Annotated in this window: 59 protein-coding genes, 5 tRNA genes and 1 riboswitch (2 of these 65 only partly in view); of the genes, 40 read left to right on the top strand and 24 right to left on the bottom strand. The window is 62.9% G+C overall.

Annotation, left to right across the window (positions count from 1 at the left end):
• The 4 genes in view from GVL04_RS17100 to GVL04_RS17085 are tightly spaced (at most 56 nt apart) and all read left to right on the top strand, a layout consistent with a single transcriptional unit that may run on beyond the window.
• Positions 1-271 carry the end of a bifunctional GNAT family N-acetyltransferase/acetate--CoA ligase family protein gene (locus GVL04_RS17100; protein WP_159706754.1) on the top strand. Its footprint begins 2,417 nt before the window's first position, so 271 of the gene's 2,688 nt are visible here — the last part of the coding sequence; the start codon falls outside the window, past its left edge; it ends in the stop codon at positions 269-271.
• Positions 272-327: 56 nt separating this feature from the next.
• On the top strand, positions 328-1,053 hold the full coding sequence (locus GVL04_RS17095) for a DUF5998 family protein (protein WP_159706752.1): 726 nt from the start codon (positions 328-330) through the stop codon (positions 1,051-1,053).
• Positions 1,050-2,291, top strand: a complete 1,242-nt coding sequence (locus GVL04_RS17090) for an alkaline phosphatase family protein (protein WP_159706750.1) — start codon at positions 1,050-1,052, stop codon at positions 2,289-2,291. Before GVL04_RS17095 ends, GVL04_RS17090 begins: the two co-directional genes overlap by 4 nt.
• Positions 2,284-3,036 carry a thymidine kinase gene (locus GVL04_RS17085; protein WP_159706748.1) on the top strand — a complete coding sequence of 251 codons (753 nt, stop codon included), beginning with the start codon at positions 2,284-2,286 and terminating at the stop codon, positions 3,034-3,036. The genes GVL04_RS17090 and GVL04_RS17085 overlap by 8 nt, the downstream gene beginning before the upstream one ends.
• Here GVL04_RS17085 and sepH read toward each other — a convergent pair.
• Positions 3,033-4,370 (bottom strand): septation protein SepH, encoded by a 1,338-nt coding sequence (gene sepH / locus GVL04_RS17080; protein WP_159706746.1) that lies wholly within the window; start codon positions 4,368-4,370, stop codon positions 3,033-3,035. The two genes, GVL04_RS17085 and sepH, sit on opposite strands and share 4 nt — an antisense overlap.
• 299 nt (positions 4,371-4,669) lie before the next feature.
• Between sepH and GVL04_RS17075 the strand changes: the two genes are divergently transcribed.
• Positions 4,670-4,969 carry a DUF4193 domain-containing protein gene (locus GVL04_RS17075; protein ID WP_159706744.1) on the top strand — a complete coding sequence of 100 codons (300 nt, stop codon included), beginning with the start codon at positions 4,670-4,672 and terminating at the stop codon, positions 4,967-4,969.
• A 27-nt stretch (positions 4,970-4,996) separates the two neighbouring features.
• Here GVL04_RS17075 and GVL04_RS17070 read toward each other — a convergent pair whose 3' ends face one another.
• On the bottom strand, positions 4,997-5,494 hold the full coding sequence (locus GVL04_RS17070) for a DUF3093 domain-containing protein (RefSeq protein ID WP_200846883.1): 498 nt from the start codon (positions 5,492-5,494) through the stop codon (positions 4,997-4,999).
• Between the two features lie 104 nt (positions 5,495-5,598).
• Here GVL04_RS17070 and dut point away from each other — a divergent pair, with 104 nt between their 5' ends.
• The 4 genes from dut to GVL04_RS17050 all read left to right on the top strand — a co-directional run bounded on the left by dut (position 5,599) and on the right by GVL04_RS17050 (position 8,144).
• A complete protein-coding gene (gene dut, locus GVL04_RS17065) occupies positions 5,599-6,138 on the top strand; it encodes a dUTP diphosphatase (RefSeq protein WP_159706742.1) in 540 nt (179 codons plus the stop codon).
• Positions 6,139-6,257: 119 nt separating this feature from the next.
• Positions 6,258-7,001: a DUF3710 domain-containing protein gene (locus GVL04_RS17060; RefSeq protein ID WP_159706740.1), complete on the top strand. Its 744-nt coding sequence runs from the start codon at positions 6,258-6,260 to the stop codon at positions 6,999-7,001.
• A gap of 49 nt (positions 7,002-7,050) precedes the next feature.
• Positions 7,051-7,365: a hypothetical protein gene (locus tag GVL04_RS17055; protein WP_235036333.1), complete on the top strand. Its 315-nt coding sequence runs from the start codon at positions 7,051-7,053 to the stop codon at positions 7,363-7,365.
• The gene (locus GVL04_RS17050) at positions 7,362-8,144 is read left to right on the top strand and encodes a DUF3159 domain-containing protein (protein WP_159706738.1); all 783 of its coding nucleotides are present in this window, start codon (positions 7,362-7,364) and stop codon (positions 8,142-8,144) included. Before GVL04_RS17055 ends, GVL04_RS17050 begins: the two co-directional genes overlap by 4 nt.
• On the opposite strand, the gene GVL04_RS17045 is transcribed toward GVL04_RS17050, so the two are convergent.
• Both GVL04_RS17045 and GVL04_RS17040 read right to left on the bottom strand, forming a co-directional pair.
• Entirely contained in the window at positions 8,111-8,848 is a 738-nt protein-coding gene (locus GVL04_RS17045; RefSeq protein ID WP_159706736.1) for a TrkA family potassium uptake protein, read from the bottom strand. The two genes, GVL04_RS17050 and GVL04_RS17045, sit on opposite strands and share 34 nt — an antisense overlap.
• The gene (locus GVL04_RS17040) at positions 8,848-9,519 is read right to left on the bottom strand and encodes a TrkA family potassium uptake protein (RefSeq protein ID WP_159706806.1); all 672 of its coding nucleotides are present in this window, start codon (positions 9,517-9,519) and stop codon (positions 8,848-8,850) included. Before GVL04_RS17040 ends, GVL04_RS17045 begins: the two co-directional genes overlap by 1 nt.
• 115 nt (positions 9,520-9,634) lie before the next feature.
• On the opposite strand from GVL04_RS17040, the gene GVL04_RS17035 reads away from it, so the two are divergent.
• The 8 genes from GVL04_RS17035 to GVL04_RS17000 all read left to right on the top strand — a co-directional run bounded on the left by GVL04_RS17035 (position 9,635) and on the right by GVL04_RS17000 (position 20,525).
• The gene (locus GVL04_RS17035; protein WP_159706734.1) at positions 9,635-11,608 is read left to right on the top strand and encodes an APC family permease; all 1,974 of its coding nucleotides are present in this window, start codon (positions 9,635-9,637) and stop codon (positions 11,606-11,608) included.
• On the top strand, positions 11,609-12,982 hold the full coding sequence (locus GVL04_RS17030; RefSeq protein WP_159706732.1) for a class I SAM-dependent RNA methyltransferase: 1,374 nt from the start codon (positions 11,609-11,611) through the stop codon (positions 12,980-12,982).
• Positions 12,983-13,212: 230 nt separating this feature from the next.
• On the top strand, positions 13,213-16,020 hold the full coding sequence (gene acnA, locus GVL04_RS17025; RefSeq protein ID WP_159706730.1) for an aconitate hydratase AcnA: 2,808 nt from the start codon (positions 13,213-13,215) through the stop codon (positions 16,018-16,020).
• A gap of 175 nt (positions 16,021-16,195) precedes the next feature.
• Complete coding sequence (dxs, locus tag GVL04_RS17020; RefSeq protein WP_159706728.1) at positions 16,196-18,169, top strand: 1-deoxy-D-xylulose-5-phosphate synthase; 1,974 nt, start codon at positions 16,196-16,198, stop codon at positions 18,167-18,169.
• Positions 18,166-18,732 carry a DUF402 domain-containing protein gene (locus tag GVL04_RS17015; RefSeq protein ID WP_159706726.1) on the top strand — a complete coding sequence of 189 codons (567 nt, stop codon included), beginning with the start codon at positions 18,166-18,168 and terminating at the stop codon, positions 18,730-18,732. The genes dxs and GVL04_RS17015 overlap by 4 nt, the downstream gene beginning before the upstream one ends.
• The gene (locus GVL04_RS17010) at positions 18,729-19,289 is read left to right on the top strand and encodes a hypothetical protein (protein WP_159706724.1); all 561 of its coding nucleotides are present in this window, start codon (positions 18,729-18,731) and stop codon (positions 19,287-19,289) included. Before GVL04_RS17015 ends, GVL04_RS17010 begins: the two co-directional genes overlap by 4 nt.
• 30 nt (positions 19,290-19,319) lie before the next feature.
• On the top strand, positions 19,320-19,538 hold the full coding sequence (locus tag GVL04_RS17005; RefSeq protein ID WP_159706722.1) for a hypothetical protein: 219 nt from the start codon (positions 19,320-19,322) through the stop codon (positions 19,536-19,538).
• Positions 19,539-19,547: 9 nt separating this feature from the next.
• On the top strand, positions 19,548-20,525 hold the full coding sequence (locus tag GVL04_RS17000; RefSeq protein WP_159706720.1) for an aldo/keto reductase: 978 nt from the start codon (positions 19,548-19,550) through the stop codon (positions 20,523-20,525).
• Positions 20,526-20,597: 72 nt separating this feature from the next.
• Here the strand turns inward: GVL04_RS17000 and GVL04_RS16995 are convergent, their stop codons facing one another.
• The 9 genes from GVL04_RS16995 to GVL04_RS16955 all read right to left on the bottom strand — a co-directional run bounded on the left by GVL04_RS16995 (position 20,598) and on the right by GVL04_RS16955 (position 30,720).
• Positions 20,598-22,739, bottom strand: coding sequence for a 3-hydroxyacyl-CoA dehydrogenase NAD-binding domain-containing protein (locus GVL04_RS16995; RefSeq protein WP_159706718.1), 2,142 nt, complete (start codon positions 22,737-22,739; stop codon positions 20,598-20,600).
• Entirely contained in the window at positions 22,736-23,998 is a 1,263-nt protein-coding gene (locus GVL04_RS16990; protein ID WP_159706716.1) for an acetyl-CoA C-acyltransferase, read from the bottom strand. The genes GVL04_RS16995 and GVL04_RS16990 overlap by 4 nt, the downstream gene beginning before the upstream one ends.
• Before the next feature lie 192 nt (positions 23,999-24,190).
• On the bottom strand, positions 24,191-25,552 hold the full coding sequence (locus GVL04_RS16985) for an HRDC domain-containing protein (RefSeq protein ID WP_159706714.1): 1,362 nt from the start codon (positions 25,550-25,552) through the stop codon (positions 24,191-24,193).
• A gap of 80 nt (positions 25,553-25,632) precedes the next feature.
• Positions 25,633-26,289 (bottom strand): DUF3000 domain-containing protein, encoded by a 657-nt coding sequence (locus tag GVL04_RS16980; protein WP_159706712.1) that lies wholly within the window; start codon positions 26,287-26,289, stop codon positions 25,633-25,635.
• A gap of 64 nt (positions 26,290-26,353) precedes the next feature.
• Positions 26,354-27,442: a low specificity L-threonine aldolase gene (locus GVL04_RS16975; RefSeq protein WP_159706710.1), complete on the bottom strand. Its 1,089-nt coding sequence runs from the start codon at positions 27,440-27,442 to the stop codon at positions 26,354-26,356.
• A 22-nt stretch (positions 27,443-27,464) separates the two neighbouring features.
• Entirely contained in the window at positions 27,465-28,193 is a 729-nt protein-coding gene (locus GVL04_RS16970; protein ID WP_159706708.1) for an SDR family NAD(P)-dependent oxidoreductase, read from the bottom strand.
• Positions 28,193-29,560 carry a DUF6421 family protein gene (locus GVL04_RS16965; protein WP_159706706.1) on the bottom strand — a complete coding sequence of 456 codons (1,368 nt, stop codon included), beginning with the start codon at positions 29,558-29,560 and terminating at the stop codon, positions 28,193-28,195. The genes GVL04_RS16970 and GVL04_RS16965 overlap by 1 nt, the downstream gene beginning before the upstream one ends.
• Before the next feature lie 213 nt (positions 29,561-29,773).
• Positions 29,774-30,214 carry a peptide-methionine (R)-S-oxide reductase MsrB gene (gene msrB / locus GVL04_RS16960; protein ID WP_159706704.1) on the bottom strand — a complete coding sequence of 147 codons (441 nt, stop codon included), beginning with the start codon at positions 30,212-30,214 and terminating at the stop codon, positions 29,774-29,776.
• Positions 30,215-30,228: 14 nt separating this feature from the next.
• Complete coding sequence (locus GVL04_RS16955) at positions 30,229-30,720, bottom strand: hypothetical protein (protein WP_159706702.1); 492 nt, start codon at positions 30,718-30,720, stop codon at positions 30,229-30,231.
• 121 nt (positions 30,721-30,841) lie between these two features.
• On the opposite strand from GVL04_RS16955, the gene GVL04_RS16950 reads away from it, so the two are divergent.
• A complete protein-coding gene (locus GVL04_RS16950) occupies positions 30,842-32,128 on the top strand; it encodes a S9 family peptidase (protein WP_159706700.1) in 1,287 nt (428 codons plus the stop codon).
• Between the two features lie 15 nt (positions 32,129-32,143).
• On the opposite strand, the gene ybaK is transcribed toward GVL04_RS16950, so the two are convergent.
• The 3 genes from ybaK to GVL04_RS16935 all read right to left on the bottom strand — a co-directional run bounded on the left by ybaK (position 32,144) and on the right by GVL04_RS16935 (position 34,142).
• Positions 32,144-32,650 carry a Cys-tRNA(Pro) deacylase gene (ybaK, locus tag GVL04_RS16945; protein ID WP_159706698.1) on the bottom strand — a complete coding sequence of 169 codons (507 nt, stop codon included), beginning with the start codon at positions 32,648-32,650 and terminating at the stop codon, positions 32,144-32,146.
• A gap of 35 nt (positions 32,651-32,685) precedes the next feature.
• Complete coding sequence (locus GVL04_RS16940) at positions 32,686-33,144, bottom strand: SufE family protein (protein WP_200846881.1); 459 nt, start codon at positions 33,142-33,144, stop codon at positions 32,686-32,688.
• 71 nt (positions 33,145-33,215) lie between these two features.
• Entirely contained in the window at positions 33,216-34,142 is a 927-nt protein-coding gene (locus GVL04_RS16935) for a sulfurtransferase (protein WP_159706694.1), read from the bottom strand.
• Positions 34,143-34,351: 209 nt separating this feature from the next.
• Here GVL04_RS16935 and zapE point away from each other — a divergent pair, with 209 nt between their 5' ends.
• A complete protein-coding gene (gene zapE, locus GVL04_RS16930; RefSeq protein WP_159706692.1) occupies positions 34,352-35,392 on the top strand; it encodes a cell division protein ZapE in 1,041 nt (346 codons plus the stop codon).
• Between the two features lie 19 nt (positions 35,393-35,411).
• On the opposite strand, the gene GVL04_RS16925 is transcribed toward zapE, so the two are convergent.
• The 7 genes from GVL04_RS16925 to GVL04_RS16895 form a co-directional block, all read right to left on the bottom strand.
• On the bottom strand, positions 35,412-36,629 hold the full coding sequence (locus tag GVL04_RS16925; protein WP_159706690.1) for a benzoate/H(+) symporter BenE family transporter: 1,218 nt from the start codon (positions 36,627-36,629) through the stop codon (positions 35,412-35,414).
• A gap of 129 nt (positions 36,630-36,758) precedes the next feature.
• Positions 36,759-36,992, bottom strand: a complete 234-nt coding sequence (locus GVL04_RS16920) for an antitoxin (RefSeq protein ID WP_159706688.1) — start codon at positions 36,990-36,992, stop codon at positions 36,759-36,761.
• A gap of 95 nt (positions 36,993-37,087) precedes the next feature.
• Positions 37,088-38,542: an amino acid permease gene (locus GVL04_RS16915; RefSeq protein WP_159706686.1), complete on the bottom strand. Its 1,455-nt coding sequence runs from the start codon at positions 38,540-38,542 to the stop codon at positions 37,088-37,090.
• Positions 38,543-38,720: 178 nt separating this feature from the next.
• A tRNA-Gly gene (locus GVL04_RS16910) sits at positions 38,721-38,796 on the bottom strand.
• A gap of 56 nt (positions 38,797-38,852) precedes the next feature.
• Positions 38,853-38,927: transfer RNA gene (locus tag GVL04_RS16905), tRNA-Val, on the bottom strand.
• A 38-nt stretch (positions 38,928-38,965) separates the two neighbouring features.
• Positions 38,966-39,036, bottom strand: a tRNA-Cys gene (locus GVL04_RS16900).
• A gap of 46 nt (positions 39,037-39,082) precedes the next feature.
• Positions 39,083-39,155, bottom strand: a tRNA-Gly gene (locus tag GVL04_RS16895).
• A gap of 249 nt (positions 39,156-39,404) precedes the next feature.
• On the opposite strand from GVL04_RS16895, the gene GVL04_RS16890 reads away from it, so the two are divergent.
• The 16 genes from GVL04_RS16890 to hisF all read left to right on the top strand — a co-directional run bounded on the left by GVL04_RS16890 (position 39,405) and on the right by hisF (position 51,347).
• A tRNA-Val gene (locus GVL04_RS16890) sits at positions 39,405-39,479 on the top strand.
• A gap of 123 nt (positions 39,480-39,602) precedes the next feature.
• Positions 39,603-39,770, top strand: a complete 168-nt coding sequence (locus GVL04_RS16885) for a hypothetical protein (protein WP_159706684.1) — start codon at positions 39,603-39,605, stop codon at positions 39,768-39,770.
• A gap of 12 nt (positions 39,771-39,782) precedes the next feature.
• Complete coding sequence (locus tag GVL04_RS16880; protein ID WP_159706682.1) at positions 39,783-40,676, top strand: cytochrome; 894 nt, start codon at positions 39,783-39,785, stop codon at positions 40,674-40,676.
• A 60-nt stretch (positions 40,677-40,736) separates the two neighbouring features.
• Positions 40,737-41,309, top strand: coding sequence for a peptide deformylase (gene def / locus GVL04_RS16875; protein WP_159706680.1), 573 nt, complete (start codon positions 40,737-40,739; stop codon positions 41,307-41,309).
• Positions 41,306-42,226 (top strand): methionyl-tRNA formyltransferase, encoded by a 921-nt coding sequence (gene fmt, locus GVL04_RS16870; protein ID WP_159706678.1) that lies wholly within the window; start codon positions 41,306-41,308, stop codon positions 42,224-42,226. Before def ends, fmt begins: the two co-directional genes overlap by 4 nt.
• Positions 42,223-43,773, top strand: coding sequence for an RsmB/NOP family class I SAM-dependent RNA methyltransferase (locus GVL04_RS16865; RefSeq protein WP_159706676.1), 1,551 nt, complete (start codon positions 42,223-42,225; stop codon positions 43,771-43,773). The genes fmt and GVL04_RS16865 overlap by 4 nt, the downstream gene beginning before the upstream one ends.
• 83 nt (positions 43,774-43,856) lie before the next feature.
• On the top strand, positions 43,857-44,531 hold the full coding sequence (gene rpe, locus GVL04_RS16860) for a ribulose-phosphate 3-epimerase (protein ID WP_159706675.1): 675 nt from the start codon (positions 43,857-43,859) through the stop codon (positions 44,529-44,531).
• Positions 44,532-44,608: 77 nt separating this feature from the next.
• Positions 44,609-44,764: riboswitch (FMN riboswitch) on the top strand.
• A gap of 89 nt (positions 44,765-44,853) precedes the next feature.
• A complete protein-coding gene (pnuC, locus tag GVL04_RS16855; protein WP_159706673.1) occupies positions 44,854-45,558 on the top strand; it encodes a nicotinamide riboside transporter PnuC in 705 nt (234 codons plus the stop codon).
• Entirely contained in the window at positions 45,555-46,694 is a 1,140-nt protein-coding gene (ribD, locus tag GVL04_RS16850; protein WP_159706671.1) for a bifunctional diaminohydroxyphosphoribosylaminopyrimidine deaminase/5-amino-6-(5-phosphoribosylamino)uracil reductase RibD, read from the top strand. Before pnuC ends, ribD begins: the two co-directional genes overlap by 4 nt.
• Complete coding sequence (locus tag GVL04_RS16845) at positions 46,694-47,323, top strand: riboflavin synthase (RefSeq protein WP_159706669.1); 630 nt, start codon at positions 46,694-46,696, stop codon at positions 47,321-47,323. Before ribD ends, GVL04_RS16845 begins: the two co-directional genes overlap by 1 nt.
• The gene (ribB, locus tag GVL04_RS16840; RefSeq protein WP_159706667.1) at positions 47,320-48,015 is read left to right on the top strand and encodes a 3,4-dihydroxy-2-butanone-4-phosphate synthase; all 696 of its coding nucleotides are present in this window, start codon (positions 47,320-47,322) and stop codon (positions 48,013-48,015) included. Before GVL04_RS16845 ends, ribB begins: the two co-directional genes overlap by 4 nt.
• The gene (ribA, locus tag GVL04_RS16835) at positions 48,012-48,716 is read left to right on the top strand and encodes a GTP cyclohydrolase II (RefSeq protein WP_159706665.1); all 705 of its coding nucleotides are present in this window, start codon (positions 48,012-48,014) and stop codon (positions 48,714-48,716) included. The genes ribB and ribA overlap by 4 nt, the downstream gene beginning before the upstream one ends.
• 17 nt (positions 48,717-48,733) lie before the next feature.
• Positions 48,734-49,219 (top strand): 6,7-dimethyl-8-ribityllumazine synthase, encoded by a 486-nt coding sequence (gene ribH / locus GVL04_RS16830; RefSeq protein ID WP_159706663.1) that lies wholly within the window; start codon positions 48,734-48,736, stop codon positions 49,217-49,219.
• Positions 49,220-49,330: 111 nt separating this feature from the next.
• Positions 49,331-49,594, top strand: a complete 264-nt coding sequence (locus GVL04_RS16825; RefSeq protein ID WP_018778638.1) for a phosphoribosyl-ATP diphosphatase — start codon at positions 49,331-49,333, stop codon at positions 49,592-49,594.
• An 84-nt stretch (positions 49,595-49,678) separates the two neighbouring features.
• Positions 49,679-50,539, top strand: a complete 861-nt coding sequence (gene hisG / locus GVL04_RS16820; RefSeq protein WP_159706661.1) for an ATP phosphoribosyltransferase — start codon at positions 49,679-49,681, stop codon at positions 50,537-50,539.
• A gap of 31 nt (positions 50,540-50,570) precedes the next feature.
• On the top strand, positions 50,571-51,347 hold the full coding sequence (gene hisF / locus GVL04_RS16815; RefSeq protein ID WP_159706659.1) for an imidazole glycerol phosphate synthase subunit HisF: 777 nt from the start codon (positions 50,571-50,573) through the stop codon (positions 51,345-51,347).
• A 57-nt stretch (positions 51,348-51,404) separates the two neighbouring features.
• Here hisF and GVL04_RS16810 read toward each other — a convergent pair whose 3' ends face one another.
• Positions 51,405-52,049, bottom strand: a complete 645-nt coding sequence (locus tag GVL04_RS16810) for a TIGR03085 family metal-binding protein (protein WP_159706804.1) — start codon at positions 52,047-52,049, stop codon at positions 51,405-51,407.
• 89 nt (positions 52,050-52,138) lie between these two features.
• Between GVL04_RS16810 and hisI the strand changes: the two genes are divergently transcribed.
• From hisI to trpC, 5 genes are all read left to right on the top strand, one after another.
• Positions 52,139-52,555: a phosphoribosyl-AMP cyclohydrolase gene (gene hisI, locus GVL04_RS16805; protein WP_159706657.1), complete on the top strand. Its 417-nt coding sequence runs from the start codon at positions 52,139-52,141 to the stop codon at positions 52,553-52,555.
• Between the two features lie 57 nt (positions 52,556-52,612).
• Entirely contained in the window at positions 52,613-54,196 is a 1,584-nt protein-coding gene (locus tag GVL04_RS16800) for an anthranilate synthase component I (RefSeq protein ID WP_159706655.1), read from the top strand.
• Entirely contained in the window at positions 54,193-54,798 is a 606-nt protein-coding gene (locus GVL04_RS16795; protein WP_159706653.1) for a Trp biosynthesis-associated membrane protein, read from the top strand. Before GVL04_RS16800 ends, GVL04_RS16795 begins: the two co-directional genes overlap by 4 nt.
• 131 nt (positions 54,799-54,929) lie before the next feature.
• Positions 54,930-55,202 (top strand): HGxxPAAW family protein, encoded by a 273-nt coding sequence (locus GVL04_RS16790; RefSeq protein ID WP_159706651.1) that lies wholly within the window; start codon positions 54,930-54,932, stop codon positions 55,200-55,202.
• A gap of 2 nt (positions 55,203-55,204) precedes the next feature.
• A protein-coding gene (gene trpC / locus GVL04_RS16785; protein ID WP_200846880.1) for an indole-3-glycerol phosphate synthase TrpC crosses the window boundary here: on the top strand, positions 55,205-55,535 show its beginning. It continues 488 nt past the right edge of the window; only the first 331 of its 819 coding nucleotides appear in the window; its start codon is at positions 55,205-55,207; the stop codon falls past the right edge of the window.

Raw genomic sequence — 55,535 nt, 5'->3', positions numbered from 1 at the left:
CTCGGCTGCGGACCTGCATGACGTCATCCGTTCGCCGAGGGCCTCCCGGAAGCTGTTCGGTTACCAAGGGCTGCCTGCCGTGGACGTGGCCGCCTTGGAGGACATCGCGTCCAGGCTCGCCAAGCTGAAGGATGACCACCCGGGAATCGCGCTGGTGGAATTCAATCCTGTCCTCGCCGGTCCCTCGGGCGCTACGATCCTCGGCGCCGAGGTCTGGATCGGCAATGCCGCGCAGCGTACTGACAGCGCTCGCCGTGCCATGCGAAGTTAGCCACAGGGCGGAGCGGGCGGTTAGGAAGTCACCAAGCGATCTGTGAAAATGGGGGAATGAGCACCCAGTCTCCGACGCCTCAATCACGCCCGTCCAACACCGGGCACCACACAGCGCATAACCACAGCTCGCAGGGGCAGAGCCTGGACCAGGCGCTGCAGCAGGCAGGGTTTTACCCGCGGTTGGTGGCCGACGTCGTAGACGACGCCCTGGACGGCCGGGAGTGCCTTTCGCACCTGGTCCATCTGGAGACACACTTCGACCGCGCCGAGGTCCGCAGGCATATCACTGTGCTTGTGCTCACCGAAGACATGTTGGTGATCACCCATGTTGACGACCAGCAGTTGGATGAAGCCGGCGAGCAGATCGTCGCGCAGATTTCCACGGAGTCCGTTCCGGTGGCCCAGATCCGCTCGGTGGTCCTGAGCTACATGTACTCCCAGCCCCAGGACTACAAGCCCTCCGATCCTGTCCGGGAACTCACCGTCTCCATCGCATGGTCCGGCGGACAGCGTCTGGACATGGGCCCGGCCAGTTGCGGAGACCCCCAATGCGAGGCCGACCACGGCTACAGCGGAACGATCGCCCAGGAAGACATTGTGCTGCGCATCAGCGCCGAAGCAGATGGACTGCAGGCGGTCCAGGACGCCAAGCTTTTCGCCCGCGCCCTGCGTGCCGTCAACACAGGTAATCCCACGCCTGTCCAGCACTCCAGCATCCCCGCTCCACGGCCGCGTTCCGGCGTCTTCAGCAACCGCCTGAGCCGCGGACACCAGCGTTGAGGGAAACCGCACAGGATCACGGAGACGCGTCATCCGGGAGTGCGTTTGCAGCCGATGTTCCCTCGGCACCGCTTTTCGGGAGCAAATCCATCGCGGAAGTCTTCACGAGTTCCGCTGCAGCGCTCGGCGTGCCCGGCTTCACCAATCACCTCCAGTTGCCGTCATCGCAGCGCGTCTGTGTTGTCCTGGCCGATGGGTTGGGCCGGAGCCTTCTCAAGTCGAAGGCTTCCCACACGCCATTCCTCCGCTCGGTTCTCGCCGACGGGCAACGCAACATCCCGCACTGGATTGACTCGGCGTTCCCCAGCACAACGGCCGCGTCCCTCGCGAGCCTGGGCACGGGTTTGCCAGCCGGACAACATGGGATGGTGGGGTATGACGTCCTTGATCCGGCGCAGGACAAGGTAGTCAACCTCCTCGGAAATTGGGATTCACAGGTGGACCCGGTGGAATGGCAGCCCCATGCGACCATCTTTGAACGCCTCGCTGCAGAACTGGACGTCGTGACGGTCAGCCTGCCGCAGTTCGGCAACTCACCCATGACGCAAGCCGCCCTGCGGGGGAGCCGCTTTGTTGGCGGCACCACGCTGCATGCCCGGACGGCCGCGGCCGCGGAAGCAATGTCCGGCGGAGGCCGTTCCCTGATGTATTTCTACGTCAATGAGCTGGACAAAGCCGGCCACCGCTACGGCTGCCAGTCGGATCGGTGGGAACACCAACTCGAAGAACTCGACTCCACCGTGAAGAGGCTGTCCGCAACGTTGCCGGCGGGCACCACCATCCTTCTCACTGGTGACCACGGCATGCTGGATGTTCCCGAATCCCAGCGGATCGACTACTCCGCTGACGAATCGCTGGTGGCCGGAGTCCGGCACACCGCCGGCGAGCCACGCATGGTACATCTTTACCTTGAACCGGACGCCACAGCGGCACACCGCGTAGACCTCATCGCCGCTTGGCGCCGTCGTTTCGGTGAACGGATCTGGGCCTTCACCCGGGACCAGGCTGTGGGCGCCGGATTATTCGGTGCGGTCCGCCCGGAAGTGGCACCCCGCATCGGCGACGTCATGATCGCCGCCCGCGACACCTTGGCGCTCTATGACACCCGCCGTGCCCGGCCCACATCGCTGGAGGTAGTGGGGCAACATGGCTCGTTGACCAAGGCCGAACGCGAAGTTCCCTTGCTGTGCTTCGCCGCCGCAGGAAAGGCCGTAGGAAAGAAGGGCAAACGTGGCTGAACTGGTTTTCTTCTCAGGCACCATGGACTGCGGCAAGTCCACCCTGGCCCTTCAGATGGACCACAACCACCGTGCAAGGGGCCGGGGAGGGGTTCGCTTCAGCTGCAACGACCGTGCCGGGGACTCGACGATCTCCAGCAGGCTCGGCCTGCAAACCGACGCCGTTGAGGTTGAGCGCTGCACTGATTTTTGGGACGAAGTGGTGGTCCGCCGCACCAGCGGACTCCGCGTGGACTACCTCATTTGCGATGAAGCACAGTTCTATTCGCCCGCCCAAGTGGAGCAGCTGGCCCGCGTGGTGGATGAGATGGAAGTGGATGTCTTCGCATTTGGCATCACGTCCGACTTCCGCACCAGGCTGTTCCCTGGCTCGCAGCGGCTGATTGAGCTCGCCGACAAAGTCCAGGTGCTTCAGGTGGAAGCACTCTGCTGGTGTGGCCGCAGGGCAACGCAGAACGCGCGTACGTTGAACGGCATCATGGTGGTGGAAGGCGAGCAGGTGATGGTGGGGGACGTAGCTTCCGCTGCCGACGACGACGAAGCCTCCGAGATCCCGGATACGGGTGCCGTGGGAGATGAGACCGTCGTGGGCTATGAGACGTTGTGCCGCCGCCACTACATGCGTCGCGTCACGGCGCACGGAGCCAACCTGATGGCCGGAGCAGACCAGCCGCTGCCGTTCGACATTGATGCCTGTCTATGGCCCGGTGCGGGGGAGCTCCACCGCAGCCAAGCCTCCAGCTAGTCTCCGCGGGCTCCGAAAACGATCTCGTCCCAGCTGGGGATGCTGGACCTCTTTGGCCTTGAAGGCTGACGTTCTGCAGGTGCGTCAATGTCCTTGGAAACGTCGGAGTCCTTGGACTCATCCGCCGATGTGCCGTCCTTGTGGCTTTCCGGCAAGGATTCTTCGCGCACGGGTTCACCCTCGGCGCGGGGGGCGCTGCCGCCACCCAGGAGTTCGTCAAGCCCGGCGGGCTTGCGGCCTGACAGGGACGTGACCGGACGAAGCGGGCTGGCTACCACCGTGATTTCGCGGGTCTCCGTGCTGACGCCGTCGTGGAGCTTCAGCGAATCGTCGTCGTCAGTATCGTGTGACTCGAAGTGCCGGGGCGCCAAGCTCAGCCGGGACAACATGGACGGCCGCCCGTCCTTGCGAGGTGTTTCTTCTGCAACAGGCGTGGCCGGTTCGGGGTCTGCGGCGGCGGTTTCCTCGTGGTTTTCATCAAGTTCCTCGCCCGGCCGCGGGTGGGCGGCGGGAACATTGCTCAGCAGGACAGCGAGGGCGTCGTCCGCATCCTCGTCCACGCCCAAGCGCTGGCCGCGGCGCGAACGGAGCATTTCCAGGAGGCTGTCCGATTCTTTCGCCGAGGCGCGGGCGGCCGTTTCGGCATCCGATTCAAAGTCGAAAGGCCGGTCCGAGACGGCCGCGAGCCTGCGGGCTGGGACAGGTCCATCCAACGGCTCGAGTTCACTGAGTTGCTGGGCCCAGCGGTTGGCGTTCTGCAATGACTTGCGCTGCGGGCTGAAGGTCCACATGGCGGGAGGTTCCTCGCCGATGCTCCCGTGGGTGCCAGGTACGGTTTCGAAGCGTGCGACGACGGTCCAGGAACCGTCTGGGCGGCGCCACGAGTCCCATTCGACCGTGGAGGAATCGATACCGTGGGCAGCGAGCCTGTGGTCCACCATTTCGCCCAAGGTGGCGGGGTTGTCGCCGAAAGCCGAGCGATAGATGTCGTGGCCGGGGGCAGGGGATGCAACTTCGATGTTCCGGGCTTGGCGGGCCACGTACTCACGTTCCGCGAGGACAGGGCCTTCGTAACGCTGGACGTTGGCGAGGGGGAGGCCTGACAGTTCCGCGACTTCTGCAGCCGTAGCTCCGCTGCGGATCCTCGACTGGATATCTCTGGGAGACATGGCGATGGGTGTGTTTGACGCGCGGGCCGCCACCTGGGCAGGGGTCCGGCTCGCCGCGGCCCTCAAAGCCTCGTCGATCGGAAGCTGGAACATCGCACCGCCGGGGCCGCTCAATAGCAGATGCCCGCCGTCGTCGTGGACGCCTACCAGTCGTAGATCCTGCATAACACCCTCCACCACATGGCATAACTGACATTCGAAACTCTGCCACCCGCCGGGGTGTTTTCCTACTAGGAACGAGGGCGTGCCGTGATATTCCGGTGAAAGCGGTGTGATCCGGAGTACTTTCGGGCCAAGACAGGGACTATGGACTTTTTCGAACCGTGGGAGGACAATCTGGCCGATATCGGGCACAAATCCGGGGCGTCCGGCGTTGCACCCTTACACCGGCGGAGGTTGTACCGCCGGGACCCGCCCGGAGCAGGTATCCCACCCACAGCATGTATGGAGGACGAGGAAGGACCATGGCCACCGATTACGATGCCCCGCGAAAGACCGAGGAAGACGTCAGCGAGGACTCCCTCGAGGAACTTAAGACGCGCCAGTCGGGGAAGCAATCCTCCGCGGTGGACGTCGATGAGACGGAACTGGCTGACGGCTTCGAACTGCCGGGAGCGGATCTCTCCGGAGAAGAGCTCCTTATCCAGGTCATGCCACCGCAGGCGGACGAATTCACCTGCTTCAACTGTTTCCTTGTCAAGCACAGGTCCCAGATCGCTACAGAGCGGGGCGGCCACCTGTATTGCAAGGAGTGCGAGAGCTAGGCCGCACGGGAAGTTTCCTGGCCGGTGTTAGTCCCGAGGGGCGCTCAGGGCGGTGACAAGCTCATCGGGCCGGCGGGACGACGCAAGCCAGTACGGAGTGCGGTCAGCTGGGTCCGTGATCTCAATCTTGACCACAGGGTCAATCCAGCCACGGAAGCACATGTAGGCCAGTCCATTGAGGCGCGGGCCCCGCTCAGCTGTAGCTTCCTCCTTCTTGAAGGCCTGGACGGAGCCTACGAATTTGCGGTCGATGCTCGCCCGGCCCACCCTTACAGCGTCGGCGGTGACGGTGATGGTGGGCGTGGAGAGCACCAACATGATGGTCATGATGGCCAGCAGGACCAGGGCGGCGATGATACCGGTGGCTGCACTGATGGGGCCAAACATCAGGACGCCGGCGCCCGAAAGGCCTACCACCACAACCCAGATCCACACTGACGGCCACAGTTTCTCTGTGTACAGGACCTCTGAGGCTGAGGGGGTGTTCCGGGCAGGCACAGGGGAGGACTGGTCAGGCGTAGGCATGCCTCCAGCTTATCGGGCCGTGGACTGCCGCGGCGCCCAGGGTCAGGGCTGGGCGCTGACATGGGCGGTCCTGCTGGTGACCGCTCCCCGTAGAATGGACCACTGTGAGCAATGAGACCGCAGTATTCAGTACAGACGCCGCCCCTTCAGCCGCGGAGGCCGGTGACACACCCGCAGCCTACGGCGCCCCCACTTTGGACGTGCAGCTGAAAATGCTCGACGCCGGTTTGGAAGTCCCGTCCTACGCGCACCCAGGTGATGCCGGCGCCGACCTCCGGGCCCGCGTGGACGTGCACCTTGCCCCCGGTGAGCGGAAGCTCGTTCCCACTGGCGTCTCCATCGCGCTGCCGGACGGATTTGTGGCCCTCATTCACCCCCGTTCCGGCCTGGCCACCAAGCATGGACTTACCGTTGTCAACGCACCCGGCACTGTGGACGCCGGCTACCGTGGCGAAATCGCAGTCACGCTGCTGAACACCGACCGAAACCATGCCATTGACCTCAAACGCGGCGATAGAATTGCACAAATGGTGATTCAGCGCGTCGAATACGCGCGTTTCGTGACCGTTGACCAACTGTCCGATTCTGTTCGGGGAACCGGCGGCTTCGGGTCCACTGGCGGCTTTAACGCCCCCAAGGCCTAGGCAAACTGCTGAACCTGCCGCGAGTCGCAGGCTACCGCTTGACGCAATGGCGTGGTTTATCGCGGTTTAACGTGGTTGCGGTTTACTTGGGGATAGACCACTACTAAGGAGAAAACCCAATGCTTTTTGGGCGCGGCAAGAAGTCCAAGGACGATCGGTCGGAAACCGCCGGCACCGTCGAGGAATCAGGTGTTGAGGCACAAGGTCCGGAATCAGGCCAGGCCGGCACGCCTGGTGACTTCCGGCTTGCCAAAGGCCCTTTGGACATAGACGAGATCGAGGACCATGACGGCTACGTCGACCTCGGTGCGCTCCTGATCGCACCGGCCGAAGGTCTCCAACTGAGGCTTGAAGTGGAAGAAGCCACCCAACGCGTGGTGGCAGTGACCATGGACCTTAGCGGTTCCAGCCTGCAGCTCCAGGCTTTTGCAGCTCCCCGCTCCGAAGGCCTGTGGGACGAGATCCGGGAACAGATCACCCAGTCCGTGGCGAGCCAGGGTGGGGAAACGGAAGAAATTTCCGGTGCCTTCGGTACGGAACTCGTCGCCAAGCTGCCTGCCGAAGCCGCTGATGGCAGCCGCGGCTTCCGGGCTGCCCGCTTTATGGGTGTCGACGGGCCGCGTTGGTTCCTCCGTGGTGTCCTTGGTGGGCCGGCTGCCCTGGAACGCGAGGCCGCAATGGGGCTGGAAGAGCTTTTCCGCCGCGTGGTGGTTGTCCGTGGCGACAACCCGATGCCGCCCCGCGAACTTCTCCAGCTGCGCCTGCCCAAGGACGCTGCCGTGCCCGGGCAGGCCGGCGCCCCGCAAGGCGCCCCCGCGATGGAGCAGCCGGAGCGAGGGCCGGAGATCACCCAGATTGGCTGACGCTCCAGGCCGCAACGGGGCAGCCGATCGACGGCCCCAAGCCGACGGAGTGCGTGATCTTCCAGCGCGGGGCCGGGCGGTATGCACCGGCTTCATCGAGTCGGTGACGCACCAGCCGCCCAGTGAACAGCCTTTCTTCTCGGCTGTGGTTGTCGATGCCTTGAGGCCCGGAACCCAACCGGCTGCCGGGGGAGCCAGGAAGCCATATGACCGCCTTCGTGTCATCTGGCTGGGCAGGTTGCGGGTTCCAGGTATCGAAGCCGGCGTGCAGCTTCGCCTGAACGGCATGGTGACACAAGTCGACGGACTGCCGGCCATGTTCAATCCACGCTACGAAATACTTTCCCGTCAGGAGCACCTATGACCGTGGCCAACGGATCAGAACCGAAGAAAACCGGGGACGCTGTTCCCGAAAATCAAGCAGCACCTCGGAATGACGCCGCAAAACCCGGTGTGGAAGGCCCGAGCGTATCCGACCTCGCCGCAGGGTACGCCAAAAAGGCCGGCCTCCACAGGAACAGCGCGGGCCACGTGGACATGCTGAAGTCAGCTGGCGGATGGCAAGGCATTGCCGAGAGTATCCTCCCGGGCTTGGTTTTCCTGGTGGCTTTCACCGTCACCCGGGACCTGACACCTGCCTTGGTTTCTGCTTTGGCCGCTGCGGCAGTCTTCACAGTGGTCCGGCTGATCCAGCGGCGCCCCCTGACCCAAGCGCTTGCCGGCGTGGTGGGGGTCGGAATTTCTGCTTGGCTGGCCAACACCACGGGCAAGGCCGAAGACTTCTATGTCCTCGGATTCTTCACGAACATCGCCTACATAGCCGCCATGGTTCTGTCCATCGCGCTCAAATGGCCCATTGCAGGTCTGCTCTTCGGCTTCGTGCGCAACGAAGGACTGGAGTGGCGTAAGGACCAGGATCGTCTCCGGGCTTACAAACTGGGCACGTGGATCGTCGTGGCGGTGCTGGCATTGCGCCTGGTGGTCCAGGTGCCGTTGTACTTCATGGGCGAGCCTGGCCTGACAGCGTTGGCAACCACCAGGCTCCTGATGGGCGCCCCGCTGTACATCCTGGGGCTCTGGGTTGCCTGGTTGGTAACCAAGCCAGCCCCTCAGCCGTCGAAGCCGTCGTCCTCAGCGGACTGATCGGCAGCTTCCAAGGCGCCCTCACGAGGTTCCTGGCCGTCGTCGGAAGCCGGTGACAAGAGTGCCCGCAGTCCGTCCTCGGCTGCGATGGTGGTGACGAAGAAGAGTTCGTCACCACCGTCAAGCACATCATCGCGGGTGGGGGTGATCGGCGCCTGGTCGCGCAGGATCGCAACCAAGGTGGCGTCCTCCGGCCAGTCGATGCCACCCACGGTGCTGCCGATGACGTGCGAATCATGCGGAACGGTGAATTCCACGATCGAGGCCACCCCTGTCTGCAACGTCAGCAGGCGAACGATGTCGCCGATTTCAACGGCCTCTTCCACGAGCGCCGTCATGAGCTGCGGGGTGTTAACGGCGACGTCGACGCCCCAGGAATCATTGAACATCCAGTCGTTTTTGGGGTTGTTCACGCGCCCAACGGTGCGTCCCACGCCGAATTCCGTCTTGGCAAGCAGCGACACCACCAAATTGACTTTGTCGTCGCCAGTGGCGGAAACCACGACGTCGGCGTCCTCGAGTTTTGCGTCCTGCAGGGTGCTGAGTTCGCAGGCGTCGCCCACCAGCCAACGTGCGCCCCGCAGCCCGCTGCGGCCAATGACCTCGGGCTTAAGGTCGATGAGGAGGATCTGGTGCTTGTGGGCAAGAAGCTCACGCGCAATGGACGAGCCGACGCTTCCTGCGCCAACGATGACAACTTTCACTAATACTCCTTGGCGGGTGCTTTGGCGAGGATCCGGCTGATCTCGGACGTTCGGTCCAGGCTCAGCATCGCGTGGACAGTGTCGCCCTCCTGGTATGCCGTGCCGGCTTGGGGCAGCAGGCCTTCACCGAACCGGGTGAGGAAGGCGATGCGGATTCCCGAGGCTGCCTCGATGGAGCTGAGGCTGTGCCCGATCCAGTCTTCGTGCAGGTCCACTTCGGCCAAGACCAAGCGGCCTGATGGCTCGCGGTAGTCGCCGGCCAAATGCTGCTCGGGAAGTATGCGGCGGAGGACCTGGTCGGCGCTCCAACGGACGGCCGCCACTGTGGGGATACCAAGGCGCTGATAGATCTCGGCGCGTCCGGGATCGTAGATCCGTGCCACCACATGGGCAACATGAAATGTCTCGCGGGCTACGCGCGTGGCCAAAATGTTCGAGTTGTCGCCACTGGAGACGGCCGCGAAGGCGTATGCCTCTTCCACGCCCGCCTGCTTGAGGGTGTCCCGGTCGAAGCCGACGCCGGTGACCTTGCGCCCGGTAAAGGTGTTGCGCAACCGGCGGAAGGCCCGCTCGTCCTGGTCGATGATGGCGACCGAGTGGCCTGCATCCTCCAAAGTGTGCGCCAGGGTTGCGCCAACACGGCCGCAGCCCATGATCACGAAGTGAGCCACCATGTCTCCTTTATGTGTGTTGTCAGTCCCGCTCGGTATGACTTTACCGTTGCGGCGTGGGTTGGCCTGCGACAACCGTCATGACATCGCTGGGGATTCAGAGTAGCTTTGCGGAGTGCTGACAATTCTGAATGCCGCGAAGCGGGTGTTGGTGGGCCGGCCAGTCAGGAATGACCGCCTGTCCCACACCTTGTTGCCCAAACGCATTGCTTTGCCGATCTTCGCCTCGGATGCCTTGTCCTCGGTAGCCTATGCCCCTGACGAAATCCTCCTGACACTCGCCCTTGCCGGCGTTAGTGCTGTGGCTTTCTCGCCGCTTGTTGGCCTCGCCGTCATGGTGGTTTTGCTCACAGTGGTGGCGTCCTACCGCCAGAACGTCCACGCGTATCCGTCCGGCGGCGGTGACTACGAGATTGCGAACGTCAACCTGGGCAAGTACGCCGGCCTCACTGTGGCTTCGGCCCTCCTTGTGGACTATGTCCTGACGGTTGCGGTGTCCATGTCGTCCGCGGCAGCCTATGTCACCACGGCTATTCCTTCGCTGCACGGACAGCAGGCTCTCATTGCCACTATCGGCGTCGTGATCCTGGCGTTGGTTAACCTTCGCGGAATCAAGGAAGCGGGCTCGGTCTTTGCTGTGCCCACCTACATTTTCATGGCTTCGATCCTGGGCATGACCGCCGTGGGAATTTTCCAGTTTGTCACTGGTCAACTGGGGGAGGCGCAATCGGCAAACTTCACCATCGTCCCGCAGTCCGGCTTTGATGAGGGCCTGGTTGGACTGGCGGGAGCTTTCCTCCTGCTTCGGGCGTTCTCCTCGGGCGCTGCCGCCCTGACCGGCGTCGAAGCCATCAGTAATGGCGTGCCAAACTTCCAGAAGCCCAAGAGTAAAAACGCGGCCACAACTTTGCTGCTGCTCGGGGCGATCGCAGCGGCAATGTTGGCCGGCATTCTCTTCCTTGCCAATGCCACCAAAGTGCACATCGTCCTGGACCCCGCGACAGAGTTCCTGGTGGACGGCAAGCCGCTGCCGGAGGGCTACATCCAGAATCCCGCCATCAGCCAGATTGCCGACACCATCTTCGGGGCGGGATCCATTCCGTTCTACATCGTGGTGGCAGCAACGGGTGTGATCTTGGTGTTTGCCTCGAATACGGCCTTCAACGGATTCCCCGTGCTTGGCTCCATACTTGCCCAGGACGGCTACCTCCCGCGCCAACTCCGAACCCGTGGCGACAGGCTCGCGTTCAGCAATGGCGTCCTGGCCTTGGCCGCAGGCGCGCTGGTCCTAATCCTGTCCTTCAACGCAGATGTCACCAAGCTGATCCAGTTGTACATCGTGGGCGTTTTCATCTCCTTCACGGCCAGTCAGCTCGGCATGGTGCGGCACTGGGGCCGCGAATTGAAACTGGCCAGGGACAAGGCTGTGCGCCGGAGGATTTTCAAGTCGCGCACCATCAACATGGTCGGCTTTGGCATGACGGCGCTGGTCCTGGTCATCGTCCTGATCACCAAATTCGAGCAGGGTGCCTGGATCGCTTTGCTCGCCATGTTTGTTTTGTTCCTCATCATGTGGAGCATCCGGGCCCACTATGACAACGTGGCCAGGGAACTGGCGGTGGACGAGGACTCGTCGCCGCGCGCGTTGCCCACGCGTGTCCACGCGGTGCTGCTTGTTTCACACGTCCGCAAGCCGGTCCTCAGGGCATTGGCTTACGCCAGGGCGTCACGGCCCTCGCGCCTTGACGCGATAACAGTCGACATCAATACCGAGGAGACGGAGCACACCGTCCGGGACTGGGAGAAACTGGAGATTCCGGTTCCCCTGACTGTCCTGGCCAGCCCTTACCGCGAGACCGTCACCCCCATCATGGACTACGTCAAGAACATGCGCCGCGACTCACCGCGGGACTTGATCGTGGTCTACATTCCCGAATATGTGGTGGGTAAGTGGTGGGAACAACTGGTCCACAACCAGACAGCACTCAGAATCAAGACGAGGCTCCACTTTGAACCTGGAGTCATGGTTGCCAGCGTTCCGTGGCAGCTGAAGTCGTCCGAAGAAGCAAAGGCACTGCAGGATACCTAAATGACCTCCCACCGCACTTCCCCCCAAGCCGGACCGCACGCCAACGAAAATCAAGCTGGAGCAGGTACTGAACTTGTCGTAGACATTGGTGCCATTGCGCACGGCGGGCACTTCGTCGCACGCCACGAAGGGCGCGTCATCTTCGTCCGGCACGCCATTCCAGGCGAGAAGGTCCGCATCCGGTTGACCGACTCCGGCGACTCATCAAGCTTCTGGCGCGCCGACGTCGTCGAGGTCCTTGAGCCTTCTGCCGATCGGGTTCCGCATTTCTGGAAGCCCGCCGACTCACTGTCCGCATGGAGCCATGGTGGGCCGCCGGTTGGCGGTGCCGAGCTTGGGCACATTTCGCTGCAGCGGCAACGGACCCTGAAGGCAGAAGTTTTGGCCGAACAGCTCAAGCGGCTCGCCGGTTTGGACCTCGCCACCGAGGTGGAAGCCGTTGGGGACAACCACGACGGCGGCCTCGGCTGGCGCACGCGCGCCAGCTTCGCGGTGACCCCCAAAGGACGGTTGGGCATGCATGCGCATCGTTCCGACGTCGTGCTTCCCATCAAGGAGATGCCGTTGGCACTCCCGGGACTCAATGAACTGAAGCTCTGGGATCTTGATCTGTCAGGCATCGCCCGCATTGAGGTTGCTGTTCCTGCCAACGGTACGCGGCCCCTGATTCTGCTGGCGCCGGAGGAGGGCACAAGCCCCAAGAGGATTCACAGCATTTTGTCGCAGCTGCCGCATGACGTGTCGGTAGCCAGCTTCGACCCCAGCAAGGGAGAAGTCCTGCAGCTGCGGGGGAGGACCTGGGTGCAGGAGTCCGCCGCCGGCCACGAATACCGTGTCACAGGTGAAGGTTTCTGGCAGATCCACAAGGACGCACCGGACACGCTGGTGGGCGCTGTGACGGACTATCTTTCCAACGGTGGGTACTTGCAGCCCGGCGCGGCAGTAGCTGACCTCTACGCCGGTGCCGGGCTGTTTACGGCCCCCCTGGCCGACGCCGTCGGGGTTACCGGCTCGGTACTTTCGGTGGAAGGTGCTCCCGGAACCAGCCGTGACGCCCGCAAAAACCTGCACGGTGAACCGCAGGTGGAAATCGTCCAAGGACGCGTGGAGCGTGTCCTCCACCAGCGCGCCCGAAGCTTTGACTCCCTGGTGCTGGATCCGCCCCGCGCCGGTGCCGGGAAAGCCGTGGTCAAGCAATTGATGGCCACCGGGCCCCGTGCAATCGCCTATGTGTCCTGCGATCCCGCCTCCTTTGCGCGTGATCTGGGTTACTTCCACCAGGGTGGTTGGCGGCTGGAGGCGCTACGCGCGTTCGATCTCTACCCGAACACCCACCACCTTGAAACCGTGGGCCTCATAGTCCCCTCCTCGTAACCCGGGTGTCGCCCGCCCGCGGAGTGCAGCGGGCGGCACCGGTTTTGGCGGCTGCATGCCCCTCTTTGGAGGTATGCCACTACGATGGGCGTAGTAGTCCCGCTCCGCAGGAATCAACGCCGCGGACCGGGGTGACCAAGAGAGATGCCGCCCGGCTAAGTAAGGTGCGCCTAACTGGCTAGCGGCCAACCACGCGACAAAGATGAAACTGTTGCGAGAGGAGTCCTGCCATGAGCACTGTGGACAGCTTCGGTTCCAAAGGCGTACTGAATGTAGCCGGCACCGATTATGAAATTTTCCGGTTGAACTCCGTAGAGGGCGCAGACAGCCTTCCGTTCAGCCTTAAGGTATTGCTTGAAAACCTCCTGCGGACTGAGGATGGCGCCAATATTACGGCGGACCATGTCCGCGCCCTGGCCGGTTGGGATCCCAATGCGGAGCCCGACACGGAAATCCAGTTCACCCCCGCCCGCGTCATCATGCAGGACTTCACCGGCGTTCCTTGCGTTGTTGACCTTGCCACCATGCGCGAAGCAGTCAAGGAGCTCGGCGGCGATCCCAAGCGCGTCAACCCCTTGGCGCCTGCAGAAATGGTCATCGACCACTCCGTCCAGATCGACGCCTTCGGTAACTCCGGCGCACTGGAGCGCAACATGGAGATCGAATACCAGCGCAATGGTGAGCGCTACCAGTTCCTTCGCTGGGGCCAGACCGCGTTCGACGACTTCAAGGTTGTCCCCCCGGGAACCGGCATCGTCCACCAGGTCAACATCGAGTACCTGGCACGCACCGTCATGACCCGAGAGGTAGACGGCGTTGTCCGTGCCTACCCCGACACCTGCGTTGGTACCGACTCGCACACCACCATGGTCAACGGCCTGGGCATCCTGGGTTGGGGCGTCGGCGGCATCGAAGCCGAGGCAGCAATGCTCGGCCAGCCGGTCTCCATGCTGATCCCCCGCGTTGTGGGCTTCAAGCTCAAGGGCAGCATCCCGGCCGGCGCTACCGCCACCGACGTCGTCCTGACCATCACCGAAATGCTGCGCAAGCACGGTGTTGTTGGCAAGTTCGTTGAGTTCTACGGTGAAGGCGTTGCTGCCGTGCCGTTGGCCAACCGCGCCACCATCGGCAACATGAGCCCCGAATTCGGTTCCACGGCCGCAATGTTCCCGATCGACGACGTCACCCTGGACTACTTGCGCCTCACTGGCCGCTCACAGGAGAACGTCGCACTCGTCGAGGCGTACAGCAAGGAACAGGGCCTCTGGCACGATCCTTCCCGCGAACTGCGCTTCTCCGAATTCCTCGAGTTGGACCTGTCCACGGTTGTTCCGTCCATCTCCGGCCCGAAGCGTCCCCAGGACCGCATCGAGCTCACCGATGCCAAGGAGCAGTTCCGCAAGGACATCCACAACTACGTCTCCATCGAAGACGGCAGCGTGGACGAGTCCCTGGATGAGTCCTTCCCCGCATCCGATTCGCCGTCCTTCACGCACGCCGACTCGCACACCACGGAGACCGCACGCGTTGCGTCGGCCGCCAACGGTGCGCACGGACGCCCGTCCTCGCCGGTGCACGTCAAGACCGCCGATGGCCGCGAATTTGAGTTGGACCACGGTGCAGTGTCGATCGCCTCGATCACCTCCTGCACCAACACGTCCAACCCCTCCGTCATGCTGGCTGCTGCCCTCCTGGCACGCAACGCCGTGGACAAGGGCCTCACCTCCAAGCCGTGGGTCAAGACTTCCGTAGCCCCCGGCTCCAAGGTAGTCACCGACTACTACGAAAAGTCCGGCCTGACCCCGTACCTGGAGAAGCTCGGTTTCTACATCGTGGGTTACGGTTGCGCCACCTGCATCGGCAACTCCGGCCCGCTTGAGCCGGAAATCTCCGAGGCAATCCAGGCCAACGACCTCTCCGTGACGGCAGTCCTCTCGGGCAACCGGAACTTCGAAGGCCGTATCAACCCGGACGTGAAGATGAACTACCTGGCCTCGCCGCCGTTGGTCATCGCCTACGCCCTGGCAGGTTCCATGGACTTCGACTTCGACACCGATGCCCTGGGCACCGACTCCGAAGGCAACGAAGTCTTCCTGAAGGACATCTGGCCGAACCCCATCGAGGTGCAGGAAGTCATCGACTCCTCCATCGACGAGGCCATGTTCGCCAAGGGCTACGAGGGCGTCTTCGACGGCGACGACCGCTGGAAGGCACTCGATACCCCCGCCGGTGACACCTTCGCCTGGGCCGAGGACTCCACGTACGTGCGGAAGCCCCCATACTTCGAGGGCATGAAGGCGCAGCCGGATCCCGTCGAGGACATTTCAGGTGCCCGCGTGCTCCTGAAGCTTGGCGACTCCGTCACTACGGACCACATCTCCCCGGCAGGCTCGTTCAAGTCGGACACCCCGGCTGGCCAGTACCTGCTGGCCAACGGTGTGGAGCGCAAGGACTTCAACTCCTACGGTTCACGCCGTGGAAACCATGAAGTCATGATCCGCGGTACCTTCGCCAACATCCGCATCAAGAACCAGCTCCTGGACGGCGTCGAAGGTGGCTTCACCCGCGACTTCAGCCAGGAAAGTGCACCGCAGGCCTACGTCTACGACGCCGCGCAGAATTACCAGGCCGCGGGAACGCCGCTGGTGGTCCTGGCCGGCAAGGAATACGGTTCCGGTTCATCGCGTGACTGGGCCGCCAAGGGCACGGCGCTCCTGGGCGTCAAGGCCGTCGTCGCTGAAAGCTACGAGCGCATCCACCGCTCCAACCTGATCGGCATGGGCGTCCTTCCGCTGCAGTACCCCGCCGGCGAGTCGGCAGCAACACTGGGCCTGACCGGTACGGAAACGTTCGCAGTCGAAGGCGTCACCGAGCTGAACAACGGCACCACGCCGAAAACGCTCAAGGTGACCGCTACGGCTGAGGACGGCACCGCCAAGTCCTTTGACGCCGTTCTGCGCATCGATACCCCGGGTGAAGCGGACTACTACCGCAACGGTGGCATCCTGCAGTACGTTCTGCGCCAGATCTCCGCATAGCGCACCAGCTGGTTTCCAGCTAGTTCCTGTGCCAACAGCCCCGGCCGGTCTTCTGACCAGCCGGGGCTGTTGGCGTCAACGTGATCGCCACGCCGCAGATCGCGTGCGTGCGGAAACGCGGGCGCCGGGCACGCGCTAAAGTTAACAAGCACGTCATTCACCCTAAGGAGGGCCGTTGGGACTTTTGGAAACCGTCAAGGATCCACAGGACCTGGCCAAACTGTCCGGCACGGAGCTGGAACAACTGGCCGGAGAGATCAGGGAATTCCTGATCACCAACGTAGCCGCGACGGGTGGACACCTTGGCCCGAACCTGGGAGTCGTGGAACTCACCCTGGCTGTCCACCGGATCTTCGAGTCCCCGCGGGACAGCATCGTCTTCGATACCGGGCACCAGTCCTATGTGCACAAGCTGCTCACGGGCCGCCAGGACTTCAGCACCCTTCGCCAGCAGGGTGGCCTTTCCGGCTATCCGGACCGTGCCGAATCCGAGCATGACATTGTGGAGAGCTCGCACGCGTCGTCATCCTTGTCCTGGGCGGACGGCATTTCACGAGCCCGCCAGCTGACCGGCGAAGGGGACCGCTTCGTCGTTGCCGTTGTTGGCGATGGCGCCCTGACCGGCGGTATGACGTGGGAAGCAATCAACAACATCGCTGCCGACAAACGTCGTCGCGTGGTCATCGTGGTCAATGACAACGGGCGTTCCTACGCTCCCACTGTCGGCGGATTTGCCGACTACCTCGCTTCGCTGCGCCCCACCATCGACTCCCTGCGCACTACTCCGGCCTATGAGCGCATGCTGGACTGGTGGAAGAAGAAACTGCAGAACGGCGGTCCCGCCGGGCAGTTCACCTACAAGAGCCTGCACGCCATGAAGAAGGGCATCAAGGACTGGTGGGCACCTCAAGGTATGTTCGAGGACCTTGGTATGAAGTACATCGGTCCGGTGGACGGGCACAGCCTTCAGGCCATGGAAAATGCACTGAATACCGCCAAGGCCTACGGCGGCCCGGTGATCGTCCACGCGATGACTGAGAAGGGCCACGGTTACGCCCCGGCCCTGGCCAACGAGGCAGACCAATTCCATGCCGTGGGAATTATCGACCCTGAAACGGGTGAGTCCACGGAAATGCCGGGTGCCAGATCGTGGACCTCGGTGTTTGCGGAGGAGATCGCGGACATTGCCGATGAGCGCCAGGACATCGTTGGCATCACCGGCGCCATGCTCATCCCAGTCGGCTTGCACAAGTTTGCCGAGCGCCACCCGGAGCGCGTCATCGACGTTGGTATTGCCGAGCAGCACGCCCTCACATCCGCGGCCGGCATGGCCTTTGGCGGCCTGCACCCCGTTGTGGCGGTTTATGCCACCTTCCTGAACCGCGCCTTTGACCAGCTCCTCATGGACGTGGCGCTGCACAAGGCCGGCGTCACGATCGTCCTGGACAGGGCAGGCGTGACCGGCCCGGACGGCCCCAGCCACCACGGCATGTGGGACATGGCCATGGTCCAGATCGTACCGGGACTCCATCTGGCAGCTCCCCGCGATGCCACAAGGCTTCGTGAGGAATTGCGGGAGGCCGTCGCCGTCGATGACGCCCCCACAGTGGTGCGGTTCTCCAAGGGCAGCGTCGGTTCGGAGGTTGAAGCCATCGAACGGCTTCACGACGGCGTTGACATCCTCGCGCGGCGACCTGAGGGTTCCACTGAAAACGATGTCCTCATTGTCAGCGTTGGCGCCATGTCCGAACTCGCCCTCGATGTGGCCGGCCGCCTGGGCGCGCAAGGAATCAGCTCAACGGTGGTGGATCCGCGCTGGGTCCTCCCTGTACGGAAGTCGATCATCGCCCTTGCTGCCCGCCATCGCCTGGTCATCTGCATTGAGGACGGTGTGCGTGCAGGCGGCGTCGGATCGCGTATCCGGCAGGAAATGCGTGCTGCGGGCGTGGATACCGCCCTCAACGAGGTCGGTTTGCCGGTCGAGTTCCTGGTGCACGGATCCCGAAGCCAAGTGCTGGAGCGTGTGGGACTGACCGCCCAAAAAATAGCCCACGACGTAGTAGCGCAGGTTCTGGGGACAAAGGTCCCCTTTGCGAGGCCCCTCCCGGGCCAGGAGCACCCCACCACCGGAAGCCTGCCCACGTTGTGATGGACCACCGTAGTCCGGGCCCGCTGCAGCCCGGTGACCTCGTTGTGTCGAGGAACAGGAAATGGAATGGCAAAGCCCATTGGGTGGTTCCCGGCCGGTACCTCGGCGAAGACATCCATGGCTGGTGGATTTTTCAGGCTGCGGGGGAGTTCTGTTCGCGTCCCGGGGCAGCCTTCTACACGGCCTCGGACGCCGTACTCTTGGTCCCACGTACCGGAGAGTTCGTGGCTACGTTCTATGACGATACTTACCCCGGCGACTTCCGGATCTACGTTGACCTCGCCACAGCCCATGACTGGCACCCCATCAAGCCAGGCGTCACGGAGTTCCATATGATCGACATGGACCTGGACGTGATCCGCTCCACCAAGCATGGCGTATTCGTTGACGACGAAGACGAGTTTCAGCAACACCGGGTGGCCATGGGCTATCCGGACCACACAGTGGACGCTATGCGCGCAGAATGCGCGGCCCTCTTTGAGGCTGTAGCGGCCATGGAAGCACCCTTCGACATCACTGGTGCCAGCACCAGCGCCGAATGGTTCAGGAAAGGACGGGCATGAGCGGCATAATTCGCACGTACAAGCGGGACGACGAGGGAGTTCTTCACTTCCGGGAAGCCTGGTACGACGACGAGGACCAGCAGTTCGTGATCAACCACGGCGTTGTTGGCCACCAGAGCAAGACCGACGAAACAGACGTCGACGACGACTCCTCGGTGGAGGGCTTGATGGCGGCTTTTGCGGCGCAATGCGAAGAGGACGGCTACGCCGAAATTCCCGAGTCCGATCAGTTTTGGGTGGTTGCCCAGATTGCCTTAAAGACCAAGGACGGCACCGAAAGGGACCGGCACCTTGAACGGAAGGCGAAGGCCGCACTTACCGGGGAACTGGCCTGGCGTGGGCTTGGCATCGTTGACCGATCGGAAATCGGCAACGGCCACCTGAATATTTTTTGCCTCTGCCCGGACGTGAACAAGGCAGTGAATGCGATCAAGATCTGCGTTCGTGGTGAGGACCTCGACTTCACCAAACTCACCATTGCCGCGGCACCCCACAGCGAGCCCGTTGCCTTCCGGGTGAAGCACTCGCCCAAGCAAGGCGTGGGCTTTACTCTCTAAGTACCACCCAACGCACCAGGAGGGACCCCCATGTCGTCCAAGAGCAACTGGCCCGGACATACCCCGCTGCCCAAGGGCCTCGCTGCACCAGCGAGACGTGCCCTGGCGCACGAGGGAATTGAGACATTGGAGCAGTTGGCGGAGTTTGGTGTGGCGAAAATCTCCAAGCTCCACGGCATGGGACCTGTGGCCATCGCACAACTTGAGGACGCCATGGAGGAATCGGGAATCTCCTACAGCGGCGGCTAGGCTGAATTCATGACTGAATACCGACGCCTTGGCCATTCCGGATTGACCGTCTCAGCTGTTGGGCTGGGCTGCAACAATCTAGGGCGCGCCAATACACCCACCGAGTCCCAGGAGGGCACGGACGCCGTCGTCCACGCCGCGCTGGATGCCGGAGTAACGTTCTTTGACGTTGCGGATGTCTATGGACGCGAGCCGGGCCTGAGCGAGTCCATGCTGGGCAAAGCCTTGAAGGGACGCCGTGATGACGTTGTCATCGGCACCAAGTTCGGCATGGACATGCGCGGCGTCAACGGCAACGATTTCGATGCCCGGGGTTCGCGCCGCTACATCGTTAAAGCCGTAGAGGCGTCGCTCCGCCGCTTGGATACTGAGTGGATCGACCTCTACCAGTTCCACACCCCGGACCCGCTGACGCCCATCGAAGAGACCCTGGCAGCCTTGGATGACCTGGTGAGCAGCGGCAAGGTCCGCTATATCGGGCATTCCAACTTTGCCGGCTGGCAGATCGCCGAGGCTGAGTATGTCGGCCGCCAGGCAGGGGGTGTCCGCTTCATTTCGACGCAGAACCACTACAACCTGTTGGACCGCCGTGCCGAGCTCGAAGTCCTGCCCGCAGCGGGGGCCTTCTCCTTGGGTGTGCTCCCGTATTTTCCGCTCGCCAACGGACTGCTCACGGGCAAGTATTCTGCCGGCAAGGCACCTGAAGGGACCCGGCTGAGCCACACGCGCACCAACCTGGTGCACGACGCCGATTGGGAACAGTTGGGCCGCTTCGGCCAGTTCGCCAAGGAGCGGGACATCACCGAGCTGCAACTGGCCTTCTCTTGGTTGGCCGCGCAGCCCGGCGTCAGCAGCGTCATCGCCGGTGCCACCCGACCGGAGCAGATCCGCGAGAACGCTGAAGCAGTGTGCTGGGTCCCGACTCAGGAAGATAGGGACGAAATGGACGAGATCTTCCCGCGCGCGCCGAAGGTGGCGCTTTTCTAGACGAACGGGAAGAGGGCCGTGACTGGAGCGGGTGCTCCGGTCACGGCCCTCGTCTGTCTGGCGTCCGGTGTCTTAGGCTGGTGCGGATGCGATTCCCGGTACCAGGAACCTCTTGCCGTTGACGCGCTCGGAGGCGCCCACGCGGTCAAGGTATGGCGTGATGCCACCGAGGAACATCGGCCAGCCGGCGCCCATGATGACGCAAAGGTCGATGTCCTCAGGCCCGGCTACGACGCCTTCTTCAAGCATGAGCCCAATTTCCTCCGCCAAGGCATCCTGCGTGCGGCGAAGGACTTCCTCGCCCGTGGACGGGGTGTTGCCGAAGGACAGGATGGCCAGGGTTTCAGCCGGGATGACAGGTGCTCCGTCTTGGCCTGGGACCCACAGGGACTTCACGCCGTTGTCGATGAGCTTTTGCAGGTTCTGCGATACGGGGAACCGGTCGCCGAACGCCGCGTGCAGGGATTCCTGGACATGCTGGGCAACCGGCAGGCCAACCATGGCGCTGAGCGTGAAAGGCGACATGGGCAGGCCCATGGGGCGCAGGGCAGTGTCAGCGACGTCCGCTGGTGTTCCTTCGTCGAAGGCTGCGATAACCTCGCCCATGAGGCGAAGCAGGATGCGGTTCACGACGAAGGCTGCGGCATCCTTCACCAGCACCGCCGTCTTCTTGAGGCCCTTGGCGAGTTCGAAAGCGGTAGCCAGGACGGCGTCGTCGGTCTTGGGCGCCCTGACGATCTCCAGGAGGGGCATCACAGCCACCGGGTTGAAGAAGTGGAAGCCCACCAGGCGTTCGGGGTGCTTCAAGTCCTCGGCCATGGCCGTCACGGACAGTGAGGACGTGTTGGTGGCCAGGATGCACTCGGGGGAGACGATTGCCTCGACTTCGGCAAAAACCTGCTTCTTGATGTGGAGCTCTTCGAAGACGGCCTCGATGACGAAGTCGGCATCGGCAAATGCTTCCTTGGAGACGGAACCCGTGATGAGCGCCTTTGTCCTGTTGGCGGCGTCGGGCTTGATCCGCTTCTTCGCCAGCATCTTGTCCACCTCGGCATGGACGTAGGCCACGCCCTTGTCCACCCGGGCTTGGTCGATGTCAGTCATCACGACGGGGACCTTGAGCTGCCTTGCAAAAAGCAATGCGAGCTGGCTCGCCATGAGTCCTGCGCCCACGACGCCGATCTTGGTCACCGGGCGGGCCAGCTTACGGTCCGGGGCGCCTGCGGGTCGCTTGGAGCGCTTCTGGACGAGGTCCAGGAACGCGTAAACAGTGGAACGGAACTCGTCCGTCTGCATGAGGCCCGCGAGGGTCTCACACTCAAGTTCGGCCGATTCCGCCTGTGTCATGGTGCGGTTTGCTTCCATGACATCCAGGACCTTTGCCGGGGCGGGGGACGCGTTGGACGTCTTCGCCTCAACCAATCCGCGTCCTGCTGAAACGGCAGCTGCCCACCGCCCGGCGACGGCATCGTCCGAGGCGTCTACTGCATTCTTCCGTTCGGGCGTTACGTCGCCGGAGAGGACGCGTGCCGCCCATGCCAGCGACTGCTCAATGAAGTCTGCGGGTTCAAAGATGGCGTCGGCAATGCCGAGCTCAAAGGCCTGTGGTCCGGTTAGGGTCCGGTTGTTGCTCAGCGGGTTCTCGATCATGACCTTCACCGCATTTTCGGGACCAATCAGACGCGGCAGGATGTAGACGCCGCCCCATCCCGGTACCAGACCGATGAAAGCCTCAGGCAGCGCCAGCGCACCGGCGCCTGTGGATACGGTCCGGTAGGTGGACTGCAAGGCGATCTCAAGGCCGCCGCCCAGGGCAAGGCCGTTGATAAAGGCGAAGCTGGGAACTCCCAGATCTGCCAGTGTGCTGTAAACGGCGTGGCCAAGCTGCGCCATCCACAGGCCGTGCTCACGTTCCTTGAGCGTTTTCACGGCTGAAAGGTCGGCGCCTGCCACCAGGAAGTACGGCTTGCCAGTGACACCGACGCCCGCGATTTCCCCGCGTGACGCGCGCTCCTTGAGGCCCTCCAGGACACTGCCCAGTTCAACCAGCGTGTTGGGGCCAAGGGTAGTGGGTTTGGAGTGGTCCAGCCCGTTGTCCAGCGTGATCAATGCGAAAGTGCCTGCCCCGGGAAGCTGGATGTCCTGGACATAGGAATGAGTAACGACTTCGTCGGGGAAGAGGGCGGCGAGCTTCTGGAATTCGGCGGCGCTCATGCTGCGGCTCCTTCGGTGGTGGCGGTATCAGCGGTGGACGATGCGTAGTCGACGTGGTGCGGGTTCTCCCAGATCACAGTGGCACCCATGCCCAAGCCGATGCACATGGTGGTAATGCCGTAGCGCACCGCGGGATCTTCCTCGAATTGTCGTGCGAGTTGATTCATCAGGCGAACACCGGAGGAAGCGAGCGGATGTCCGACGGCGATCGCCCCGCCGTAGCGGTTGACCCGGGGGTCGTCGTCGGCGATTCCGAAGTGGTCCAGGAAGCTCAGGACCTGGACCGCAAAGGCTTCGTTGATCTCGAAGAGCCCGATGTCCTCAATTCCCAGTCCGGCATTCTTGAGGGCCTTCTCGGTTGCCGGAACGGGGCCGATGCCCATGACCTCCGGCTCGACACCTGCGAAGGCATAGGAGACGAGGCGCATTTTGACCGACAGGCCCAGCTCTTCGGCGGCTTCAGCCGAAGCCAGGACGGCCGCGGTGGCTCCATCGTTGAGGCCTGCGGCGTTGCCTGCGGTGACCCGGCCGTGGGCCCGGAAAGGTGTGCGCAGTTCGGCAAGGTCGGCCACGGTGGTTCCAGGACGTGGAGGCTCGTCCGTTGTGTGGAGGGCCCAGCCTTGGCCGGGCTTCATGGTGGCCACGGGAACCAGATCATGTTGGATTTGCTGGTTTGTGTAGGCGGCCGCGAGTTTGGCCTGGGAAGCGGCGGCGTAGGCGTCCGTGCGGTCCTTGGTGATCGCAGGGAAACGGTCGTGCAGGTTCTCGGCCGTGTTGCCCATGTTCAACGCGGCCGGGTCCACGAGGCGCTCTGACATGAAACGCGGGTTCGGGTCTGCCCCAGCGCCCATCGGGTGGTTGCCCATGTGTTCCACACCGCCTGCAATGACCACATCGTAAGCGCCGAAGCCAATGCCGCTCGCCGTCGTCGTCACTGCCGTCATGGCGCCTGCGCACATACGGTCGATCGCGAAGCCGGGAACCGTGCGCGGGAGACCGGCAAGCAATGCGGCCGTCCGGCCGATGGTGAGGCCTTGATCGCCGGTCTGGGTGGTGGCGGCGATAGCCACCTCGTCGACGCGGTCCCCAGGCAGTGACGGGTTCCGCCGCATTAGTTCGCGGATGCACTTCACAACGAGGTCATCGGCCCTGGTGCCCGCATAGATGCCCTTTTCCCCAGCCTTACCGAAGGGTGTGCGTACACCGTCCACGAAGACGACATCGCGAACGTTCCTCTGAGCACTGCGTGATGGACTCATGTAATAACTCCTCGTTGAGACATGGTGCCGGAGCCCGCATCGCGGGTACTCCGGTTGGCATTGATGCAATGTTACTCGCGGGTAACTTAGCATGCAAGGTGCACGCTGTCCCGGCGGGCCCTGCCTTGGGGACGCGAAAGGCCCGCCACCGCGAACCGTGGTTCGGGTGACGGGCCTGGAGGCGATACGTGATCAGCCGGCTTCCTTGGGCTGCCGTGGTTCCTTTGCCTGTTGGCTGTCCTTCGCCTTGGCCTCTTTGGACGGAAGTGGCTTCGGGTTCAAGCATGCTTCCGTGAGGATGGGTGCAGCGAAGGAGATCTGCCACTCGCGCGCACCGAGGGCACGCAATTCAGCAGAGACGGATTCCAGCGAAATGTCAGCCGGTGGCCGCCACGTAACGCGTCGCAGGTAGTCCGGGGTCAAAAGGTTCTCCACGGGCAGGTTGAGTTCGTCGGCCTTTGCCTGCAGTGAAGGCCGTGCCGTTGCCAAACGTGCCGCGGCCTCCGGATCCCGGTCCACCCAGACCCGTGGCGGCGGCGGAGCGTTGGTGGGCAAGTGCAGGGGTGGCAAGTCGGTCAACGTGCGCGCGTTGGTAATGCAACGCAGCCAGCGCGGGGCCTCACGTTGGGCTGAGCGGCCGTGGAATCCCTTGGTCGCCAGAAGTTGGGGGACCGTGGTGGGCATCGCTTTGGCAGCGGCGACGAGGGCGGAGTCGGGAATGAGCCTGCCGGGTGCGATGTCCCGTTTGCGTGCCAGTTGATCGCGTTCATGCCACAGTTCGCGGACAGCGGCCAATTGGCGCCGGTCACGGATCTGGTGCAGACCTGATGTCTTCCGCCACGGATCGACGCGGGGCGGGGAAATTCCTGCGGCGAGGATCCCGGCGAATTCCTGTTCGGCGTACTCCAGCTTGCCGTCCGCTTCGAGCAATTCGATGAGTTCTTCGCGTAATTCCGCCAGTACCTCGACGTCGAGGGCCGCGTAACGGAGCCACGGTTCGGGCAGTGGGCGGGTGGACCAGTCTGCCGCGGAGTGTTCTTTGGCCAGCCCGAAACCGAGGAGTTGTTCGATGACGGCCGCTAAGCCGACCCGGGGGAGTCCGGCGAGGCGTGCGGCAAGTTCAGTGTCGAACAGTTTGTCCGGCCACATGCCCAGCTCGGACAGGCAAGGCAGGTCCTGCGTGGCCGCGTGCAGGATCCATTCGACGCCGCGCAGGGCGTCGTTGACGATGTCCAGGTTATCGAACGGTTCGGGATCGATCAGCCAAGTACCGGCACCCTCGCGGCGGATCTGCACCAGGAAGGCGCGCTGGCCGTAGCGGAAACCCGAAGCGCGCTCTGCGTCCACTCCGGCCGGTCCTGTTCCTGCCGCTATGGCAGCTGCACACCGCTCAAGTCCGGCGGGGCTATCGATGACAAGTGGCACGCCTTCGCGGGGAGTGTCGAGGTCGATGACTTCAGGGACGTGGCTGTCGAAGCCGTCTACCTTGATGTGGGTGGTGGGATCAGCAACCGGATCGCCGGCTGTGGTTTTATCCAGATTTTCAGGGGTCATGGTGGCTTAAGCTTACCGATTCACGCCAAGGCAGGTTGCTGGCGGCAGTTTGGACGCGGTTGACGACATGCTGGGGACGGTCAATTCAGCCTCCTGTTGGGAAGTCCCGTGACGCCCGGCGGAAGCGGCGGCAGTCCAGCAAACGTACACACCATGTCGGACCAGGCCTCCAGGTGGGCCTGGACGTCCGCAGTGGCAGGAGTCCAGGAAGCACGGAGCTCAATATCTATGGTGTCCGGGCGTTCGGCCAAGGTGCCGAAGCTCTCCGAGAGGATTCTCGTTGCCGTGCCACCAGCAGCGCGGTAGGGGGCTGCGTGGCTCTCCAGGGCGTCCACCAGCCACGTCCAGGCAACAGAGCCCAGCATGCTGTCGTTGCCCATCTCGGCGTCCATCTGTGCCCGGATATAGGTGACAATCCGGAACTCACCCTCCCACACGGCCGATCCGTCGGGATCATAAAGGAGGATAAAGCGGCCGGTGGCCAGTTCGTCGTCTTCTTCGCTTGCCGGTGTGTTGGCCTGGCTCGCTGCGAATGCCTTGGCGGCCGGTCCATGCACGGGAACCTGGCGGGTGGCTGCCGTGGGACTGAAAACTTCAGCGCCCAAAGCCACTGCGTACGGGGCGAGTCTTGCAGGCGCAGGGATCTCGTCGAGCCGCAGCTCACTGCGGCATTGAGCTTTACGTAGCGTTCCCAAGGCGACGAGAAAGTCCGAGGGAACCTGTGCGAGGGCGTTCACCCTCGCAGGTTATGCGTCCGGGCCGGCGATTCCGTGCAGGCTCGCCGCCCCGGATTGCATGGGGTTATGCAGATCCGAGCTCCTGCTTAATCCCGGCGACAAAGGCGTCGATGTCTTCCTCTGTGGTGTCGAAGGAGCACATCCACCGGACCTCTCCCCGGGCCGCGTCCCAATCGTAGAAGGCGAAGCTCTGGCGCAGGCGGTCGGCAACGCCCGCCGGCAGGATGGCAAAGACGCCATTGGACTGCGTTGCCTGTGTGGGCTCAACTCCGTCGATGGCTTCAACGGAGGTGCGGAGGCGGGTTGCCATGGCATTGGCATGGGCGGCTGACCGCAACCACAGTCCGTCCTCCAACAACGCGATGAACTGGGCCGAAATGAAGCGCATTTTTGAGGCGAGCTGCATGTTCATCTTGCGCAGGAACTTCAGTCCATCGGCGGCTTCAGGGTTCAGGGCGACCACCACTTCGCCGAAGATCAGCCCGTTCTTGGTGCCGCCAAAGGAGAGGATGTCCACGCCGGCGTCGCGGGTGAACGTGCGGAGGGGGACACCCAGATGGGCGGCAGCGTTCGCAAGCCGGGCGCCATCCATGTGCAACTTCATGCCCTTGGCGTGGGCATGGTCGGCAATGGCACGGACCTCTTCGGGCGTGTAGCACGTGCCCAGTTCGGTGGTCTGGGTTATGGAGACTGCCAGGGGCTGGGCGCGGTGTTCATCGCCCCATCCCCAGGCTTCCCGGTCGATCAGCCCAGGAGTCAGCTTGCCGTCCTCGGTAGGTACCTGGAGGAGCTTGATCCCGCCGATGCGCTCAGGGGCCCCGTTCTCGTCCATGTTGATGTGCGCGGTGGATGCGCAGATCACGGCTCCCCAGCGCGGCAGGAGGGACTGCAGGGACAGGACGTTGGCGCCCGTTCCATTGAAGACCGGGAAGCACTCAATGCCAGGGCCGAACTGCTGCTCCATGACTTCCTGGAGGCGTGCCGTATAAACGTCCTCACCGTAGGACACCTGGTGGCCACCATTGGCCGAGGCCAGTGCTGAAAGGATCTCCGGGTGCACGCCGGAGTAGTTGTCCGAGGCAAACCCACGAATCGAAGGGTCATGGAGTTGGCCTGATCCGGCGCTTTGGATTGCCTCTGCTGTGCTCGTCACTTGTTCATTCACGCTTTCAAGTCTATTTGGCCAGCAGGATGCGCTGGCCGTTCAAATGTTCGGCCGGTTCTTCGAACAGCCCGACGGCGGCAGCCGCCAGTTCTTCGACATCGGTGTAACCGGGGAATCGCCTTTCGGGGTGGGCTTCCCGCATTGCTGAATCCACGAGGGCTTTGACCACGAAAATTACTGCGGCGCTGTGCTGCCCGCTGGGAGCGATCGTGCCGGCCGACTGGCTCCGCCGGAAACCGTCGGCCACCGCCAGCGTCCACGCTTCAGCAGCGGCCTTTGCTGCCGCATAGCTGGCGGCCGCGGCCGTAGGAGCAGATGCGGTGGTTGAGGACACCATGGCCAGCCGGCCGTAGGGAGATGCTTCAAGCTGGCTGTAAAAAACCCGGGAGACGTTGCGCAGGGTAGTGACCGCACTCCGTTCCATGGAATCCCAGTCTCCATCCGACTGGTCCTCGATGCCTTTGGCGCCGCGCCACCCACCTACCAGATGGACGACGCCGTCGATGCCTTGAAAGCCTCGGCTGCGGAGCTCGTCAGCCAGTTCACGCACGGACCCAAGGTCAGCGAGATCGCACACCAGTGGCGTGACTCCGTTTCCGGCTTCCATCGCCGCCGCGTTGATTCGAACCTCGTCCGAACCCACGGTAAACACCTTGTGACCGGCCGCCCCCAATGCGCGCGCCGCAGCGATGCCGGACGCGCTGCTACCGCCGGTCACAATGATGGTCAGTGTGCTCATCAGGCTGCTGTCGCGCCGGTGATGCCGGTGGTGGACTCGATGACAGGGCGCATCTTCTTCTCCAAAGCTTCGTAGAACATGGACAGCGGGAATTCGTCGTCGAGGACCTGGTCGGTGAGTCCGCGGGGTGGGCCGTCAAGTGGCAGGGCATCCGGACCCTTGGCCCAGACCGATGCCGGGTGAGGAGTTACCGTGCTTGAAATAAGCTCGTAGGCGGCCAGCCAGTGGGCGGCCTTGGGGCGGTCGATGGAGCGCCAGTAGAGCTCGTCGATTTTGGCGCCGAGTTCCACCACAACCGAGGCGGCTTGATCCCAGTCAATGGAGAGCTTGCTGTCCGTCCAGTGGAGCACATGGTGCTGGTGCATCCACGCAAACAGGAGTTGGCCGCCCAGGCCGTCGTAGTTGCGGACCCGGCTGCCGGTGATGGCGAAACGGAAAATCCGGTCGAAGATCACCGCATACTGGACGAGCTTCGCGTGCTTCCGGGCATCGGGATCCGCTTCTTCGTCCTTTTCAATGCGTACGGACTCACGGAAGGCCGTCAGGTCACAGCGCAGTTCCTCCAGCGAGTACAGGAAGAATGGCATGCGCTGCTTGATCATGAACGGATCGAAGGGAAGATCGCCCCGCATGTGTGTGCGGTCGTGGATGAGGTCCCACATGACAAACGTGCGCTGGGTAAGCTCCTGGTCATCGATCAGCTGAGCTGCGTCCTCGGGGAGCTCGAGGGATGTGGTTTCGGCGGCCGCCTTGAGGACACGCCGGAAGCGGGCGGCCTCGCGGTCGGCGAAGATGGCTCCCCACGTGAAGGTGGGAGTCTCGCGGACTGCGACGGTCTCCGGGAACAGCACCGCAGAGTTGGTGTCGTATCCGGGCGTGAAATCGACAAAGCGGATGGGGACGAAAAGCTTGTTGGAGTACTCGCCGGCTTCCAGTCCGCCGATGAATTCCGGCCAGATTACTTCGATGAGCACGGCTTCAACGAGCCTGTTGGTGCTGCCATTCTGCGTGTACATCGGGAAGACCACCAGGTGCTGGAGGCCGTCAATGCGCTGTTCCTGGGGCTGGAATGCCTGCAGTGAGTCCAGGAAGTCCGGCACCCCGAAGCCCCCCTGTGCCCAGCGGCCAAAGTCTTCCACCAAGAGCTCCAGGTACCGGGCGTCGTGGGGGAAGAGCGGGGCCAACGCGGTGATGGCATCCGTGATTGTTCCAACGAGGTTCGCTGCTTCGCCATGGGCGCTCGGATCGGCGACGGAACCGTCTTGCTCCTGGTGTGCTTGCAGAGCCGTGGCCGCAGCCTTAAGCGAAGCCCACTCGGCGTTGTCAGCAGTGACACGCGGGAGGCTGGAGGTGGCGGTGGTTGTCATGGAGCTCGACCCTTTCCAAAGTAGTGATTGCTGCTGGGCCGAGCGTAGCAAGTGGAAAGTATCGCTAATTCAAAAACGGGCTTAGCATAAGAGACTCTTAGTCATTGAGCCATTGGGACGCCTTTGAGATCCAGTGCCGGGACAGTGAAGGTACGCGACGCCGGAAATGCGGCCCGGGCGGACCAGCCAAACAGCGGTACGCCCGGGTCCCGCCTACTTCTCTTCCGGGTGCACCAAACGGAGCGAGACGGAGTTGATGCAGAATCGCTGGTCCGTAGGAGTGCCGTAGCCCTCGCCATCGAATACATGCCCCAAGTGGGAATCGCAATTGGCGCAGCGGACTTCCACGCGATCCATTCCCATCGTGCGGTCATGGATGTACCGAACGGTGCCTTCTGCCAGCGGTGCCCAGAAGGACGGCCAGCCACAATGGGAATCAAATTTCTCCCTGCTGGTGAACAACTGGCTGCCACAAGCGCGGCACTGATACACGCCTTCAGTGTGGGTGTCCCAGTACTCGCCGGTGTATGGCCGTTCCGTGCCCGCCTGCCGCAGGACCCGGTATTCCTCGGGGCTCAACTCCTCACGCCACTGGGCATCGCTCTTCTCCACAGGCGCAGAAGTTGTCTTGCTGGTGTTCTCAGGAGTGTTCATGCCTTATGCAACGCTCACGAGTCGCCGATAAATCCCGAACCTGCGTACAGGTGCAGGACTGGAAGCCCCAGCTGATCCTGCGCCTTATTGGCCCAGTCCGTATGGAAAGTATCGGCGATGGCATGGGGACGCGTCACCACGACAGCCTGGGCAGCATCGAGCGCGCGCACCTTCGCTACCAAGCCGGCCACGGCACCGCCGTCGACCACCTCTCCCGTGACGCCGCCACCCAAACCGGCCAAAGCCGCCAGCGAAGCCGTCAAAGTCTCGGAAGCTTCTGCACGCTCCGCCTCGGGGTCCGGCGACTGCGCAGTGAGTTCGCGGAAAGCCTTGGCAATATCAAGCAAGGAAAGATTCTCCAGGAAGTCCACTAAGAGATGTCGCTCGGTATTGGAAGGCACCAGGACAACAAGGGGTGCGTCTCCGCCATCCACAAGTTTGGCGATGTTAACGCGGTCGTCGGGGCCAAGGGGCTCTTCAGTCAGGATGACTATGGGATCACTCATGGCTACAGCGTAGTCCCGGGCAACCGGAGTCCGCAGGCTTTTTGGTCCCGATTCCGCGGGCCGTTGCGCCGCGCGGTCCACACGTGCACCGGGCGGCGTCAGGAACGGCAACAATGGAACCATGGCATCGACTAACCGGTCAGCGAGCGACGCTGCAGAGAACAAACTGTCCCTCCGCACCAAATGGGCCATTGCCGGCTTCATCGCTGGTGGCACCCTCGCCGGACTGGTGGGGGCCGGGTCCTCGGCGCTCGCCGTCTACTTTGCCCGCCGCGTCATCACCCCGGCCGCCCGTCACGAGGACCAGGAAGTCCTGGCCGTCATCCGTAGTGACAAGGGGCTGCAGGTCATCCTCGCCGCCACCCCTGACACGACCATCGACGGCGTGTTCAGCCTCTTTTTCTCAGGCGGCCAGGGCCACGCCAGGATTGGCCGGATCGTGTCGTATTCTCCTGCGGAACAGACGGTCCTTCGCGAGGTCGAGGAAGTCTACAGCGGCAACCTGCAGGAGGCCCGCCGTGGCTGGTGGAGCGGTGCTACCTACCCGGACCCGGCCGCGATCGGCCTTGCGGCTGAAGACGTGGACATAGAGGTCGACGGCGGAAAGGCGCCGGCGTGGCTGGTCCGTGCTGATGCTTCGGCTCCAGCCCCTGTGTGGGCAATCATGGTGCACGGCCGCGGCGCCACCCGGCTCGAAGGGCTCAGGGCAGTGCGTACTGCGCACGACCTGGGATTGGACAGCCTGCTGATCTCCTACCGTAACGACGGATTGGCTCCGTCGGCACTCGACGGCCGCTATGGCCTGGGATCCACTGAATGGCGCGATGTTGAGGCTGCGATCGACTACGCCTTGAAGAACGGGGCGCGGGAGATCGTCCTTTTTGGATGGTCCATGGGCGGGGCCATCAGCCTGCAGACGGCTGATCTCTCCAAGTACCGGCACCTGATCCGCGCCCTGGTGCTGGACGCCCCTGTTATCAACTGGGTCAATGTCATGGCGCACCACGCCGAAATGAACAGGATTCCCTACACCGTGGGGCGCTATGGACAGCTGATGCTGGGACACCCGCTGGGGCGCAGGCTCACCGGCCTGGCCGCTCCCGTTGACTTGAAGGCCATGGACTGGGAAGCCCGCGCCATTGAGCTGCGCACTCCTACGCTCTTGATCCACAGCGTTGACGACGACTACGTTCCCTTCGAGCCATCCGCAAGCCTCGCTGAAAAGAACCCGGAAATGGTCACCTTTGAGCCGTTCAACGGCGCGCGGCACACCAAGGAATGGAACGTCGACCCGGAACGGTGGGAGCGCGTGGTTCATGCCTGGCTGCAACGCCAATTGGCTCCGAGGAACAATCCGGGACAGGGCGGCGTTGGAGGCCAGGCAGGTGTGTCAGCACCCGCCGGATAGGGTCGGCGCCTGGTTTCAGCCTCTGACCGTTGGAGAGGTTCCGATGGGTGCAACGGCAGCCTTGGTCAGCTGGATGAGGTCCGTCGGAGCAAGTTCGATGTCCAGCCCCCTGCGTCCGCCGGATACCAGGATGGCGCCAAAGGCCAGCGCTGACTCGTCCAGGACCGTTGGGGAGGGCTGGCGCTGACCCAGCGGTGATATACCGCCAAGCACATATCCAGTGCGACGTTCAGCGGCCTTGGGATCTGCCATGGCTGCTTTCTTAGCCCCAAGGGCGGCAGCCACGGACTTCAGGTCGAGATTGCCGGACACCGGGACAATGGCCACCGCCAGCTTGCCTTCAACTTCCACCATCAGCGTCTTGAATACGCGGGCGGGCTCGACGCCCAGGACTTCGGCGGCTTCGAGGCCGTAACTGGCAGCCGCCGGATCATGGGCATAGGGGTGCAGGACAAAGGGAACGCCGGCCGCAGCAAGCGCTGCAGTGGCCGGCGTTCCCTGTGAAGCCATCTTCTTGGCCATACCGAGTGGGCGTGCCTTTCAGTGTTCCAGCCGGCTCAGTGTTCCAGCCGGCTCGCAGCCGCAACCTTGCGCTTGATACGGCCGAGCATGGCGGTCATTCCCCGCATGCGCAGGGGAGTGATGGCCCGGGTAAGGCCCAGCAGTTCGGGCATGTCGTCCGGAACAGCCAGGATTTCTTCGGCTGTCAGTCCGTCCAGGCCTTCGTGCAGGACACCGGCGAAGCCGCGGGTGGTCGGCGCCTCCTGCGGAGCCTTGAAGAAGAGCCGGTACTTGCGGGCACCGTCTGGATTCTTCTCAGACTCGATGGTGAGGAACAACGGCGACTGGCACTCCACAACCTGCTCCAGCAGTTCGGGGTGATCCTTCAAGCGTTCCGGAAGCTCCGGCAGGCCCCTGGAGAACTCAAGCAGGAGTTGCAGGCGGTCAGGCTCCGTCAGTGCCTGGAAGTCATCGACGATTTCCGCCAGCGCGGCGGGCAATGTGTACGTACTCATCCCTTCCAGCTTACGCACTATGGTGACGAATGCACTTTGTGTGCCGCAACACTACGGGTCCCCACTCTTTGCTAGTTGCTCGCGAAGGCGGCTGGGACGGCACCCCGGTCGGCGCCCTTGACGATGGGAACCCGAACCGCGTTGCCCCACTCTGTCCAGGAGCCGTCGTAGTTGCGTACGGTATCGAAGCCCAGCAGGTACTTCAGCGCGAACCACGTGTGGCTTGAACGTTCGCCGATGCGGCAGTATGCCACCACGTCGTCGCCCGCCTTGAGTCCGGCCTCGCCGAGGTACAGGGCTTCGAGTTCTTCACGGCTGCGGTAGGTGCCGTCTTCCGCAGCTGCGCGGGCCCACGGAATCGATGCGGCCGTGGGGATGTGGCCGCCGCGGAGAGCGCCTTCCTCGGGGTAGGCCGGCATGTGCGTGCGCTGGCCGGTGTATTCCTCGGGGGAGCGGACATCGATCAGGGGGTTGCCCAGGTGTGCCAGGACATCTTCCTTGAACGCGCGGATGGGAGCGTCATTGCGCTCTACCTCCGGGTATTCGCCGACGGTGGGCTGTGAAGCTTCGGTGGTCAGCTCGCGGCCTTCGGCGATCCACTTGTCCCGGCCGCCGTCCAGAAGACGGACGTCCTGGTGGCCGAAGAGAGTGAACACCCAGAGGGCGTAGGCGGCCCACCAGTTGGACTTGTCGCCGTAAATGACAACGGTGCTGTCACGGGAGATTCCCTTGGACGCCGCGAGGGCAGCGAACGCGGCACCCTCGACGTAGTCCCGGGTGACTTCGTCATTCAAATCGGTGTGCCAGTCGATCTTCGCGGCTCCCGGAATATGGCCGGTTTCGTAGAGGAGGACGTCTTCATCGGACTCAACGACCACCAGCTTGCCGTCGGCAATCGCGCCGTCGGCAATGGCTGATGCGAGCCACTCTGTGGAAACAAGGCGTTCGGGGTTCGCGTACGAGGCAAACTTTTCGTTCTGTTCAACGGGGTAGGACATGGTGATGACCTTTCACTGACAACGGACGGGGGCCAGGCCGTGGAAGGTGGTGCAGGTGCCAGCCCGGCGTGCTCCAACACTAACCACGGGTTGCCGGGAATGCTTCCCGACGGTCATACGGTGAAACATGGGCTTGGTCACGTGTCCCTTTCGGGCCCCCCGATGCCGGTATTCTTGCTGGGGACCTAATACCGAAGGAACGGACCACCGTGGTACAGATCGAACAACTGGCTGCCCGCACACCGGCAGTCTCCGTGGAGGAACTCCTCAAGGGTTTCTACCCCTCGCCGCGATTCGGAGAGGTCTCGTTCGACAGCTACCGGCCCGACCCCGCCCAGCCGAGCCAAGCCAATGCGGTGAAGCTCCTGTCCGCTTTCGCCGATGGTGTGGGTTCGGAGGACGGCGGGGGGCTCTTCAAGAAGCTGTTCGCCAAAAAGGCGCCTGCTACCAGGGCCGGAATTTACCTGGACGGTGGCTTCGGCGTCGGCAAGACCCACCTTTTGGCGTCTCTATGGCACAGGTCGCCGGGTCCCAAAGCCTTCGGTACCTTCGTGGAATACACCAACCTCGTGGGGGCGCTCTCATTCCGCAAGACCGTTGAAGCCCTCAGCAACTACAAGCTGGTTTGCATCGACGAATTCGAACTCGACGATCCCGGCGACACCGTGCTGATGTCCCGCCTCATGCGTGAGCTGGCCGATGCCGGCGTCAAGCTCGCCGCCACGTCCAACACCCTGCCCGGTTCGCTGGGCGAAGGGCGCTTTGCCGCCGTTGACTTCCAGCGCGAAATCCAGGTCCTCGCAGACCAGTTCGACGTCGTCAGGATCGACGGCGAGGACTTCCGCCACCGAGGCCTACCGGCTGCTCCTGCGCCGCTCAAGACAGAAGAACTCAAACACCGCATGAAGGCCGAGTTCGACGGGAAGACGGTGGCTGTGGATGATTTCCGCACACTCGTCAACCACCTGGCAGCGGTCCACCCCAGCCGTTACCGGCAGCTCATTTCGGGTGTGGAAGCAGTGGTATGGAGCGACGTCGAAACCATCACCGAACAGGCTGTGGCCCTTCGCTTTGTGGTGTTGGCCGACCGGCTGTACGACAAGGACGTGCCCATCCTGGCCAGCGGTGTCGCCTTTGACAAACTGTTCACAGAAGAGATGATGACCGGTGGCTACACGAAGAAGTACTTCCGGGCTGTTTCCAGGTTGACGGCCCTGGCCCGTGAAGCCCAAAATCACGAGCCCGCCTGACTTACATCTCCTGCCTTATTCACCCTTTCTGAACGGGCTCCCTGCTCTTCAGCATCCAGCGAACCAGGATGCCTCCGGCCAGCGCCCAGAAAGCAGCGCCAACACCGGCGAAGCTGAGGCCTGACGCGGCCAGCAGGAAAGTGATGCACGCTGGAATCCGTTCCTCCGCGACTGCCAAGGCGGACGAGATGGACGACGCCAGTGTCCCCAGGAGTGCCAGACCGGCTACTGCCTCAAGAAGACCCGGCGGGGCAGCAGCCACCAAGGTAACAAGCGCGGCGGAGGCGGCCGCCAGGGCCAGATAAGCGAATCCGGAGACGAACGCCGCGATCCAGCGCCTGCCATGGTCCTTGCCCGCCTCCTCGCCCGCGGCCAGCGCTGCACTGAGCGCCGCAAGGTTGATCGCATGCCCTCCAAAGGGTGCGCCCACCATCGTCCCGGCTCCCGTCACCAGCATCGACGGCCGCCACGGTGTGGTGTATCCAAAGGATTTCAGGACCGCGACGCCGGGAATGTTCTGCGACGCCATCGTGACGATGAACAAAGGCAACGCCAACCCCACAGCAGCCTCCAGTGAAAAGGCAGGGGTGGTCCATTCCAGCCTGGGCAGAAGACTGTCCATAGGTACTTGGACACCATTGGTGACGATGTGGATTCCGATGACGGCAAGGGCTACCAGCAACGACGCCGGGACCGACCATCGCGGTGCGAACTTCATCAGGACAACCCAGCACAGGACCACTGGAGCAATAAAGAGCGGCGCTGAACCCAACGACGTGAAAGGTGCCAGGCACAGGGGGAGCAGGACTCCGGCGAGCATGGCTTGCGCCAATGCCGTGGGGATCTTGGCCATGAGCCGGCCAAGGATGGGAAGCAAACCCGTGAGCACGATCAGTACCCCGACGATCAAAAACGCACCCACGGCGGCCGGCCATCCGCCGTCGACCATTCCAGCAGAGGCGAGCAGCGCCGCGCCCGGCGTGGACCATGCGAGCGTTACTGGCATCCTGGACCGCCAGGACAGCCAAAGGATTCCGAAGCCGAAGCTGAGGGTGAGGGCCAGCAGGCCGCTGGATGCCTGGGACTGATTGGCCCCGACAGCCTGCAAGCCTGCAAGGACGACAGCGAAAGATGAGGTAAAACCAACAAGTGCCGTGACAATGCCGGCTGTGATCGGTGGGCCCAGCGGCTCCCGGTTGGTACGGCTAGTCGTGGTTGACGGGGAGGCAGAAGGCATAGAGACCAAAGTACCTGACCGGCCAAGGGTGGCCAATACAAGGTTGGCCGTTAAACGCCAAGGGCACCGGTGGCGCCTCTCGGCGGGACCGGTGCCCCCTTGACGTATCTGGTACGGCGGCTCAGGCAGCTATGGCTGCTTTGGCTCATCCGCGACGGGAGCCTGCTCAGGCTCGCCGTCATTCTTGGCCACGAAGTCGGAAGCGGCATTTTGGACTGCGTCAACCTGACCTGCGAACTTGCCGCCTGTCTTTTCGTCGACGAAATCTCCGGCTTTCTCGATGCCATTCTGAATGGCTTCTTCGTTGCCTTGAATGAGACCCTGAGCCTTGCCCTTCAGGTCGTCAATTAAACCCACGGGCACCTCCCTTCCATCGCGGAGCCAGTTCGCTCCTCCGCGTCCGACCCTAACACCAGATGACAGGGCTGCCAAGGGTTCGGAACGGGGCTGTGGACGAACTACGCCAGTGGCTTGCTTTCGACCTTGTGCCGCGGGCTATCCGGGTTCATCAATGAGTGCCTTCGGCCGTAGGCGAAGTAGATCACCAGGCCGATGACCAACCACACTCCGAACCGCAACCAGGTTTCCCAGTGCAGTTGGAACATGAGGAACGCAGAGGCCAGAACGCCGAATGCGGGGACAACCGGCATGAGCGGCAAACGGAAGGTGCGGGGGGCGTCGGGCTTGGTGTAACGGAAGACGATCACGGAAACACAAACCACCACGAAGGCGGCAAGGATACCGATATTGGTGAGGTCTGCCACTTCCTTGATGGGGAAGACGCCGGCGAGGAATGCCGAGGCAATGCCTGCGATCCACGTGACGCGCTGCGGCGTCCCATGCCGGTCCGTTTTGGCGAACCATCCGGGCAGCAATCCGTCGCGGCTCATGGAGAACCACACCCGGGTGACGCCCAACAGGAACGTGAGCATGACGGTCAGGATGGACAGTACAGCGAACACAGAGATGATGGTGGCAATGACGGGGAGGCCGACACCTTGGAACGCCGATGCGAAGCCAGCCGTGGGATTGATGTCCTTGTAGTTCTGCATGCCGGTGAGGACCAGCGTGGCAGCAACGTACAGCAGCATGGCAATGATCAAGGACAGGATGATGGCCTTGGGCATGTGCTTCTTGCCGTCCTTGGCCTCCTCGGCGGCGGTACTCATGGCGTCGTAACCGAACACCGCGAAGAAGACGGTCGCTGCGCCGGCAATCACAGGACCGAAGCCACTGGGCATAAACGGGTTGTAGTTCTCGGTGTTGACGTAGAAAATGCCCAGGCCAATGATGAACAGGATCAGGATGACCTTGATTGCCACCGCGACCAGTTCGAACCGGCCAAAGGCTTTGGTTCCACGGCTCAGGATCCACGTGACCAGGAGGCAGACCAGGATCGCCGGGAGGTTGATGATGCCGCCCTTGCCCTCATCGGCCGTGGACGTCATCCATGTCGGCATGTGGATTCCGATGCCCGAGAGGAACGCATCGAAGTAGCCGGAGATGCCGATGGCAACCACAGCCACGATGGCGATGTATTCAAGCAGGAGGTCCCAGCCGATGAACCAGCCAATGATTTCTCCGAGGGCCACATAGCCGTAGGTGTATGCCGACCCCGCGCGCGGGATCATCCCGGCGAATTCGGCATAGGAAAGCGCCGCAGCGCCGGAAGCCAGACCGGCGATCAGGAAGGAAAACAGCACGGCGGGGCCGACGCCCGGGTTTCCCTCACTGCCGTGGGCTACAAGTCCCGCCAGGGAGAAGATTCCGACGCCGATAATTCCACCTACGCCGATGGCTGTCAGTTGCCAAAGACCAAGACTCTTGAAGAGCCCGCTGTGTTTGCTTTCTTCCTCGATGTCGTCGATGGGCTTGCGCCTCAGGACGGACTTGGAAGCCGTCTGTTGATTCATGGGGTACTCCTGCCGGTAGGCGTGGAACGGTGATGAGCTCGCAGTACATTATGCGAGCCGAATCACATTAGATAAAGCGAATTCTTCCGAGGGGTATCGGTTACTTCAATTGACGAATGGAATATTCACCGAATGTGGGCACAAAAAAAGCAGCTCCGAAGAGCTGCTTTTCTTATTGTGGAGCGGACGACGAGATTCGAACTCGCGACATCCACCTTGGCAAGGTGGTGCTCTACCAGCTGAGCTACGTCCGCACATGTTGCCTGCCGGCTGATGCCTGGCCTTCAACAACAAACAAGTTGCCTTGTTCTGGTGGGCGATACTGGGATCGAACCAGTGACCTCTTCCGTGTCAGGGAAGCGCGCTACCGCTGCGCCAATCGCCCATGCAACCAGCCTAAAGCTGGAGACATGGTTTTCACCGAGGTGGGTACGGGATTCGAACCCGTGTATACGGCTTTGCAGGCCGCTGCCTCGCCTCTCGGCCAACCCACCGTGTAAGCAGGATTCCGGGGAATTCTTGCCTTGACAGTGCCTTGCGAGCGGACGACGAGATTCGAACTCGCGACATCCACCTTGGCAAGGTGGTGCTCTACCAGCTGAGCTACGTCCGCAGTGTCGTTTCGGCGGGCAGCCCTGCAGGCATTCCGTCGCTTTCCGACGAGTAAAAACTCTATAGGAGGTTCCTGCAAACTCCAAATCGGGTGCGTGGATTTCGTGACCAAGGCGGCTGGATCCTTGAATTTGCGGGGAATCCGGCGAGTTTCACGCCTGTAATTTCACTGTTGTAGTTCACTGCTGGGCAGGCCGTACTGATCAGTTTTGCATTCCGGCAATGGTCGGTTAGTGTTTTCTATGCACCCGGGCGATTGGCGCAGTGGTAGCGCGCTTCGTTCACACCGAAGAGGTCACTGGTTCGAACCCAGTATCGCCCACCACCGGGAACCCCGTTTTGACCGATTGAGTCGGTCCGGACGGGGTTTTTGTTTGCCTGCACCATGTTGGGTGGACATGCGGCTGTTCTTGCGTCACGAAATGAGTTGACGAAGCACAACATAAGCATGCGAGATCATGTTGACCAGGAACTGACCCGAACTGTTCCTGACCCCGGCCTGCCCTTTGCGGATCTGGCCCTGACGGCTCCCATCCTGGCTGGAAAGTTGGCCCGGCTGGCCCCGGAGCAGCTTGCCATGATCTTCCCGCCGGAGAATTCTGTCGGTCCCTTATGACACAGTCTTTATATGACTGCTCCACTGCTTGCCCATGCTACTGACTACGGCCGGATGTACGCCCGCTCAACTACAGAGCAATTCTCCGTGCCATCCATCACCACGGTGATCGGACAACAGGCCCACGCTCTGGACGGTTGGTTCGGTTACATGGGCGCGAGCAGCCTGGCTGCTGATCCGGAGCTGCCCGCGATCCTCGGAAGCCCGGCAAAAACCCGGCAGGCCGTCAATAAAGCATCCAAAGCTGCGGAGGTCTACCGGGATGCGGCGGCTGCGCGCGGTGACCGGGTCCACACCTACTGCGAGCAGGTGGCGTTGCGTGCGATGGGACGTCCGCACCGCATGCAGGAATGCCGGGACGACCTCGCCGCCAACGGCGAGCAGGCCTTTGCCGCCCGTTTTGACGAGTGGTGGGAGCTCTACCGGGTGGAGCCGTTGGCCCCCGAGATCACAGTATGGAACAAGACCGTGGGCTATGCCGGGACGTTGGACCTCGTTGCCCGGATCAACGGACGCATTTGCCTGATCGACTACAAAACCAAAGGCACCACGCGGGACGGAACGGTCAAGGCGTTGGATGACAAAGTGGTCATGCAGCTCGCAGCCGGGATGAAGGCGGAGGAAAGCCTGGTTGATCCCGTTGCCGGCGAATGGGAGCCGTGGAAGTACGGAGACAACCCCATGCTGCTTGCCGTAGCCATCGGGGAGACGGAAGTCAGGCCGATGCGGGCCAACCCTGAGATCCTGAAGCATCATTGGTGGAAGTTTTGCGCCCTGAGGCGTGTGTGGGAAATGTCCGCCGACGTTACTGCAGCTGGACAAGCCCTGCTGCCGGTTGCTCCGCCCGTGTTCGCAGCGGTGGGCGCGGGAACGGTAAACAGCGGCAGCAGCGACGACCTCAACTAAACTGGCTGAGGCTCCGCAACACCCGGAGCCGGGTTTGACGATCGTGAGGACTGACAGCACATGGCAATTTTGAGTATCCGAATCATCGGGGATCCGGTGTTGCGCACCGTAGCGGACCCTGTCACCGATTTCGGTCCGGAGCTCGCCAAGCTGGTAGCTGACATGACCGAAACCATGGAGGACGTGGACGGTGCAGGTCTTGCCGCACCCCAGATCGGCGTAAGCCAGCGTGTCTTCACCTACCGTATCGGGGAAGTGGAAGGCCACATCATCAATCCGGTCCTGGAGAACAGCGATGACTTCCAGCCTGACGAAGTAGAGGGTTGCCTTTCGATTCCCGGCCTGGGCTTCCCGGTCCGCCGCTACAGGACAACACGGGCAACCGGGGTTGACCTGAATGGAAACCCGGTCTCCGTGGAGGCGGAGGGCATGCTTGCCCGGTGTTTCCAGCACGAGACCGACCACCTTGACGGCGTTTTGTACACGGACAGGTTGGAAGGCGAGGACCGTAAGGCAGCATTGCGCGCCATCCGGAACGCCAATTACCACGCCATCACTGAGAAGACCACGTCCCAGCGGGCCAACAGTGTGGGTTCCAGTTTCGGCGGCGGCAGTTTCGGGGCGCCGGAGTGAGGGTCCTCTTCGCAGGAACTCCCGCCGTGGCCGTCCCGTCGTTGGATGCCTTGGTCAAGGCGGGATTCGACGTCGTCGCTGTCCTGACTCGCCCGGACGCACCTGTAGGGCGGAAGCGCGTCCTAACCCCCTCGCCGGTCGCTGCACGTGCGATGGAACTGGGTATTGACGTCATTCGTGCGGCCCGGGTTGACGCGGACACTACGGCGCGGATCGCGGAGTTTGACCCTGATGTTGCCGCCATCGTTGCCTACGGCGGAATCGTTCCCAAGGCCGCGTTGGGCGTCCCGAAGCATGGATGGGTCAATCTTCATTTCTCCCTGCTCCCTTCGTGGCGGGGCGCTGCGCCGGTCCAGCGATCCATCATCGCTGGAGACGATGTCACCGGTGCCGTGACATTCCAACTCGAAGAAGGCCTCGATACCGGGCCAGTGTTCGGTACCCTCACTGAGACTGTTCGTCAGGACGACACCGCCGGTGATCTCCTTGGGCGCCTCGCCATCAGCGGCGCGGTTCTCCTCAGCCAGACGCTCTCTGCGATCGACGCCGGCCAGGCTGCCCCGCAACCGCAAACCGGAGAAGTCTCCCTGGCTCCCAAATTGACGCTCGATGATGGCCGCCTTGACTGGCAATTGCCTGCCCTTGCACTAAACCGTCGGGCCCGTGGCGTAACTCCCGAGCCAGGGGCATGGACAACGCTTGAAGGCCAGCGAATCAAACTTGAACCAGTGACACTCCGGCCGGATGTCAACAACCTGGCTCCAGGGACCATCAGCGTGGATGGAAAATCCGTGCTGGTGGGCACCGGCTCCCATGCCATTGAACTCGGCCGGATTCAGCCGGCAGGTAAGAAAATGATGTCGTCGGCTGACTGGGCCCGCGGCTTGGCAACACCCGAGAGAGTGGTATTCGAATGAGTGAGTCCGGCCGGCGAGGCCCCAACAACAGCGGGAACCGGGACGGCGGCGGGCAAGGCAACCGTGGCGGACGCGGCGAAAGCAAGCGCAACGCCCAAGGCCGGGAGCGGAACCGTGGTCCTCAACGGGGTTTCACCAATAATGCTCCGTCGCAGCGGACGCGCCGCGCTGATCCGGCCCGCCTTGTGGCTTTCGAAGTCCTCCGTGCTGTTGCTTCCGAAGACGCCTATGCCAACCTGGTCCTTCCTGCCCGTATTCGGGAACACCGGCTTGATAGGCGGGATGCCGGTTTCGCCACCGAGTTGAGCTACGGCGCTTTACGCGGCCAGGGAACCTACGACGCGATCCTGGCCCACTGCGTGGACCGTCCCCTGGAGCAGCTGGATCCTGCGATTCTGGATGCCCTGCGAATCGGCGCCCACCAGTTGCTTTCCATGCGTGTTCCGGCCCATGCAGCGTTGGACCAGACCGTCGGCCTGGCGCGCGCCGTCATCGGGGCAGGCCCCTCCGCGCTCATCAACGCAGTCCTGCGCAAAGTTACTGCCCACACCATGGATGAGTGGTTGGATATCCTGCTCGTCGACGAATCCGATGAGACCAGGATTGCCGCTTTGCGGCATTCCCATCCTGAATGGATTGTCCGCGCACTGCGTCAGTCCCTGGTGAACCACGGGCGCCCAAAGTCGGAGATTGATGACTTGCTGGAGGCAGACAACGCCGCGCCGGTGGTCAACCTCGTGGCGTTGCCTGGCTTGGGGGACCTTGACGAGGCTTTCGACAACGGCGCCACCCCCGGTGAGTTGGTGGAAGATTCTGCCCTCTCGGCAGGCGGGGACCTCGGCCGCTTTGAATCGGTGCGGCGTGGGACCACCCGCGTACAAGACGTGGGATCACAGCTTGTGGCACGTGCTTTGGCCGGCGTCGAGCTGGGGGATTCTCCTGCGCAGGGTGAACGGTGGTTGGACTTGTGCGCGGGTCCCGGCGGCAAGGCGGCGCTCCTGGCCGCTTTGGCGTACCGCGACGGGGCCACCCTCCTGGCCAACGAGCCTGCACCTCACCGGGCCAAGCTGGTTCAGCAAGCGCTTTCGGCTGTCCCTGGTGAGGCTTGGAACGTGCGGACCGGAGACGGACGTGACGTCGGCACCGAGCAGCCGGAGTCCTTTGACCGTGTGCTGGTGGACGTCCCTTGCAGTGGTCTTGGCGCCTTACGGAGGAGGCCCGAATCGCGATGGCGTCGCTCACCCAAGGACATTGGCGACCTCGGCCCTCTTCAGCGCGAGCTGCTGAAGTCAGCTCTGGATGCCGTCAAGCCCGGCGGTGTGGTGGCTTATGTGACCTGCTCGCCGCACCCCGCCGAAACAACCGCGGTTGTTACTGACGTGCTGGCCAAGCGTGAGGACCTGGAGATGCTCGACGCCGGACATGCACTTGACCACGTCAGCCTCACCGGCAGTCTTGGCGCTGGTCACGAGCTCACTGCCCAGTTATGGCCTCACGTCCACCAGACGGATGCCATGTTCATGGCGATCATCCGCAAGAAGCCGTAGCAGCCACAATCCCAGGCCGCAGCGACGATGCTTTTCTGCCCGCTGCGGCCCCTCTCGACCATCACCGACCCGAAGGGGCTGCCTTGTCTCAGTGCTGTATCAACCCGAGCATCCTGTCTGCGGATTTCGTCAACCTTGAGGCGGAACTTCAACGGATCAGCAATGCCGATGCCGTCCACGTGGATGTCATGGACAACCATTTTGTGCCCAACCTGACGCTCGGCCTGCCGGTGGTTCAAAGAATCCAAGCAGTCAGTCCGGTTCCGTTGGATGCCCATTTGATGATTTCCGACGCCGACCGCTGGGCACCCGCGTACGCGGACGCCGGCGTCGCCTCCGTGACATTCCACGCCGAAGCGGCCATGGCGCCGGTCAAACTTGCACGCGAACTGCGCGCCCGCGGATCCAAAGCCGGAATGGCCCTGCGGCCGGCCACGCCGGTAGAGCCGTACCTGGACATGCTGAGCGAGTTGGACATGCTGCTGATCATGACAGTGGAGCCAGGTTTCGGTGGACAGTCCTTCCTGGACATCACCCTGCCCAAGATCCGACGTGCGCGTGCGGCAATCGAGGGCTCGGGCATCGGTGTGGCCATCCAAGTGGATGGTGGCATCACCGAGGAGACCATCATCAGGGCGGCGGAAGCGGGTGCCAATGTGTTCGTGGCCGGCTCGGCCGTCTATGGACATCAGGACCCCGCTGCCGCGATTGATCGGCTCCGTGCGGCGGGCCAGGCAGTGACGTCCACGTTCGCCTGACGACCGTCATCACATGTTACGAAGATGGCCGGGAATAGCCCGACCATCTTTGTAGTTGTGGCAGAATAACAACACACATACGTGCTCCGGGGTCGGTGTAAGTCCGAACCGGCGGTTATAGTCCGCGACCCGCGAGCCATCGGATTCCAAGTGATTGGATCTTCGGTGGCAGACGGTTGAACTGGTGAAATTCCAGTACCGACAGTTAAAGTCTGGATGGGAGAAGCACGTACAGTCATGCCGTGGGCGGTCCTTTAGCGACGCCCGGCATTGCGCTGTCGTACACCCCCGGAGTCATCGCGGCTTACTGGGAAGGAACGGCATGGACTTTCTGCGATGGCTCTTCGAAGCACAGATCCCCGTTGGAGGATCTGCTCTTGTCTTACGCGAAGTGCTTGGAAATATCTTCGGGCTGCTCAGCGCCCTTGGCGGCATGCGCCGCAAAGTCTGGGCTTGGCCAATCGGCATCATCGGTAACATCCTCCTGCTCACGGTCTTCCTCGGCAACGTGTTTGGTGCAGCCGCACCGGCCACGCTCTGGGGCCAGGCCGCACGCCAGGTCATGTTCATCACCGTCGCCGTTTACGGGTGGTACCGGTGGCGGCAGGGCCGGCAATCAAGCACCCAGGGGCGCGCCATCGTCCCGGGTTGGGCCAGCAACAGGGTCCGTATCGCGCTGATCGGCGCGATGGTGGCCGGAACGGCGGCCTTGACGCCACTGTTTGACGCCCTCGGCTCCTACCCGCCGGTCTGGGCCGACGCCTGGACCTTCATGGGATCCCTGCTGGCAACGTACGGCATGGCCCGCGGATGGACGGAGTTTTGGCTGATCTGGGTGGCCGTGGACATCGTGGGTGTGCCGCTGCTGTTCAGCGCAGGCTACTACGCCAGCGCGGTCATGTACCTTTTCTACGGTTTCTTCACCCTCACGGGCTTCTTCGTCTGGTGGCGGGCCGAAAAGCGCGAGCGGGAAAGCCGTGATGGCAGCAGCCCGGCTGCTGCAGTATCCACGGGAGCTGCCCAATGACCGCCGACCCGGCCCTTTACACCCCGGCGGAAAGTGCGGCCATGGATGCCGCGCTGACCGCAGCCCTTGCCGGACCGCGTGGGGCCAATCCGTTGGTTGGTGCAGTGATCCTCAGTCCCGAAGGTGCACAACTGGCAACGGGGTTCCACCGGGGCGCAGGCACAGCCCACGCAGAGGCCGACGCGATTTCCGTTGCCCGCCGACAGGGAACGGACATCACCGGGACCACTATGGTTGTCACGCTCGAGCCCTGTAACCACGAGGGCCGCACCGGCCCGTGCGCCCAGGCCATCATTGCCGCGGGAATCGCGAAGGTGATTTACGCCGTCGACGATCCGCACGACCCCGCGGCGGGCGGTGCCCGGACGCTCCGGGCCGCAGGGGTGGACGTCCGGTCCGGGCTGGCCTTCGAGAGGGCCCGGGACCTGAACCGCGATTGGTTCGACGCCGTTGCGGCCAAGCGTCCGTTTGTCACTTTGCATATCGCCCAGACGCTGGACAGCCGTATTGCTGCCGCGGATGGCACCAGCCAGTGGATTTCCAGCCCGGAGTCGCTCGCGGACAACCACGGGCTGCGGGGACTCATAGACGCCATTCTGGTGGGTACCGGGACGGTCCTGATCGACAACCCGCGGCTCACGGCCAGGACGGCGGACGGTGAACTATCCGGGCGGCAGCCAATCCGCGCCGTGATGGGTTTGCGGGACGTCCCTGATGATGCCGCTGTCCGGGGAACCGACGGGCGTTTCGTGCACTTGCCAACACGGGATCCAGCAGAGGCTTTGGGCGCGTTGTTCGATCAAGGAATCCGGCACGTCATGGTGGAAGGGGGCTCGTCCATATTGAGTACCTTTCTTGCCGCGGACCTGGTGGACGAACTGATCGTCTACTTGGCTCCGACGCTGCTGGGCTCCGGCACCCCGGCTCTGAACGACCTTGGGATCACCACGCTGGCCGACGCACAGCACTGGTCCTGGGACGAAGCCGGGGGCGGAGCGGTCCGGACGCTCGGCAACGACCTTAGGCTGCACCTGCGGTCCCCCCGGGGCGCCGCCACCACGATCAAGAATTCGATTCCGCAGAAGAATTTGGTTTCACACGGTGAAGCTGCGGAATATGTCACAGGAGGACACTGATGTTTACGGGAATAGTCGCTGAGCAGGGCACCGTGCTGGGCATTGAGCATGACGGCGACGCCAGCGCCACACTGCGGTTGAAAGCGCCCACGACGACCGATGGCTTGGCTTTGGGCGGATCCATCGCCGTCAACGGTGTGTGCCTGACAGCTACGCAGATCCAGGGACAGGACTTCAGCGTCGATGTGATGGGGGAGACCCTGGTCCGGACAACCATCGGCGGACTGGCCCCGGGGGATACCGTAAACCTCGAACGCTGCGTTCCTGCGGGCGGGCGCCTGGACGGCCATGTAGTGCAAGGGCACGTCGACGGCGTGGGTGAGTTGCTGGAGCGCGAGCCCTTGGGTAACTGGGACCGCCTGCGCTTCGGCGTGCCGGCCCCGCTGGCACGATACATTGCCGAGAAGGGTTCGATCGCCGTCGACGGTGTATCGCTGACGGTGACAGCAGTCAGTGCGGCGGCCGAAACGGCTCCGTGGTTTGAGGTGGGACTGATCCCCACCACGTTGGAAGAAACAGGGCTGGGTGCCAAGCCTGTGGGTGGCCGCGTCAACCTCGAAGTTGATGTGCTGGCCAAATACACCGAACGCCTTTTGTCCTTCGCACCGCAGCAGGGGAGCACACGATGAGCGCCCCTGCCAAGACATCACCTACGGGCTCGCCCCGTACCGGACTGGATCCTGTCGAGGCAGCCATCGCGGCAATGGCCGCGGGCCGGGCAGTGATCGTGGTGGACAACGAGGACCGCGAGAACGAAGGCGACATCATCTTCGCCGCCGAACACGCCACGCCGGCCCTCATGGGATGGACCATCCGCTATTCATCGGGCGTCATTTGCGTTCCCTTGGATGGCGAACGTGCGGATGCGCTGGTGCTACCTCCCATGGTGGAAATCAACGAAGACGCCAAGGGGACTGCATACACAGTTTCCTGCGACGCTGCCGTAGGGGTCAGCACGGGCATCTCGGCCACGGATCGGGCCCTGACTGCGCGGATCCTGGCGGATCCGAGCAGTTCTCCGGCATCGATTACCCGTCCCGGGCATATTTTCCCGTTGCGTGCGGTTAACGGGGGAGTGCGTGAACGACCAGGTCACACGGAAGCTGCCGTGGACTTGTGCCGTCTTGCCGGACTCGCTCCGGTGGGTGTGATCGCAGAGTTGGTACATGACGATGGTGAAATGATGCGCTTGGATAGTTTGCGTGACTTCGCCGCCGACCATGGATGCCCCCTCATCTCCATTGAGGACCTGGTGTCGTATGTGGAGGCGGTAGAGTCCCAGGCGGCACATGTTTCACGGGGAGACGAGGAGAAGCGATGACCGCATCGACCACACGCAGCAGTGACCACACGGGCCCCGCGCCGCATCCCGTCAGTGGTGGGCCGATTGTGCAATTGCCCACGGCTTTCGGCGACTTTGTGGCACAGGCGTGGACGGACCATGTCACGGGCGTCGAACACATCGCCGTGAGTTCGCCCAACCCGCCCAAGGACGGCCAGGCACCCCTCGTCCGGCTGCACTCCGAGTGCCTTACGGGCGACGTTTTCGGTTCATACCGCTGCGATTGCGGCGAGCAGCTCGCCTTCGCGTTGGAACTCATCCATGCCGAAGGCGGAACGCTGCTTTACCTGCGTGGGCAGGAAGGCCGCGGGATCGGGCTGGCCAATAAGATCAAGGCCTATGCCTTGCAGGAAGCCGGCTTCGACACTGTAGAGGCCAACGAACAGTTGGGCTTGCCTGTCGATGCGCGCTCATACACTGCGGCCGGACAGATCCTGGCTGAAATGGGGCTGCACGAGGTCCGCTTGCTGAGCAACAACCCCGACAAGCAGCACCGCCTGGACAAGGCCGGAGTAACAGTAGTGGAAATGGTGCCCACCGAGGTGCCATCACGGGAACAGAACCTGCGCTACCTGCAGACCAAGAAGGACCGGATGGACCACCGGCTGACGCTCGATGTGGAGCCGGTCAGCAACGGCAAGACGCCTTCAACCCACACCTTTGACAACAATCAAGACTGAACGGACCCACAGCAAACATGAGCGGACACGGCGCGCCCACCATCGACCTCACTACCCTCAACCCTGAGGAAACCTCGCAGCTCAGGCTCGCCATCGTGGCGGCAAGCTGGCACACACAGATCATGGACGGCCTGGTGGACGGTGCGCTTCGTGCCGCCAAGGAAGCCGGCATCGCCGAGCCCACGCTCCTGCGCGTTCCGGGCAGCTTCGAGCTTCCCGTCGCCGCCGCCAGGCTCGCACCGCACTTCGACGCTGTCGTAGCACTCGGGGTGGTCATCCGTGGCGGGACGCCGCACTTCGACTACGTTTGTCAGGCTGCGACGTCGGGACTCACCGACGTCAGCGTCAACACCGGCGTGCCGGTGGGCTTCGGCGTCCTCACCTGCGATACGGAACAGCAGGGCCTGGACCGGGCCGGCCTTCCCGGCTCAAAGGAAGACAAGGGCCACGAAGCGGTCACCGCAGCCCTGGCCACAGCAGTGACGCTGAAGCAGTTCAGCTAACGCCCTTGCCTGCACGACGAAGGGGATGTGAGTGTGTCTTCGCTCACATCCCCTTCGTCATGCAACGCCCCAACAAGCGGTGGCCGCCCCGGAGCAAGTAGTCTGGAGGGCGTGAAGAATTTCGAGACACTGTTCGCAGAACTGAGTGAGAAAGCAGCGACCCGCCCGGCAGGCTCGCGCACGGTTGCCGAACTGGACTCTGGAATCCACGGTATCGGCAAGAAGGTGGTCGAAGAGGCCGCTGAAGTCTGGATGGCCGCGGAGTACGAATCGGACGAAGCCGCCGCTGAGGAAATCTCCCAGCTGCTGTACCACCTGCAGGTCCTTATGCTCGCAAAGGGCCTCAGCCTGGAAGACGTTTACAAGCATCTCTAGCCACGCCACTCCGCCTGCCTGTTGCGGAGTTCCCTGCGTGGCCAAGGTGCCTGAAAACCTCCATTCCAAAAAGAAAGTCTCCCAATGCTCCGTGTAGCAGTCCCCAATAAGGGATCCCTGTCCGAAGCCGCCTCGGCAATGCTGTCCGAGGCGGGTTACCGCCAGCGCCGCGACACCCGCGAGCTGGTCATGGTTGATCCCGACAATGACATTGAATTCTTCTTCCTCCGTCCCCGCGACATTGCTGTCTACGTAGGCCAGGGAACCCTGGACGTCGGCATCACCGGCAGGGATCTCCTGCTCGACGCGAAAGTCGAAGCCGAGGAAATACTTCCCCTGGGCTTCGCCCCGTCAACCTTCCGTTTCGCCGGTCCCGTCGGTGACTTCGCCGGCGTCGAACAACTTGAAGGCAAGCGCCTGGCCACCAGTTACGACGGACTCCTGCGCGACTACCTCGCCGATCGGGGCGTCAATGCCAAGGTGGTCCGCCTGGATGGCGCCGTGGAATCGTCAGTGCGTCTCGGCGTCGCGGACGCCATTGCCGACGTCGTTGAAACCGGCAACACCCTCAAAGCCGCCGGCATGGAAATCTTTGGCGACCCCATCCTGAAGTCCGAAGCCGTACTCATCCGCCGTTCCGGCTCTGGTGGGGCCGCCAATGGAACCGCCAAGGAAATCGACATCCTCATCCGGCGCCTCCAGGGCGTCCTCGTCGCACGCCAGTACGTGCTCATGGACTACGACATCCGCAAGGACCTGGTGGAAGACGCCGCTGCGCTGACCCCGGGCCTTGAGTCGCCCACCGTTTCACCGCTGCGTGACTCCGAATGGGTTGCGGTGCGGTCCATGGTTCCGAAGAAGGAAACCAACCGCATCATGGACGAGCTCTACGATCTCGGAGCACGCGCCATCCTGGTCAGCAGCATTCACGCCTGCCGCATCTGACCCGCGTCACAACAGAATCTAGGAGCAGCACATGGCTGTAGCCGTACGTGTCATCCCCTGCCTGGATGTCGACGCGGGCCGCGTCGTCAAAGGCGTCAACTTTGAAGGCCTCCGCGATGCCGGTGATCCGGTGGAACTCGCGCACCGTTACGACAACGGCGGGGCCGACGAACTGACATTCCTGGACGTCACTGCCTCGTCCGGTAACCGCGAAACAACGTTCGACGTCGTGCGCCGCACGGCAGAGGAAGTGTTCATTCCCCTGACCGTGGGCGGTGGCGTTCGTGGCGTTGCTGAGGTGGACAAGCTCCTGCGCTTCGGTGCGGACAAGGCATCCATCAACACCGCAGCGGTTGCCCGGCCCGAAGTCATCGACGAGATCACCCGCCACTTCGGCTCGCAGGTCCTGGTGCTCTCGGTTGATGCGCGCCGTACCCGCGACGGTGACATCCCGACGTCGTCCGGTTTTGAAGTGACCACCCACGGTGGCCGTACCGGAACCGGCATCGACGCCGTCGCCTGGGCCAAAGAAGCGGCAGACCGGGGTGTAGGGGAAATCCTGCTCAACTCGATCGACGCCGACGGCACCAAGGACGGCTTCGATCTCGAATTGATCCGCTTGGTCCGCGCTGCGGTGAACATACCGATCATTGCGTCCGGTGGTGCGGGGGAGCCTGCACATTTCCCGCCCGCCGTGGAAGCCGGTGCTGATGCCGTACTGGCGGCCTCAGTGTTTCACTTTGGACCGGACGATATGATCGCCCAGGTCAAGGCCGCTATCCGCGGGGCCGGCTTCGAGGTCCGCTAGTTCGACAGCTTAAGCAGCAATGGAGGGCCACCCTGCAGGTGACCCTCCATTGCTGGATTAAAGGCCGATGTCTGCGGACTGCAGAAGCGCGACGGCGTCCGGCTGGCCTTCGAACGTGACCAGGGCCTGGCTGGTGCGACCGTGCGCATGCATGAGCAGCTCGCCCGGTTCGCCAACGATCGCAACGGAAACGGGAGCCCGCTTGGCTACATGCCGCGGGCCGGTGGGCCGCACCAGAACAATGCCGAGGTCCACGCCGCGGTAGAGGAAAGCGGCCCGTTTGATCAACTCATCCCAGAGGGCGTCCGAGTATGCTTCGTCGAGCGCCCGCGGTGCCCACCGATCACCTGCACGGCGGATGTCTTCGGTGTGCACGAAGTACTCGATGAGGTTGGACGTCTCATCCAGGGCCTTGATCTTCAAGGGGGAAAGGGCCGGAGGGCCGGCGCGGAATGTCTTGACCAGGTCCGCGTAGGCGTCCGAGCTCTTTAGTTTGGCGGCAAGCTTGGAGGTGGCTTTTTCGCTGGCCTTGCCCAGGCTTGGGATCAGGAGTCCGAGGCCCACTGCGATCTTCCGTTCGCGCAGATATAAATGCGCAGCAAGATCCCGGGTCTGCCACCCTTCGCAGAGCGTGGGGGAGTCAGGTCCGGCCGCCAGCAGGGTTTCGGCCAGTACTTCTCGGGAAGGATCGACGAAATGCATCACTTGTGAAACTAGCACGATCAGAGCGCTCTTGCGCAGTGGAACCGCCGCAGAATCCAGCTCCCGGCAAAGGCACTAGACTTGATCTGATGTCAGAGCAGTCCGCCCCCAGCCCCTCTCCCGCCATGGAGCTTTCCAGCGACGCCGCGAGCCCGTTGCCGCAGGAGATCGCCAGCGCCCTCAAACGTGATTCGTCCGGGCTTGTAGCTGCGATTGTGCAGCAGCACGATACCAGCGAGGTGCTCATGCTTGGTTGGATGGATGACGAGGCACTGCACCGCACCATGACCACAGGTCGCGTGACATTTTATTCGCGCTCCCGCCAGGAGTACTGGCGCAAGGGCGACACCTCCGGACACGTACAGTTCGTGAAGTCTGTCGCCCTTGACTGCGACGGCGACGCCCTCCTGATCCGCGTGGACCAGATCGGCGCAGCCTGCCACACCGGAACCCGGACCTGCTTTGATGGTCGCGACTTCACAGTCGTTACGGGCCACCGCGACTAAGGCACCCACTAACTTTCCACTGACGCACCACCTCAGACAAAAGGCGGAGAAATAGCCATGCAGGACCTTGGAATCATCAGCCCGGGCCTGGAAGAGTTCCGCGAACTCGCCGTCCACAGCCGTGTCATCCCTGTCCGACTCAAGGTCCTGGCAGACGCCGAGACCCCCATTGGGCTGTACCGGAAGCTGGCCAAGGGCCAACCCGGCACGTTCCTCCTGGAATCCGCGGCAGTTGGCGGCGCGTGGTCGCGCTACTCCTTCATTGGGTCAAAATCCAGGGCCACCCTGACAACGAAAGACGGCCAGGCCCATTGGATCGGTGAGCCGCCGGTTGGCGTTCCCGTCTCCGGCAACCCTGTTGACGCGGTGCGGGACACCGTTGCTGCACTGCAGACCGATCGCTTTGAGGGATTGCCGCCTTTCACCTCCGGTTTGGTTGGCTTCCTCGGATGGGAAGCCGTCCGTCACTGGGAGCGGCTGACATCCCCGCCCGAGGACGACCTGCAGCTGCCGGAAATGGCACTGAACCTGGTCACCGACATGGCTGTGCACGACAACATGGACGGTACCGTCCTCCTGATCGCCAACGCCATCAACTTTGATGACAGCTCCGAGCGTGTCGATGACGCCTGGCACGACGCCGTGGCACGGGTGAAGGGCCTGCTGGACCAGATCAGCACTCCTGTTGCCCAGCCGGTCTCCGTGCTGGAAACTGCTGCGCTGGACTTTGCCTCCAGCGTGCAGGAGCGCTGGGATGAAGCCAAGTACCTTGAGGCCATCGACCGCGGCAAGGAAGCCATTGTTGACGGCGAGGTGTTCCAAGTGGTGATCTCCCGCCGCTTCGAGATGGAGTGCGCCGCGGACCCCCTGGATGTTTACCGTGTCCTGCGCAATACCAACCCCAGCCCGTATATGTACCTCTTCAGCCTGGAGGATGCGGACGGACGCGAGTACTCGATTGTGGGCTCATCACCGGAGGCTTTGGTCACGGTGACCGGTGAGGAAGTCATCACCCACCCCATCGCCGGCTCGCGCCCCCGTGGAAAGACAGTGGAGGCCGATAAAGCCCTCGCCACGGAGTTGCTGGCCGATCAGAAAGAGCGCGCCGAGCACCTGATGTTGGTGGACCTCTCGCGCAACGATCTCTCCAAGGTCTGCGTCGCCGGCACGGTGGACGTCACGCAATTCATGGAAGTGGAGCGGTTCAGCCACATCATGCACCTCGTGTCCACCGTGGTGGGGGAGCTCGCTCCCCATGCCAAGGCCTACGACGTCCTGAAGGCAACGTTCCCGGCAGGCACCCTGTCCGGGGCTCCCAAGCCGCGTGCGCTGCGCCTGCTTGACGAACTGGAACCCCACCGACGCGGCATCTACGGTGGCGTGGTTGGCTACCTGGACTTCGCTGGCGATATGGACATGGCCATCGCCATCAGGTCCGCGCTGCTCCGGGAAGGCCGTGCTTATGTACAGGCCGGTGGTGGAATCGTGGCCGATTCACACAAGCCTTCCGAAGCGCTGGAGACGGTGAACAAGGCAGCTGCGCCGTTGCGCGCCGTCCACACCGCGGGATCGCTGCAGAACATTTCCGCTGAAACGGTGCGGAACGCCGACACCCTCGACGACGGGACTTCCGCCCTATGAGCACGGCATCTTCTGCGGCTCCGGTCAGGCAGCCCCCGCGCTGGGCACGCAAATCGACGCTGGTCCTTGCCACGACAATTCTGGCCTTGGCAGTGTTCGGGGCCACGACGCAGACCTGGATCGAAGTGCAACTCGATCCCACGGGAGCGTCCAACAGCGACCTCCACGTCCAAGGGAGCAAGGCGGCCACTGCCGTCACTGCGCTGGCAGTTGTCGCCTTGGCAGGCGGGCTCGCCGCTTCCATCGCCGGAAAAATTGCCCGCTGGATCATTGCAGTCCTCATCGTCTTGTCGGCGGCCGGAATCATTCTGGCCGCAGTGACTGTACTTCTTGACCCGTTGGGTGCCGCGCAAGGGTCCATCGCGGCCGCAACGGGGGTCTCGGGCGGACAGGCCGACGCGGCCGCCACGGCGTTCCCGGTCCTGGCCATCGTTGCCGGATCTCTCCTGGTTGTCTGTGCCATTGTCCTGCCGCTGGCCGGGCGCCATTGGACCTCGCGGACCAAATACGACGCCGGCACCCGGGGCCGGAAGAGCAGCAGCGGGCCTGTGGACGAGATTGACAGCTGGGACAGCCTGTCGCGCGGTGAAGATCCCACGTAGGCAGCCAAACTGGCTTTCGGGCAGGCAGTGCGCAACAAAAGCCCACACGCCTGTCCTGACGTCGGACGATGTCCCGGACGCCGTCAATAAATGGCAGAATGTAAGCAGTATTCATCCTGAGGAGATTTCACATGAGCAAAACCACAGTGTCCGCAAACCAAGCTGAATCCACCATGGCCAGCCACGCTGACGCCATCGGCCACGGAAACAGCCCGGCTGCCTGGACCTGCGTACTTGTGATGCTGGTCGGTGCGCTGATTTCCTCCATCGCTTTCGTTATCGCCAGCACCCCGATCTTCGTTGGTGGCCTGGTTGTCATGGTCATTGGCCTCATTGTGGGCGGCGTCATGCGCAAGGCGGGCTACGGAGTTGGCGGCAGCAAGCTGCAGAACAACGGCCACTAATCGTGACCGTTCTTGATGACATCATTGTTGGCGTCAAGGAGGAGATGGAGGCGCGCAGCCGCCTCGTATCCCTCGCGGAGCTGAAGGACCGGGCCGCAAGTGCCGCTCCGGCCCGCGATGCGTGGGCAGCTTTGGGCGGTCCCTCATCCGCCCGCAACGACCTCAAGGTCATCGCAGAAATCAAGCGTCGCAGCCCTTCCAAAGGCGACCTGGCACCGATCGCTGATCCCGCGTCCCTCGCGGTCCAGTACGCCGACGGTGGAGCGTCCGTCATCAGCGTACTCACCGAACAGCGCCGCTTCGGCGGTTCGCTGGCGGACCTCGATGCTGTAC

It is taken from the genome of Arthrobacter sp. 18067, assembly GCF_902706295.1.
Classification (GTDB): Bacteria; Actinomycetota; Actinomycetes; order Actinomycetales; family Micrococcaceae; genus Arthrobacter.
Note: the sequence above shows the minus strand (reverse complement) of the source record. Positions and strands in the feature narration are given on the sequence as shown.

What these genes read in the sequence shown, in the direction of transcription:
- hisF (WP_159706659.1), top strand. Translation starts at nt 50,571, where the DNA reads ATGGCTGTAGCCGTACGTGTCATCCCCTGCCTGGATGTCGACGCGGGC.
- GVL04_RS17010 (WP_159706724.1), top strand. Translation starts at nt 18,729, where the DNA reads ATGAGCGGCATAATTCGCACGTACAAGCGGGACGACGAGGGAGTTCTT.
- pnuC (WP_159706673.1), top strand. Translation starts at nt 44,854, where the DNA reads ATGGACTTTCTGCGATGGCTCTTCGAAGCACAGATCCCCGTTGGAGGA.
- GVL04_RS16800 (WP_159706655.1), top strand. Translation starts at nt 52,613, where the DNA reads ATGCAGGACCTTGGAATCATCAGCCCGGGCCTGGAAGAGTTCCGCGAA.
- GVL04_RS17000 (WP_159706720.1), top strand. Translation starts at nt 19,548, where the DNA reads ATGACTGAATACCGACGCCTTGGCCATTCCGGATTGACCGTCTCAGCT.
- GVL04_RS16880 (WP_159706682.1), top strand. Translation starts at nt 39,783, where the DNA reads ATGACTGCTCCACTGCTTGCCCATGCTACTGACTACGGCCGGATGTAC.
- GVL04_RS16990 (WP_159706716.1), bottom strand. Translation starts at nt 23,998, where the DNA reads ATGAGTCCATCACGCAGTGCTCAGAGGAACGTTCGCGATGTCGTCTTC.
- GVL04_RS16845 (WP_159706669.1), top strand. Translation starts at nt 46,694, where the DNA reads ATGTTTACGGGAATAGTCGCTGAGCAGGGCACCGTGCTGGGCATTGAG.
- GVL04_RS16940 (WP_200846881.1), bottom strand. Translation starts at nt 33,144, where the DNA reads ATGAGTACGTACACATTGCCCGCCGCGCTGGCGGAAATCGTCGATGAC.
- GVL04_RS16915 (WP_159706686.1), bottom strand. Translation starts at nt 38,542, where the DNA reads ATGAATCAACAGACGGCTTCCAAGTCCGTCCTGAGGCGCAAGCCCATC.
- GVL04_RS17060 (WP_159706740.1), top strand. Translation starts at nt 6,258, where the DNA reads ATGCTTTTTGGGCGCGGCAAGAAGTCCAAGGACGATCGGTCGGAAACC.
- ribD (WP_159706671.1), top strand. Translation starts at nt 45,555, where the DNA reads ATGACCGCCGACCCGGCCCTTTACACCCCGGCGGAAAGTGCGGCCATG.
- GVL04_RS16790 (WP_159706651.1), top strand. Translation starts at nt 54,930, where the DNA reads ATGAGCAAAACCACAGTGTCCGCAAACCAAGCTGAATCCACCATGGCC.
- GVL04_RS16925 (WP_159706690.1), bottom strand. Translation starts at nt 36,629, where the DNA reads ATGCCTTCTGCCTCCCCGTCAACCACGACTAGCCGTACCAACCGGGAG.
- GVL04_RS17070 (WP_200846883.1), bottom strand. Translation starts at nt 5,494, where the DNA reads ATGCCTACGCCTGACCAGTCCTCCCCTGTGCCTGCCCGGAACACCCCC.
- GVL04_RS16970 (WP_159706708.1), bottom strand. Translation starts at nt 28,193, where the DNA reads ATGAGCACACTGACCATCATTGTGACCGGCGGTAGCAGCGCGTCCGGC.
- hisG (WP_159706661.1), top strand. Translation starts at nt 49,679, where the DNA reads ATGCTCCGTGTAGCAGTCCCCAATAAGGGATCCCTGTCCGAAGCCGCC.
- GVL04_RS16935 (WP_159706694.1), bottom strand. Translation starts at nt 34,142, where the DNA reads ATGTCCTACCCCGTTGAACAGAACGAAAAGTTTGCCTCGTACGCGAAC.
- GVL04_RS16865 (WP_159706676.1), top strand. Translation starts at nt 42,223, where the DNA reads ATGAGTGAGTCCGGCCGGCGAGGCCCCAACAACAGCGGGAACCGGGAC.
- ribB (WP_159706667.1), top strand. Translation starts at nt 47,320, where the DNA reads ATGAGCGCCCCTGCCAAGACATCACCTACGGGCTCGCCCCGTACCGGA.
- hisI (WP_159706657.1), top strand. Translation starts at nt 52,139, where the DNA reads ATGTCAGAGCAGTCCGCCCCCAGCCCCTCTCCCGCCATGGAGCTTTCC.
- GVL04_RS16965 (WP_159706706.1), bottom strand. Translation starts at nt 29,560, where the DNA reads ATGACAACCACCGCCACCTCCAGCCTCCCGCGTGTCACTGCTGACAAC.
- GVL04_RS17050 (WP_159706738.1), top strand. Translation starts at nt 7,362, where the DNA reads ATGACCGTGGCCAACGGATCAGAACCGAAGAAAACCGGGGACGCTGTT.
- def (WP_159706680.1), top strand. Translation starts at nt 40,737, where the DNA reads ATGGCAATTTTGAGTATCCGAATCATCGGGGATCCGGTGTTGCGCACC.
- GVL04_RS16985 (WP_159706714.1), bottom strand. Translation starts at nt 25,552, where the DNA reads ATGACCCCTGAAAATCTGGATAAAACCACAGCCGGCGATCCGGTTGCT.
- ribH (WP_159706663.1), top strand. Translation starts at nt 48,734, where the DNA reads ATGAGCGGACACGGCGCGCCCACCATCGACCTCACTACCCTCAACCCT.
- GVL04_RS16950 (WP_159706700.1), top strand. Translation starts at nt 30,842, where the DNA reads ATGGCATCGACTAACCGGTCAGCGAGCGACGCTGCAGAGAACAAACTG.
- msrB (WP_159706704.1), bottom strand. Translation starts at nt 30,214, where the DNA reads ATGAACACTCCTGAGAACACCAGCAAGACAACTTCTGCGCCTGTGGAG.
- GVL04_RS16885 (WP_159706684.1), top strand. Translation starts at nt 39,603, where the DNA reads ATGCGAGATCATGTTGACCAGGAACTGACCCGAACTGTTCCTGACCCC.
- GVL04_RS16810 (WP_159706804.1), bottom strand. Translation starts at nt 52,049, where the DNA reads ATGCATTTCGTCGATCCTTCCCGAGAAGTACTGGCCGAAACCCTGCTG.
- acnA (WP_159706730.1), top strand. Translation starts at nt 13,213, where the DNA reads ATGAGCACTGTGGACAGCTTCGGTTCCAAAGGCGTACTGAATGTAGCC.
- GVL04_RS17030 (WP_159706732.1), top strand. Translation starts at nt 11,609, where the DNA reads ATGACCTCCCACCGCACTTCCCCCCAAGCCGGACCGCACGCCAACGAA.
- sepH (WP_159706746.1), bottom strand. Translation starts at nt 4,370, where the DNA reads ATGCAGGATCTACGACTGGTAGGCGTCCACGACGACGGCGGGCATCTG.
- GVL04_RS17005 (WP_159706722.1), top strand. Translation starts at nt 19,320, where the DNA reads ATGTCGTCCAAGAGCAACTGGCCCGGACATACCCCGCTGCCCAAGGGC.
- GVL04_RS17095 (WP_159706752.1), top strand. Translation starts at nt 328, where the DNA reads ATGAGCACCCAGTCTCCGACGCCTCAATCACGCCCGTCCAACACCGGG.
- ribA (WP_159706665.1), top strand. Translation starts at nt 48,012, where the DNA reads ATGACCGCATCGACCACACGCAGCAGTGACCACACGGGCCCCGCGCCG.
- GVL04_RS16795 (WP_159706653.1), top strand. Translation starts at nt 54,193, where the DNA reads ATGAGCACGGCATCTTCTGCGGCTCCGGTCAGGCAGCCCCCGCGCTGG.
- GVL04_RS17075 (WP_159706744.1), top strand. Translation starts at nt 4,670, where the DNA reads ATGGCCACCGATTACGATGCCCCGCGAAAGACCGAGGAAGACGTCAGC.
- GVL04_RS16955 (WP_159706702.1), bottom strand. Translation starts at nt 30,720, where the DNA reads ATGAGTGATCCCATAGTCATCCTGACTGAAGAGCCCCTTGGCCCCGAC.
- ybaK (WP_159706698.1), bottom strand. Translation starts at nt 32,650, where the DNA reads ATGGCCAAGAAGATGGCTTCACAGGGAACGCCGGCCACTGCAGCGCTT.
- GVL04_RS16995 (WP_159706718.1), bottom strand. Translation starts at nt 22,739, where the DNA reads ATGAGCGCCGCCGAATTCCAGAAGCTCGCCGCCCTCTTCCCCGACGAA.